Origin of the sequence: Paenibacillus macerans (assembly GCF_900454495.1) — a bacterium.
GTDB classification, from domain to species: Bacteria; Bacillota; Bacilli; order Paenibacillales; family Paenibacillaceae; genus Fontibacillus; species Fontibacillus macerans.
This window is the reverse complement of the sequence record NZ_UGSI01000002.1, coordinates 115,343-171,398: the sequence shown is the minus strand read 5'-3', so window position 1 is coordinate 171,398 and position 56,056 is coordinate 115,343. Positions and strand designations below refer to the sequence as shown.

Genomic DNA, 56,056 nt, shown 5'->3' with positions numbered 1-56,056 from the left:
TGCTGAATTTCTCGATCCCCCCCTCCCCCAGAAGCTCCCAAGAAGCTTCCAAAATCTTATCCTCCGAAATCTGAGGCTGCTGCTTTTTCATCGTTATCCGCCCTTTTATCTAACAGTGTAAGTTTATACTTTACAGGTCTATAGGTTCATGATATCATCTAACACTGTAAGGTTCAAACTAACACTGTTAGACCAGAACGAAATATATCAATGAAAGTGGTGACTCGCATGGATGCAGAAAACCTTCATTATTTTGAAAAAGCACCAATCGCTAAAGCCGTAGCTCACTTCGCTGTACCTATGATGCTGGGTACGTCAATGAGTGTCATCTATTCCATCTTGAATGCCTATTTCCTTGGTACGCTGGGCAATACTGCCGTATTAACCGCACTCGCACTTACCTTGCCTTTATTCGCGATCATCATGGCGCTGGGCAACTTGATTGGCATGGGCAGCGGTACCTTCATCTCCCGTTTGCTGGGTGAGAAAAAATATGATGATGTAAAGCATGTGTCTTCATTCGCCTTTTACAGCAGTTTAGTCCTCGGTCTTATCTTAATTGCCGTTGGCCTCCCGTTGATCGACCCAATTGTCCATGGCCTGGGGGCAACGCCTGACTCCTTTGGCTTCACGAAGGACTATGTCACAATTATGCTTATGGGTTCACCATTCGTCGTATTGTTCTTCACGCTGGAAAATATCGTTCGTTCGGAGGGTGCGGCTGTCACGTCGATGATCGGTATGATGGTGAGTGTTGTTGTGAATATTATTCTTGATGCGCTGGCCATCTTTGTTTTCCATTGGGGCATTATCGGCGTTGCGTCCGCTACGGTCATTTCTAACCTGGTCGCAAGTGCATTCTACGCCTTCCATATGGGATATAAGAGCCAATTCTTAACTGCCTCCATAAAATGGTTCAAGGCTACCAAGGACATTCTAAGCAATGTATTCAAAATCGGAGTTCCCGTCTTTATTATGAGTATCTTTTTGGGCGCAATGTCGCTGATCTTTAACCATTTTCTTGTCGAATACGGAGATCAGGCTGTAGCGGCTTACGGAATTTCATCGCGTTTATTGCAGTTTCCCGAGTTTATTCTAATGGGCTTATGCGAGGGAGTCGTACCGCTCATTGCCTTCTCTTTTACAGCAAATAAATTACGTATGAAGCACACCATTGGATTTACGATCAAAACGATTACAACATTAGCCGTCTTGTTCGGCGTCATCGTCTATCTGATTTCCGGCCACTTAATTGGTTTATTTACAAATGACCCGCAATTAATTGAAATGGGCAGCTACATTCTGCATGTGACGTTCTTATCCTTGTTCATTACAGGAATGACCACGTTGTTTACGGGGATCTTCCAAGCTACAGCGCAAGGAACCGCCGCGTTCATTATGTCCGTTATTCAGGGAATTGTTCTGATTCCTGTGCTGTTTATTGCCAATCAAATGAACGGATTCCACGGGGTGGTCTGGTCGCTCGTCATTGCGGATGCGGCTGCGTTCCTTGTTGGAGCCATCATGCTGTATGCGCTGCGGAATAAATTGCAGCCGAATTTGGAAAGTTTAGTACAGTAGAAAAAGCATATAGCACGCAAGAAGGCAGGATAAGGGTTCTCCCCGTTCCTGCCTTCTTTATATATGGTGAAGCCGAAAACTTCGCTGTCACTGACGGTCTTCCATTTCTTCTGCAGAATAAACCTCCAATTCGCCGTCTGGTGCATGCTTGCCGCAAGAAACCCCAGGTAAATTTTGACAATTAAAGTGAGGGAGTGGCAGATTCTATTTATACTAAAATTCTTTGATTTGGGTGGGCCCATGAGAAAAAAATTACAAATTTACATATCGTCTACTTACTACGATCTTATTGAGGAAAGACATACCGCTGTTGAAGCCATACTTCAAGCCGGTCATATCCCTGCTGGAATCGAGCAGTCTTTCAAGGAAAGTCCAATGAAAATTAGGAAGAGATGGATCGACGAATCCGATGTATATATCCTGTTTCTCGGAGGATTCTATGGTTTAACGCTTCCTGATGATGAATTCAAGAGCTATACGCAGTGGGAATACGAGTATGCCGGAGAAGCGGGCAAACCCAGATTTGCTTTTGTTGTCACGGATGAAGCATTAAGACACAAGCCATACGACTTCACAGCAATTGAATACTATCAGGAGTTTCAAGAGTTTAAGCAATCGGTCATGGAACAAGTCCCTTTTTATTATGTTGAAGATGTACGGCACATTAAAATGGTACTTCGTGACCAATTGCCGGTGTATGCAGCAAGAGACGATTTGTATGGCTGGGTTTCGGGCAAGGATATTCCGGACCTTCAACAGCTATTGGATCGAAAAGCTGCCCGGATCAAAGGGCTGGCGACGCGAACCGAAGTTTTGCGTTTCGCCCAGGCTCGTTCGATATTCGGCATTCGGATGTATTCGGAAGCAGTCCGAACATTATTGAAGTTCCCCCTCTCGGCGTTTAGGGAACACCCGGTCTACCTGGAAGACGGGATAATCCTGGCCTTCGACACATGGGAAATGGCGGAAGGCATTCTAGGCGGCAGCGAAAGACCTGTCGGGCATCGGATGGAGAGCGCCTTCCAGTTAGACAGCCGCGAAGCGCTGGACGAATTGTACCGTCAATTGGCGGCTAAGGGCTATACCGGATATCTTGCACCGCAGGATACGCCTTGGGGAGAGGGCTATGCGATCGTCAAGGATCCCGACGGCAATCTTTGCCAGTCAAGTCGGAAACCGATCGCGGCAAGAAACGCGGAAGGGCGTTGAAAGCTTGAGGACAGGGAAGTGGGGTGGACGGTAGATCAACACACTCGCTGTCCGGAGACTTTGCATGATTATCCCGTTTGATCAGGTAGCAGAGAAACAGACGAGCTCGGGAGAAAAATATTTGTGGGGAAGCAAATAGGTTCGAGATAATTTAGACGAGCTTAGGAGATGAAATCAGGTTTAGGGGAGGTGAAACAGACCGACAAGAGATCAAGACAGTAGATCAAGGACAAGACGCGAAACGAAAGACCCGTGATTTTGCTGTAGCCTGAATCCTTCCATCTGCAGCAACGCCCGTACTGTTCATGCTAATCCCACCCATTAAATTGATCTGCAACAAGTAACCCCTACCGTTCAAGCGTCACGATCAGGCCGCAGCCGCAAGGGGCTGGTTCGGTTGGCGCGCGATCAGCCGGCGGTAAGGGATCGCCGGAATCGCCACACACATTTGCAGCAACTTCTGCCGCATCGTTTCTTCCGCTTTGGGCAGTCCTCCGGGCAGGCGCAACCGGCGGCGTCCGGTGTACTCGTTCAGGTACGCCTGCAGATGTTTCAGTCCCAAGGCTCCATACGTACTCTTCAGCGATTCCCACGCCTCTCTCACCACTTTCCGCAAGGGCGCATACAGCCGAAAGGCCTGAGGGAACAACTGCACCACCGATGTACGGGCATCCACGTGCCCGTTGATGAACGCAGCGAGTTCGTGACGGTTTGCCCTTTTTTCACCTCCCCGCTTATGCGGAACCAGGCGGATTTTGACCTGCTCCGGCTCGCCCGACTCCGTGACCGTGCAGCCGGCTACGACCGCCGAGGCGTACGGATGCGAAAGCTGACACCGGGACGGATTACGTCCATACTGATCGCTGTTCACCTTCACGTCTCCGGAGAGCAGCTCCCGGGCATCGAACTCCCCCACGGCATGGCGTATTTTGTGCAGCATCGACCAGGCGGTCTTATAGGTGACCCGGATCACCTGGCGCAGCCGCAACGCCGAGATGCCGTCCTCCAGCAGGAACAAATCCAGAGCTTCGAACCACTTGAGCAAGGACACCTTGGCTCCTTCAAAAATCGTGCCGACCAAAGGCGACGTTTGATGCTTGCACTTTCCGCACTCGAACAAGGGGATATGCCGAGAAGTCAGGCGGCTGCACCGGGTGTACGCGCAGCGCGGGCAGACGAAGCCGCTTGGCCACTTCATCGCGATTAGTGCTTCCATGCAGTCCTGCTCACTGTTAAAACGGCTGCTGAATGATTGAAGTTCCGTTCCCGTATTGACTTCCATATCCACTCGCCCCCGAATCAAGAATATACGAACATAGGTTCCATTTATTTCATCATACCAAACACACGTTCTCTTATCAAGCCAAAAATCTCACCTGAACCGCCTCATTTTTTCCTCAGCTTTTTTGTTTTTTTCTTCTCTCTTTTTTTGAATCCTTGCTCTAACCCCCATCCCCTGTTCCCTGAGCGAAAGGAATAATCGTGCAAAGGCAAGCAGCAGGCAGGAACACCCAGATCGAACCCTTCAGGCAACCCCTTTAGACAGCCCCCTCACCTGGCGTCGATATATGACACTGCTCGAAACGGCCGCGGTGCAAAAGGTAGATACACCGCCCCCGCCGGATCGTGACGCCTCATGGATTGCTGCTTTACCCAGCTACTTCAAAGCTTGTCTACCGACTTTTTGCTGCGAATGTTGAGTTATAATTTACACGAGTTTGAAATGATGCGGTTAATAAAATTTTTCCCTACTCATCCTTTAAACGCCGTTGATACAAAACGACGGATACAATCGTCAATACAACCGTCCAGGCCAAAATAATGAGGAAGGGTTTTAATAAATCTCCCGTCGTAAAGCCTATATTTCGTATATTTAGCAAATACACAAGTTGAACGCTTGGTGCATACTCCAGTACTTTGAAGATCGGAAAATCATCCGCTAGTAACACTCCCCATGGTGCCCCAGTGAATACGAGGCCCACAGGCATTATAGATAACGTTGCGTCAAGCAATGTCTTGGAGTATAAACCACATATCGTCCCGACTGCGGTGTATAGAATAATCGAAAAAATGATTGCTGCCACAATCACCCTATACTAGCTGGCTCATAGCCCAATATAAGCAGGCTTGTGCTAAACTCGTTAGAATCACAAACGAAATATTTAGGAGAAAACCGATTGCTCCAGGCAAGGACGGGCCGGCACTTCGAAAAAGAAATGCGAAGAGAATGGGAAAAATCAGAATAATGGAGATCGCATAATTACGTGAAAATTCTTTGTAATCCTTCACAAATATTGCCCCGGCACGTTTTAATGAGATACTCATAGTAACTCACTTCCTGTCATTTTAATAAAGATATCACCTAGACTTGGCTCTTTCGTTTCTAATCGCTTAATGAACCCTCGTTTCATCCAACCGGCGATTTGATCGGCCGTCTCCTCATCGATCGGGAGCTCGTAGGTTTCCCCATTGATTAAGTCAACACAAACTACGTTTTCCCGATGCTGTTTTTTTAGTTCCTTTGGGGAGCCGATAGCTTGGATTTGCCCTTGATACAATATCGCTACACGGTTACATAGCAATTCCGCCTCAGCCATATCATGCGTAGTTAAAAAAATCGTTGTCCCTTTATCATTTAAATAGCGTAAGCCCTTGTAAATATGCGCTGAGTTTACTGGATCTAAAGCCGAAGTAGGCTCATCCAAAAATAATAATTCCGGCTCATGGATCACCGCGCATGCCAACATGACACGCTGACGCACCCCTTTCGATAAGCGATTGACTTTCTTTTTGCGTTCTCCGCTTAGGTTTACAAACTGCAGTACCTTATCGATCGAAGCTTTAGGAAGATCATATAACTTACGATACAGCTCCAGATTTTCCTCAATCGTTAATCTCTCATATAGACCGCTGTTGTCCGTCAAAATGCCAAAGCGCATCTTCTGTGCAGACTGCTGCATCATCTCCGCCGGCTGGTTAAATGCACTGGCCTGTCCGCTTGTCGGATTTAACTGCGACGTTAAAATCTTGATTAATGTCGCCTGAATGGTACCCTGGAACGCTTGATGGATTCGATATTGCCCCGGAAATGGCATACGCTTACGAAATGTTTACTTCGCAAACATTTTAAATGTTAAGAAGTGCTTTTAATTCATGCAATTTTGAACGAGATAACGGAACCACGGCATCTTTACCCGTATTTAATCGCAAGCTGCAGCTATTTTTCGTCCATGTAATAATCTCTCTTACTTTTTGCAAGTTAACGATGTAGGATCGATGACACCTAAAAAATCCGAAATTCAACAATCTCTGCTCGAGCTGGGTTAGCGTCAAAGCACAGACATAATGTTCTCCACCCACATGAACTAGGATCGAACCATCCAAACTTTCTATGTAATCGACTTCAGGCGGATCAAATAAAATCACTTTGTCATTTCTTTTCGTATAAATCTTCTGCAAGGTGATATTGGCCCGATCTTGTTCCGGTACTTCCTGCTTATCCTCTTCCGAGTCCCGAATATCCAGTGGATGAAATCCGGATTCGTTCAATCGATAAATGGCATCACAGGAAATCATGGCATCCTCTAAATTCGAAGTTAAAATTAGAAGCTGCTTCTCTTTCGAAAGGTCATCCAAAATCCGTTTAAAATGACGACGATCTTCTTCTTCCAAGTAAAAATAGGGTTCCTCCAATACTAAGGTAGACTGATACGCAAAAAAGGCACGCAGCAAGGTCACATACATCCTTTTTGAGGGGCTTAGATCCTTGATTTTTACCTTTCGTTCTTCTTGTAAAGCAAAATAATCCATTAACAAAGCGGCACGCTCATTCCGCTCCGTTACTTTGATTAGAAAAGTGATCAGCTCTTCCACCGTTAAACGCATATACATAATGTTGGGATACTTTTTTGTCATAGATATCAGAGCGGCCGGTAGTATGAACTGCTAGACGGTTCTTTACCGCTAGCGCAACTAAACTCTACGTAACCGACTTGATTTTATGAATAGATGTGGTAGACTTCAGCTAAAAAAGGATTTTGGGACCTTTTTCATTTCTAGCAGAGGGGAAAACATGAGCGATAACAAACCGGATTTGTATGAGCAATATGTTCGTCTTGTATGGTTGGAACGTAGGCACCAGTTACAAAAGCTTAAAGAAATGGGCCCCATGGCTAATCCCCATCAGGGCCAGGGGCGAGTTCTGGCCCTATTAAAGTTGAAACCGGAAATGACCCAGAAAGAGCTCTCAGCTATTCTGGATATTCGTTCTCAGTCACTTGGTGAATTACTCGCCAAGCTTGAACGAAGTGGATATATCACCCGTACACCTTCCAAAGCAGATCGTAGGGTTATGGAGATACGACTGACGGAAGCTGGCAGAATTGCCGCCAAGCAAAATGAAGAGCAGTCGGATAGTGAAATCATTTTCGGATGTTTGAATGAAACGGAACAGGCTGCGCTAAGTGGTTATTTCACCCGTATTATCGAAGAACTGGAGAAGGAATTTGGAGATGACGATTCCGATCTCGGGTCAAGAGATCTTCGCGGCAGTAAGCAGAGACGATAGTGGTATCCCCAATAAGGATAACAAACCCGATATTTCAAACGACAAATAAAAAATGCTATTGACATATTGAGAAGGTACCTTTATTATCCATTTATGAAGGTACCTTTTTTTAAAATCAAATACTAAGGTACCTTCTTGTTTGATTCGATTATTCTAAAAGGAGCTGTTAGCCAATGAACAAGGAAAAAGTCACTTGCATTACCAACGCGCGAATTTTTGACGGCGAGAATGTCCTCGACAAGCAGTCCGTTACAATCCAAGGAGAGAAAATTATCAATGTTGGAGGTCCGGTTCCCGACGGATCTGAAGTTATTGACGCGAAAGGCTGTACGTTGTTGCCGGGGCTAATCGACGCTCACTCCCATCCCAGTATGGAATCTTTGAAGCTCTCCTTGACCTTCGGTGTTACCACCACGTACCAGATGCAGGGATATTTTTCTGAAGAGCAGAAGAAAGAGATAAACGAGCGAAGAGATTTGACGGATTGTCTAAAATCCTTCCTTGCAATTACAGCGCCGGACGGTCACCCGCTTGAACTTTTGCCTCCTGAAGTTGCTGCCCAGATGAAAGCTAAGGCCGCGTCTGTGGGGACGGCTTTAAACAAATACGCCTCAACGCCTGAAGAGGCAACTAGACTTGTGGCGGAACGCGTAACGCAAGGAGCAGACTATATAAAAATTATGATCGAAGAAGGTACGGTGTTCGGTAAACCTGGTACCCCCGACGTCACGGATGAAGTCATTGCAGCTGCTTGTTCGGAAGCACACCGTTTTGGCAAAATGGCTGTAGCCCACACTATGACGATAAAAGCCACTGAACGTGCAATCAGCGGAGGAATTGACGGGTTGATGCACATCTTCATAGACCAGCCGCATACCCAAGAAATCATTGATACGATTGTAAATTCAGGTGTGTTCGTATGCCCCACGATTGTTGCCGGCGCTTCCACGATAGGCGATAGCGATGCCCCTGAGTTTGCCACGGACGAACGTGTACGCTCTAAATTAAGCGAAAAGTGGCATAATGCACTTTATAAGCACATCGCCACTTATCCAGAGGGTAAGACGGAATATCTTTTGGAGACCGTGAAGGCTCTCCACGATGCTGGGGTCGATATTTTGGCTGGCAGCGATCCCTCGCAGCCGACGGTTGGCGGGATGGTTCATGGAGCTAGTTTGCACCATGAACTGCAACTGCTGGTCAAAGCCGGATTGACACCGATTGAGGCATTGAGAGCAGCCACCTCTGTTCCCGCACGCCGCTTTGGGATTTATGATCGCGGCCGCATCGTAAACGGGGCTCGTGCCGACCTGTTGTTGGTAAAAGGAGATCCAACGTCGAATATCTCTGACACATTATCCATTGAAGCCATCTGGCGTCAGGGCACCCGTCTGGCCGCGAATGAATGAGAAGGAGCAAAAGCCATGAACCATACATTTATTGACATTCACCACCATGTCATAGGAAAAAACAATCCCAATGCCGCTTTGCTGCCTCCATGGAGTATGGAAATTGATGAAGAGGCCATGATACGGATGGGGTTAACCGGAGCTTTACTTTCCCTGCCTGTATCCGCAAGCCCTGAGGTTACCCGGCAGATAAATAACTTGCTGGCTCAGTGTGCTGCATATAATTCAACAAAGTATGGAATGCTGGCATGTCTGCCTACTGAATTTGTCGATGAAGCGTTAAAAGAAATCGACTACGCGTACGAAACACTGAAGGTTGACGGATTCTGTCTTCCCAGCAATACCAAAGGAATTTACATTGGTGATGACCGCATGGACGAGATTCTCGCGGAATTAAACAGACGGTCGGCCGTTGTACTCCTTCATCCCACAAAACCTGCGGGAGCGAATGAGTCTCTGTTTGTAAAAGATATGTCTATCTACGAATTTCCTTTTGATACAACACGCTCCATGATGGATCTAATTTACAGAGGAAAAGTTCTCAAGTATCCCAATATCAAATGGATCGTTTCTCATGCGGGAGGAACCATTCCCTATATCGCGTACCGTTTGAGCACTGTTGCACAGGAAAACAAAGCAAGCAGTCTCTCCAGCGAAGAAGTACTATCATCTTTAAAAAGCTTGTACTATGATGTGGCGCTCTCAACCTCGCCTAGTGTATTTACGACATTGAAAGAATTGGTGGGGGCATCGCATATCCTGTTCGGAACGGATTATCCTTTGCGTTTCGAAAACGGAGTTACGGAAAGTATTGAACAGTTGAGCAGCTATTTGGGATTTGATGAAGGCGAGAAAACCAAGCTTATGTCTGGTACGGCAAAAGAACTTTTCCCTCGTTTTCGTTGAATGAGCAGCAGAACTAAGGGAAAATACGCTAATTCTAGAAAGATTAGAAGTAGCGTATTTTGCTTTTCCAGTCATGTATTCTCTTGCTTTAATGCGTCAATAATATTTTCCTTTCTTACTTTCGCGCCGGAATAAACAATCGCAGAACCGGCAATGACAAATACGGCGACAATGACAGACAGAATGCTCATCCAAGGGAGGGTGAACCCGTAGCTGAATTTGTTCGCAAATGCTCTATAGATCAGATACATCGCGGCGAAACTAACGGGAAGCCCGAACAATAGCGACTTGACCCCGTAAAAAATACTTTCATAGTTCAGCATTTTCGCAAAGCCTTTTGGCGTCATGCCTACGGATTTCAGCATCGCAAATTCTCGTTTGCGAAGCGACCACCCCGTCGAGATCGTATTAAAAATGTTCGCAATGGAAATCGCAGAGATTAATACGATAAAATCGTAAGAAAAGACGGACATCAAGAGAATCTGCCGTTCTTCGCTTTTTCTGGATTGATACACATTGTAGACATTCAGATTGGTCTCCTCCATCTCTTCAATTTCCTGCTGCGTTCTCATCGGTTCCGTGCTTTGCAAATGGAGGTACGTCGAAGTGTTAGCTTGGTCCTCGTCGCCTGTCAGCCGATTCAGGACGCGTTCCGACACGATCATATTTAACCCGCCTACGCCTATCGGGTTCATTCCCATCGGGGCTTGATCCGTCAATGCGGCAACAATCACTTTGTTTGCCTTCGTTTCTTCCCCATTCTCTTTATAAAAGTTCGTTAGCTCGATACTTTGACCGGCCTTCGTATACACGGCCTTCGTCTGCACATATTTCCCCGTGCCCATATCTTTGTAATGAATCGTATCCATCACGATCGCGGCGGGATGATCCGGATCCGTAAGCTGCTCGTAGTCTGCGCCAACCGCTTTGGCATAGGCTTGCAGACTCGAATCGTTTAAGGCAAGAATCTTAATATCGTAGGGGTATTTCCCGTCTTGCAGCAGACTCTTATCCTTCTTAATACGCTCTTGCAATTCGTCGGCGATGATCGCCGCATCGACCCAAGCGTTCCCATACAACTCGTGAATCACGTTGTATTTCGTGACGCCATCCAGGGATACAATCGATCGCAGCAACCGGTCATCTATTCTTTTTCCATCGCTGTACGATACTTCAATATCGTAATTGACGCCTTCTCGCGACAGTTCCAGGGATTGTGTCATGCCGGCCGTAAAAAACGATACCGTCAAAAACAAAACGATGCTGATGACAAGCGAAAAAAGAATAGCATGGTATCTCCGTTTGTTCCTTTTTAGGTTTTTCAGCCCGATTTCCGCTTCAATCCCGAGGAGCTTGCGGATGTACTTCGACGTTTTCACAGCTTTGGCTGTAAGCTTTATGTCGGCAGCTTGGCGAATCGCGTCCATAGCAGAAACCTTGGATGCTTTCAGCGCCGGGAGATACGCCGAAACGAAAATCGTCAGCATCGAAACAAGACAAGCCATCAAGAGCGATAACGGCGTGACGATGAGCCTCAGCTTTTCACTGGTCCCTAATGCCTCTTCAATCATCGCGTTCATGAACCAAAAGGTGATCCCGATCCCCGCAAGACCGCATAGGATGCCAATGGGAATGCTGATCAAGCCAATGACGGCACCTTCAAAAAGCACTGAATTTCGCTTCTGCCTTTTCGTAGCGCCCACGCTCGCGAGCATCCCTAAATGGCGCGAACGTTCCGAGACGGAGATCGCAAAAGCGTTATAGATGAGCGAAACCGAGCCGATCATAATCACCGCCATAAGGATCGCCGATAAGGAGAACATCATGCTGTACGAGGCTTTGCTTTTGGACAAGCCGTAATAATGAAGCAAATCGTTATTATATTGGACGGTTTCAATTTGGTTTTGCTTAGCCAAATCCTCCGCATGAGCGAACAAGGACGGATTAACGCGCTGTAAGACCACCGACGCATCGACTCGATCGTTTTCCCCGATCATATGATCATCGACATAGCTAATGATCGTATAACCCGGGGCCCACGCCGTTTCCCATGCGGGACGCTTGATGAATCCTACCACCGTATAATTCCTTTTCTTGATATGCTGCAACGTTTCGGTCAATGTGCCGTCTTCCCTGCGCAGCGATTCGGTCTGATCCAGGGGATGATCGCCCCCTTGTTCGAATCGTTCGCCGACGCGAAGGGTTAAACGATCGCCGATTTCGTACTTCACTTTGGCGTTCGTGGCAACGGGCTCGGAGATCACAACTTCCTTGTCCGTACGGGGAAGACGCCCCTTGCTTAGTTCAACCTGGAATTGTGCGAACCCTTGCGCATCATATTCCTTGATGAACAAATACGGCTTATTGGGATTTTGTCCTCCTTCTAATGGGGCATAGCCAAGGTCTCTTGAGATCGCCACGGTTTTGGCTCTGTCATCGCCCTGTATCGCCGCCAGCTGTTCTTTGGTTACATCTTGATATTGGACATGCCACTCCCCTGTATCGGCAATGGTCTGCCTAATCATTAAATCCGAAAATGAGCAAACAAGCGTAGCGACAGCGGTCACCATGGCAACCGAAATGATGACGCCGACGATGGTTACAAGCGTTCGTCTCTTGTTCTGCTTCAGATGCCGGATGGTTAACGTATTGACAATATTCATCGCCTGATCACCTCGTCTTTGGCGATCCTCCCGTCTTCAATCGAAATGATCCTGTCGGCTTGCAAGGCGATCCGTTCGTCGTGCGTGATCACGATCAGCGTCTGATGATAGGTCTTATTCAGCATTTTTAATAAGTCGATGATCTCGCTGCTATTCTTGCTGTCCAGATTTCCGGTCGGTTCGTCGGCCAGCATGATCGCAGGATTGCCGATGAGCGCTCGGCCGATCGAGACCCGCTGCTGTTGTCCGCCGGATAGCTGATTCGGCAGGTGGTTTAATCGATGCTGCAAATTCAACGTATTCACAAGGCCAGCTAATTGCTTTTGATCTACTTTTTGTTGATCCAGCAAGAGCGGCAGCGTAATATTCTCTTCCACCGTCAGGACGGGTATCAGGTTGAAAAACTGGTAGATCAGGCCAATTTGCCTGCGCCTGAAGATGGCCAGCTGCGTTTCGTTCAAGGCATACATGTCCGTATCCTGAACATAAACTTTCCCGCCAGTCGGCCGATCCACCCCGCCCAGCATATGAAGGAGCGTCGATTTCCCCGATCCGGACGGGCCGATAATCGCGACAAATTCGCCTTTTTCGACCGAAAAGGAAACATCGTCAAGCGCCCTCACCGCCGATTCGCCTGTCCCGTATACTTTAGACAGATGCTCAATTTTTAAAATTTCCATGGCCATACCTCCTAAAAGTTTTGTGAGCGTTGCTTCTTGAATCGACTTCGTACAAAACTCACTTCGGAAGCATGGGCTCCCCTTGATGCTCATTCCAGATATATACCATCTCTCTAAATCCAACATCCCATAGGGTTTCATTCCCCTCAATGGTTATCGTAAGCTCATTTGCCTGGGGGAGGAAAATTTTGTTCATTTCCGGCTCATGACGTTGATCTTTTGCGGATACGGAGAGGAACTCATGTCCATCAACGGTAAGCTTGATGCTGCCCTGGAAATCTTTGTGATCGGGAATTCCATAATTAAAGAAAAGATACAACTCCTCCTTATGACCTAACGTATACGTGTACGTTTCCTTCTTTTTACCTGCGAAGCTGTATACATTATATTGGGGTTCCACGTCCTGACCGCCAATCTTAAGACTGGACGGTTGGGTTCCCGTTAATGTGTTCCCGGCACTATCCTTCAATTCGTTTATTGCCATAAAGGGGCCCATTTCTTTGGTAAACACTTGCTCAAGCATCCCGAAGCCCCCCCACACTCCGAGCATCAAGACAACACTGGAAATACCCGTAGCGGCAATATTTCTCCAGTTGTTTTTTGTACGAAAGCCAAGTTTGTATGCCCCGAATCCGACGGCTGCACCCGAAGAGTTCTGTATGACGTCGTTAATATCAAAGCTGCCGAGGAACGTTAGCGCCTGAATCGTCTCCACCACAAGAATGGACAGCATGAACAAAGTCATGAAGCGGACAAAGTTGGTCCGATATAACAACGGAATCAATATGCCAAAAGGGATGAAGGCGGCGATGTTCCCGAAATCCACAAAATCCATCAGCGCAGGATGCAGAAGATCGGATAGACCTGGCAGCCTAAAAAAAGTGTCCGGTAAAAAAATAAAGGTGTACTCGGTGGTTTGATCTGTCTTACCTGCTCTACCGAAGGCGAAAAACAAAAAATAAAGAATCAAAAGGGTATAGAATATAGTGATTGCCAGAATAATCTTACGCTGTTGCTTCAAATGCATGGTCTTACCTCCATCGTTCATCTGATGAATATCATTTTAACTGTCTAAAATGACTTTCCCGTGACGATGGAGGTGACAATTCAGTCACTTACGGAGTGCCGTTAAATCACATGCTTATAAAATTTAATCCGAAACTGCGTACCCTTCCCGCTGTCGCTCGTCACATCGATCACGCCGTTCTGGCTGGCAATGATGCTGTGAGCCATCGCAAGCCCTACGCCGATGCTTCCTTCGCTAGCGTTCTTTCCTTTGTAAAAACGTTTGAAAATATAAGGCAAATCTTCTTTTGGAATGCCTTTTCCGTTGTCAGCAATGACGAGTTCCGTAAAGAGCGCGTTTTCGGAAAATGCGATGGCGATCGCTCCGCCTTCAGGCGTATGCTCCACGCCGTTTTTCAAAATATTGATGACCGCTTCGGCCGTCCAATTGAAATCGCCGACAAAAGTGACATTGTCATCGCCCGCGATGGAAACCGTCTGCCCCTTAATATCCATCGGAATCATAACCGGCTCTAATGCCTTTTGGATCAGGTTTTTCATGAGTATTCGATCTTTTTTGAATGGGATGGTCTTCGCGTCAATTTTCGATAGCTTAAGCAAGGAAGAAACAAGCCAATCGATGCGTTCAAGCTGGACGCGAATATGATGGGTGAACTCCGCTCTTTTGGCCGGAGGCAGGTTAGGGGCGCTTAACAAATCAGCCATCACCGTCATGGAGGTGAGCGGCGTTTTGAGCTGATGTGAAATATCGGAGATGGCATCCGTCAATTGAATTTTGTCCCGCTGCAATAGCGACCGGTGCTCCGATAGCATGAGCGTTACTTTGTAAATATCATTCTTTAAAATACTTAGCTCGCCTTCTTGGTTATCGCGAACGTCAAGGGAATCATTGCCGTTGCTTATTTCCCGCAAATAGACGGACAGCTTCGCCAACTCCCGGTATCTCCAGCTCGTGAACAACAAACTCGTGCCAATAAGCAGCAGGGATACAATGAAAACAAATATCGCCGCCACGGATGAAAAGAAAGCAGCAACCACGGTCGCCGTTATGCCGATCGAGCTCATGACGAGCAATAGCATTTGAATTTCCCGATTGCGCAGCATCTAATCACCGACCTTATAGCCTAAACCGCGTACCGTTTTGATTAAAGCCGGATGCCCTGGATCATCCTCCAGCTTTTCCCTCAGCCTTTTGATATACACCGTTAACGTATTGTCGTTCACGAATTCGCCGGCCACGTCCCAGATTTGCTCTAGGAGCTGACTCCTTGTGAGAACCTGTCCAACGTGGTTGGCGAAGATCAGCAATAAGCGATATTCCAAGGCGGTTAGCGGAATTTCGGCGCCGTTTTTATGCACTTTGCCTTCCAGCGTATTGATTCGAACATGGCCGATGTCGATGATCGATCCGGCGTGGGACGGCTTCTGGTATCTCCGCAAGACGGACTTGATCCGGGAGAGAAGCTCGCGAACCCGAAAAGGTTTGGTAATGTAATCATCGGCTCCCATGTCGAGTCCCATCACGACATTGACCTCATCGTCGATCACCGTTAAAAAGATGACCGGAATGTCTCGCCGCTCCTTCACCATCTTGCACAATTCATAGCCGTTTCCGTCCGGAAGCTGTAAATCGAACAAGCATAAAGCGAACTGATCGATGTCTTCGGCGAGCACCTTTTTGGCCGAAGCGGCATCATGGCAGAGAACGGCCCGATAACCATCTTGCTGCAGCGAATATTCCAGTCCCGACGCGATCGTCTTATCATCTTCGACTAATAAAATTTTCATAGGCAGATCATCCTTACGTTAGAGTAAATTCACTGCTTATGGTAGCGTTCAGCTTAACGGAGCTACCCCACAATCCCCGCTTCGATCAGCTTCCAAACCGCTTCGAACTCTGCTTTGAAATCAATCCGCAGCCAATTGTCTGCATAAGCCGGCGCGGAAAAATAAGAAAAAGCCAGCAAAATGGCATGCAGACGCTTTATGTCCTCAATGCCGCTCGCTGCCTTCAAGCTGCCTGCCAAATCGCCGATGTGCCGAGCGAGTGCCGCCGGATTCCTATCGATATAGGCCGTATACAGCTTAAACATTTCCGGCTCACGCAAATAAGCTTCATATTTCGATCGACTTAATATCCATAACCAGTCGTGCACGATGTCCTTCGTAGACGAGTACTTGTCCGTGTCAAATGGAAAAATCCCCGCCAGTTCATGGTCCAGCCACGACAACGCAAGCTCGGTCCACAACTCTTCTTTGCCCGAAAAATACTTGTAGATCGCCGCGTGAGTTGTCCCCAGCTCAGAGCCGACTTTGGACAGATTAACTTTCACCATCCCGTGTTCGACGACCATTCGATGTGCGGTTTCCAAAATGAGTTCTCTGCTTAAAGTTTTCATGGTCTTATTATACAGATTGGCGAGGTCGGTTACAACTATTGGGTTTTGTAACTCAACATCCTATGCTTAGCTCACTAGCAAGTTACAAATAATAAAATGTGTAACTCGAAAAGGAGAGTCATTTTTATGAAGCTTTCAAATCAAGGAATGGAGCATAACAAAAAGAGGATTGCCGTTATTTGTCTGAATCCAAGCAAAAATTACCGGTTTTCAGCGAAATAAGCTCCATGGCAACCGTTAGAGCCTTGGTGTGCTCAGAAAACATACTACCGGAATCCCGCGAATTTACCATTTTGTCGGGGGCAGTATACATCACTGAATACCCAAAGAAATAGTTGTACACTTAACTTTGACATACAAGTAAAAGATAAAAGCCTAATGGCCCTCTTAGCCAGATAAATATCAGAACCACCTTATTTTGCGGAAGCTTGCGTATGCAGATAAATCCCTTCACCATGAGCCAAACCGGTAAGGCAATTTCGAATATCGCTCCAGGGATGTCAGCCAACAAAAATTAACTGCCAGCTCGGTCCTTTCAAGCGCAATGAAATCCCCATCTTATGACAATAGGAGGGAATTAAGGGATAATGCGGTATTATTACTAAGAGGTGATGTTTTTGAAAAAATTTCTATTACACCAAGGGAGGAAGTATCAGCATGGCTGATTTAAACAAACAAAGAATTGTTGAGAGTGTTCCGCAACGGGGATTTTTTGGACATCCCAAAGGGTTATTTACTCTGTTCTTTACAGAGTTTTGGGAGCGCTTTTCCTACTATGGGATGAAAGCTATCCTTGTTTATTACATGTATTATGAACTGAGTCAAGGCGGACTCGGCATGGATGAGAGTACAGCTCTTGCCATTATGTCTATCTATGGTTCACTTGTCTATATGTCTGGGATTATTGGCGGCTGGTTAGCTGATCGAATATTCGGTGCGTCAAAAGCTGTATTCTATGGCGGCATATTAATCATGCTGGGGCATATCGCCTTGGCCATCCCGGGAAGTATTTCATTATTTTTTGTTTCCATGGTTCTTATCGTGCTGGGTACAGGCTTGCTGAAGCCTAATGTATCCAGTGTTGTGGGGGAAATTTACAGCGAAAGTGACCAACGCCGAGATGCAGGATTCAGTATATTCTATATGGGCATCAACCTGGGGGGATTCATTGCTCCGCTTATTGTAGGAACCGTCGGCATGAATTACAACTTCCACCTGGGCTTTAGCATTGCAGCCGTCGGTATGTTTCTGGGATTAATCATCTTTATCTTTACCAAGAAGAAAAACCTCGGCCTTGCAGGCACTTTAGTGGCAAGCCCGTTAACACAGGCGGAACGGAAAAAAGTGTTCCCTATAGTCGGTCTCGGCGCGGTGCTTCTCGCTGGTATCGTCGCTATTACGATTTCGTTAGGTTTGTTAACGTTTAAATCCTTTATCGCGATCGTAGGTATTCTGGGGATTTTGATTCCAACCCTATATTTTATCGTCATGTTCCGTAGTCCGCGAACGACAAGCGTTGAACGCTCAAGACTCGTTGCTTATATTCCGATGTTTATTGCAGCGATTATGTTCTGGGCTATTCAAGAACAAGGATCAACCATCCTGGCCAATTATGCAGATAAACGTACGCAATTGGATTTTGCCGGACTTCATATATCGCCAGCCTGGTTTCAGTCTTTAAATCCTTTATTTATTATTGCTTTAGCTCCCCTGTTTGCCTGGTTATGGATAAAGCTTGGAAAACGGCAGCCCACGATACCGAAGAAATTCGCCTTAGGCTTATTGTTTGCCGGATTATCCTTTCTTGTGATCCTCTTGCCGACTTACTTTGGCGGGGAGCATTCCTTGGTTAATCCTTTATGGCTCGTTCTCAGCTATTTCATCGTTGTGCTGGGGGAATTATGCCTGTCTCCTGTAGGACTATCGGCAACGACAAAATTAGCGCCCTCGGCCTTCTCGGCCCAGACCATGAGCTTATGGTTCTTATCCAATGCGGCTGCCCAAGCGATTAATGCGCAGATTGTTAGATTTTATTCGCCTGCCAACGAGATGGTATACTTTGGAGTCATTGGAGGAGCGGCAATCCTCCTCAGTATTCTGCTCTTTTCGTTCTCCTCGAAAATTCAGGGGTATATGAAAGGGATAGAGTAAAAGAACTCTTGTCCAGAATAGCAGTGTAGGGGGTAGCTCTATATCATTTGTGAAATGTCTGATTTCCCCCCCCTGAGAATAACGCTTTTCGCCCTATTTATGATACGGTTCACCGTGTCGGTATTTAGGGTGAACTCGGATGATTGAGATTCTTCTTTACATTAACTTGCGTGCGTGTCTAATCTGTGTGTTTTAAGGAATGATGACGTGATTTACAGCATTGAACGTAAAAAATACAATGAAAATAGGTTCAACCTAATCATCAGTGCTTGACAGTCAAGCCGACAACAGACCGTGGCCTGGAGCGAGACTCGCTAAGCGGAAGCTTTGCACGATTATCCCGTTTGATCATTGTGACTTGGCTTTCTGAACCAAAGGGATAATCGTGCAAAGTGGCTTAATCTGAAAACATTGCCGATAATCCAAATATGATTATCGGCAATGTTTTCAGATGTAATGATAGCAATCAACAGAGAGGACTATTATTTTGAAATGGTATCCATTTAGATCCTCCCAATCCGATAAATGGTTCTTAACTTTTACCGAATACTAGACTCAGGGACGATCGCGGTCAGGGATTTATTTTCAATAGGGGAAGAAAGTACGATGGACGTTGCGAATTTCCCGTACTTTACGATTTCATTCTCAAACATCTCTAAATCCGGCAGTGACTCGGTTACTACTTTCAACAAGTGATTATACTCTCCCCCGCTTATTCTATGGCATTCAATCACTTCCTGGGCGGATTGGCAGAAAGCATGGAACGATTCGCAATTCGTTGCCCGCAGCCAAATAACCGCCATCGTATGTTTACCGATCTTCTCTCTTGCGACGACCGTCCGATAGTCTTTGATAATTCCCCTTTCCTCCATCCGCCGAACTCTCTCCGTCACAGCAGGCTGGGTTAGCCCAACCATCTTGCCTAGTTCCGTCATCGAGATCCTTGCATTGTCCTGCAAAGCTAACAGGATATTCTTATCAACCTGATCCAAGTGACCACCCCTTATATTCTATAAGCATATGAAGCTATATTTTTAATTTCCTTAGCGAATGATGATAAACACCTTAGTTGTCTCATGTAACATTCTACTACTATCAAATATAATTTGTGGAGTACATTGGAAACCAAATTAAAGGAGCGAGTCCATATGGGCAAAAAATTAATTGTAATTGTTGGGGCAGGTCCCGGCGTGAGTTCTAGCGTATCCAGAATATTCGGTTCGAAAGGGTTCAAGGTTATCCTTGTTGCCAGGAATGAACAAGCGTTGGCGGAGCTTGTGAGAAACCTGGAGGCCCGGGGCGTTGAGGCCTATGGAGCAACAGCGAACGCTGCGGATCCAGCCGCTCTTCAAACCGCGTTCGAGCAGATCAAAAGAAATCATGGAATCCCGGAAGCGCTAGTCTATAATGCAGCAGTTATTAAACTGGGGACTGCATCGAGTCTAACGGAGGCCGAGCTATTGGACGATCTGAATGTCAATGTGGTTGGGGCTTTAAGCAGTGCTCTACAAGTCATTCCCGACTTCATTGAACGGAGGAGTGGAACGATTTTGTTCACAGGCGGCGGATTTGCCTTAACTCCTTCCTATGAATTGGCTTCTTTGTCTATCGGAAAGGCCGCTCTACGCAGCTTAGTCTATACTTTAGGAGAAGAATTGGCGCCTCATGGCATTCATGTGGGCACCATCACAATTGCCGGCACAGTTGCGGTGAACACAAAATTCGACCCTGATCGAATCGCCCAAGCGTATTGGGATATGTATGAAAAGCAGAACGAACGTGAAATCATCTATCAGTAAGTATTCCATCTGAAGCCCCAAAGGGCATCCGGCCCAAGGCGATCGGGTCTTCTGCACGACAGCAGAACGATTAATTACACGTCAATGAAAAGATACGGCCATTTCGGCCGGGAGCGGGGATGTTTATGCCAGGGCGGCGGCCTTGTCCGGGGAAATAAAGGCATTAAAAATGAGCTGGCGGAAACGTACCGCCAGCTCATTTTCGTGCCATATCATATTGCATGCATGTTTAGTACAAAGATGACGGCTCGGTCAGCTGGATCGCGACACCTCTCGCCACTCCAGGCGCGAGGCGCTCGGTCATACGTCGGCCAGATTTATTCTCGTTCTCCTGCCGCGTATTCACCTGGACAGACGTCCATCACTTCTCTCGAAGGCTGGATCAGCGCCATCACCAAAACCGGACTGAAACAGGGGTACATGGTACTCGGTATCAGGAATCCGCCAGTTCACCCAATCGCCTCCATCGCGCTGATACTGCGGATTTTCACGAAAACTCTTGGCAAACAGGGCAGCAAAATAATCATCGTAAAGATTGCCATCAGGATGTTCTTTATGCCACCGACTAGCAAAGTCGCAAAAAGCTTGATGCGCCTGCTTATCGCAAATACATGCCAGACCGGCATCTACATTAAAGCCAAAAAACTCTCCGTCCTCCATCTCCGAAATATCTTCATGTCCAATCAGAGCTTCCTCGAACCGGAAGGCAGGAACATCGGAAAATCGCAGACGAACGGCGGCATAGCGAGCACAGTCACCATCCTCGTCCGGCTTCACCACACAGACTTCGGTTGAGTAGGTTCCAACGGGCGCCGTTTGAAAATAAGGCTGCTCCTCAATATGCCCCAAATAACATAGCGGATCGCGGACAAGAATTTGGCCAGTAAGAATAGAGGTAGGACCGATATCTATAATTTCCAGCTGCTTACCTGCAATTTCAGGCAAAGCAAAATAGTCATTTAAATCTACAGGGCATTTCAATTTGTCACGCTGCTGCTCCCACTGGGACAGCCATTCACTTGTTGGCACCATAGGCATTCACCTCCTGAAAATAGACTCGTACAAGCAGAAAATCAGTCATGCCAATTTTACCATATCGTTCACTCCACTATCGTGTCCTAACATTAATATTTTCCAAACCCTTTTTCCGCATATAATATCCGACGCGAGAATGTCATACAGCTTTTGCTTGGATTCGAGTACACCCCTTAGATAAGAAGCAAACTTTTTTTGACTAATTAGTCCGAATATATTTGACTGTTCAGTCCGGAAAGTGATATAGTGAGCCTAGGCCCTCATCATTTGGATAGGGCATCCACTCTCTTAAGGAAAGCGAGGCAACTGAAATGAGTACCTTGTCTTATGAGCAAGCTGAGCAGCTCCTTTATCTTTTCGCCGACCGCTATATTCGTAAGAATTATGATGCATTCCTCGATTTGTTTGCTGACGATATTGTCTTCGAATTTCCTTATGCCCAGGAACCCAATCCTAAACGTCTGGACGGGAAAGCGGCGCTGCAGCAGTATCTGGAGAAGTTGGGGGAGGTGCTTGAAATAACCTCTTTCACCACACCAGTCATTCATATAGCGGCCGACGCCCCCGTGTTCTTTGCTCAGTTCGAAGCAAGCGGTAAAAACATAGTCACAGGCAGAGCTTATGAACAAAGCTATATATCCGTAATCGAAGTTCAAGATGGCAGGATTGTCCGTTATCAGGACTACTGGAATCCATTGGCGCTATCTTGATTCAGAACATAAATGAGAACCGAAGGAGGTAACTGTATGCCTAATGAATCATCCATTCGTATACTACTCACCGGAGGACAGGGTAAGACTTCCTCCCGCATTGCACAGCTGCTGCACAGTCAGGGTTATCTGATTCGCAGAGCCGGACGCAGCGTACCCAAGCCCGGGGATCAACAAGTCGGCGAACACGCCCCATTCGACTGGTTCGATGACTCTAACCATGCTGACCTCCTGCAGGACGTCCATGCCGTATATCTGGTTGCACCTGCGAGCCTGCATCCTGAAGAAGTCATGATTCCTTTTATCCGCAGGGCTCTTGACGCTTCGGTTAGGCGCTTCGTCCTGTTATCCAGTGCCTCGATTCCGGAGGATGGCCCCGTTTTCGGACCCGTTCACCGTTACCTGCAAGAGCATGCCCCCGAATGGGCCGTACTGCGCCCTTCCTATTTCATGCAGAACTTCACGGATGCCAGACACGGGCACGGGCATTCCTTGCGCCATAGCGGGCACATCTATACTGCAGCCGGAGACGGCAAGATAGGCTTCGTCGACGCAGATGATATTGCAGCTGTCGGCTTTCATGCCCTGACCGACAAGGAGCCCCATAACCGGGAGCATATCATTACTGGGCCGGAATCCCTCACTTATGACGATGTGGCCAGAGTGATCCGCAGCGTTACCGGCCTGAACGCCAAGCACATCCATATCACACCAGAGCAACTCACAGAGAGGCATAGGGCCGCCGGCTTGCCGGAGAGCTATGCCGAATACCTGGCCGGACTGGATGTCCGCATTCGTCTCGAAGGATTGGAGGATCAGGTAACGGACACGGTACTTCGTGTAACCGGGCGAGAGCCGCGTTCCCTGGAGCAATTCATTTCGGAGCATAAGACATCATTCCATTCCATCTAATTTACCAACTGGTACCTAAAGATAAAAGGCTCTCCTGTCATCACCATTTAAGATGACCCTAGGAGAGCCTTTTGAGGTTCACAGTTATATGAGATCTATCGCTTAACTGCCTTGTATTGTTCGAAAGACTGTTAGTACCATCCGTAAAATGGCAAACAGCCTCTGCTCATCCATTCCCAGCTTGGCTGACGTGATCAGGGCGATCCGCTCATGCACCAGGAACCGAGCTAGGTCTCGAATATTCACCTCCGGGCCTATTTCCCCCTCTTCCACCGCGCGTTCCAGCATGGTGTAAAAGATCTGTTCCGACAGCTCGACACTCTCGTGCAAATAAGCAGCCAGCTCCTCGTGATGAGGCGCCTGCTCGATCGCGCTGCTAATAATGAAGCATTGAAGGCGCAATTCGGGGTCCATGAGGACTTTAATGATGGTCGTGAATGCAAGCTCCACCTTTTCAACGACCGTTCCCGGTCCCTCGCAATGTTGCTTCAACTCCTGATTCTTCTGATCCATATAATGCCTAACTGCTGCGAAAAACAGCTCCCACTTCGTTCCATACGTATCATATATGCTTTGGCGGGCAATGCCCAGCCCAGTGATCAAATCCGGCAGCGAGGTGCCCTCATAGCCAAGGTTTCCGAAGACATTCATAGCTTTATGCAAAATTTCATTCGTATCAAAGGCCTTCGTTCTTGCCACCATTACTCCCCCCCTTTCTTCAGTTATTCATATAAGCAATTATACTATCGCTTTTAGAGTCTTATTTTTACGCAATAGGAGTACCATCACTATCTTAACCGCTCGCGAATCTCTCATGCCTTACGAACGGAAGGCGAGTAAAAAACGTCACCATGCATATGCTGAATTTTGTCCCAGTTGCCGGGATTGGTCGTGTCTGGAGAGCGGTGCTCCAGTATGGCCTGATATAGGGCCGTTTTCTCCTCCAAATGGGCAACGTGCCGCTTGGCTTCCTCGAGCTTAGCGAGCGCCGCTTCTTTATGCTCCATGATGAGTTTGTAGCGTTGCGGAATGGTCGTATCCCCTTCGAGACATAAATCGACGTACATTTTAATGACTTCAAGCGGCATCCCGGATTGCTTGAGGCATTTGACGCCATGCAGCCAGTTGATCGATTCTTCGTCGAACATCCGGATATTATTCTCATTGCGCTGTACGCTTGGCACCAGGCCTTTATCCGTGTAAAAGCGCACGGCGTGCTCGGTGAGTCCCGTGATCTGGGCGGCTTCTTTGACCGTATGCATGTGAAACCCTCCTTGGAAAATAAATTTTTGAATACGTCTTGACTTCGTGTAACACGAAGGCTCTAAGCTAATTGTAATGCAAATCGGCTATAAGCGGAACTACCGCTCCGCAGCGCCAATCCCCCGGGATTCGCGGCCGTTTGCCGTTATACATTTGGACAATGGGAGGAATCACCATGCAAACCGTAACCTTGAACAATGGAGTGAAAATGCCGGTCATCGGCTTCGGCGTCTACCAAGTTCCCGATGCTGAAGAATGCGAGAACGCCGTATATGAAGCACTGATGACCGGTTACCGCCTGATCGACACCGCCGCCGGTTATCTGAACGAGGAAGCGGTCGGGCGCGCCATCAAGCGCAGCGGCGTACCGCGTGAGGAGCTGTTCATCACGACCAAGCTTTGGGTTCAGGATGCCGGCTACGAGAGTGCCAAGCTGGCGTTTGCCAAATCCCTGAAGAAGCTGCAGCTCGACTATCTTGATCTGTACCTTATACACCAGCCGTTCGGCGATTACTACGGCGCATGGCGCGCAATGGAAGAGCTGTACCGCGAAGGCAAAATCAAGGCGATCGGGGTTAGCAACTTCCTGCCCGACCGTCTGATGGACCTCATCGTGCATAACGAAATCGTGCCCGCCGTCAACCAGATCGAAACGCACCCGTTCTACCAGCAGACGGAGACCACCGCTTTTTTGAAAGACCAGGGAGTTCAACACCAGTCATGGGCGCCGTTCGCTGAAGGACGGGGCAACCTGTTCGGCAACGAGGCACTTACCTCGATCGCTGAAAAGCATAACAAGTCCGTCGCCCAGATCGTGTTGCGCTGGCTTGTTCAGCGTGAAGTCGTGGTCATTCCAAAATCGGTGCGCAAAGAGCGGATCGTCGAAAACTTCGACATATTCGATTTTGATTTAAGCGCGGACGATATGGAACAAATCTCCACGCTCGATACGCGGGAAAGTCTTTTCTTATCGTACCGCGATCCGGAAGTCGCCAAGATGATGGGCAACTGGAAAGTCGATCTGTAAATACCTTGATTGAACCGAAACTCACGCGCTTATCCTCATCTAAAAAGAAGGGACAGGGCGGGTGCCCTGTCCTCCTATCATTACTTAAGAATAGCAAATTATAAGAATAGCGGTATTCCATCAATGTCTACCTCTAAACCGTTTAATCGCATCCTCGGTCACCGGCTCGAAGAGGTTAAGAAGGTTGCCATCGGGATCGCGGAACAGCATAGAACGGTTCCCCCACGGCATCATGGTCGGTTCCATTACCCAATTATCGACAAATGGCTTCAAGCGCACATATTCGGCTTCGACATCGTCGACCCGGAACTCAATAATAACAGAGCGATTATTGGCCCCTACTACGGAATCGGCGCCGAATAGCTGCGTCGTCTGGGAGTGGCCGATTGCAAGGGTGCATGATGGCACAATGAGTTCGGCAAATACGGGAGCGGGTCGCTCCGCCGAAACCCCCATGACTTTCTCATAGAACTCGACGAGACGATCCACGTCGTCAGTAATGATGCGTACAGAAGCGAAATTCACAAGATATCATCCTTCCTAATAATAGGTTTGGTGTGTCCCACAGCCGTTGTAAAACATACTTTTTACTTATCTATCTCTTTACATTTACATGTGCAATTATAAAAAAACGCTACTGACAACGTTATGTCAGTAGCGTTTTAGAATTCTTTGGGCTTCCTATATTAATTCCCTAAGTCGCAAGATGTACGTTTCCTACTTTCAATTGCCATCTATTTAAATGCTTTACCGATGCGAGGGCTGGCAAATTTCTATTTTAGTAGGTGGAACTGTCAATCTTAAAATCTGAATGGATGTCAAATTCCGATGGCCCCTTCCTTTCTGTCTTTTGCAAAACAAATTCAAATGTGGGTTCATAATATGAATCCTGCAACGTTTCTCCGCCCAATATTTCTATGCTGTACCAGCCGTTTTCAATTTCAATCATCGGCTTTTTGTATTGCCGGTAATGATGAAGCAAAGCGTTGACTCTTTCGTTAGTGAATTGCTCTAGTATTCGCCAAGTAAACAACATCAGTAGGTTGTTTTCAACTTTAAGCGAATAGCCACCACGTCTAAATTGTAAATGGCTATCTGATTTTAACAACTCCGGTGTATCGCCAGAAAGATTAAATATGATTGTATAGGGGTAGTTCGCAATCCCTGCCATTGGAAGTATGATACCATCAAGCACGGCATGATCGCCGCTTTCGTTTGTTGTAAACTCCATTGCTAAATTGTCCGAAAGATGATTGGACTGTTTCCAGCTCTCCAGCAGCAAAATATCTCCGAGAATGAAATAGTCTATCAGATCATTCAGCACTTCCGTAAATTTGTAGATCATTTAATACTCCTTTTTCCTCTTTTATCTCAAAGCTATAAATTCAGCTTAATTTTATCATATGGGAAAGTTCTAGAATCCTTCATTTCTAGATGTTACTATTTTAAAGATTAGGGTTACAAGCTACATATGAAGTTATTTTATAGTTCATTGGGAGGCTGAAATGGAACAAAGGCTTATGGATCAATTGAACGAGTGGTATGAAGCAGACGAACATCAGCGAATTGTCGATACGCTTTCAGCAATTCCTAATGAAGAACGGGACTATGAAGCGATCAGCCATTTGGCCAGAGCTATCTGTACACGGATTGTCGAAGCGAAAGGCGGTTTTTCGTTTCATGCAGATGAATTATCGTATGTCATGTATGATGTGCAGTTTTGGTTATATACGAAGTCATATCCAGACACCCGCCACGATCAGTATGTGGCAGCCTATGAGAACATCATTGCGTTTGGCAAGGAATTCGGCCAAGGCGGATATGCTCCCTCCTTCATTACCGATTGGCTGGATGTCCGCATGAAAGAAGGGCGGATTGTACAGGATCATGGGATGATTCGGTTTACCGATTCATATGCTGCGGAAGTCATTGAGAAGTTAAACGAAGCCTAATCGCTGTTCAAGCTGCAGATCAGACCATGCCCCATAACGAAACGAGCTCGCTTTCATAGCGGGCTCTTCTTTTATTCAGCAGATGCCTACATACCACGAATCAACGAAGTATCCAAATACTCTTTCCCCAAATAACCACTGCAGAGGACAGGGCGGTTAATGATTTCATACAGCTTTTTTAAATCCTCAAACTACTTCAGCTTCTTCATACGGACTTCCCATAACTTTGGCACGGGTAAGTAGCACCCACTGATTAACTTCATCATATCCAGATACTTCGGCGATCACTCGATAGCGTGGGTACATCCATTCAGCAGGGGTTTCGGATTTCAAAGCGGATGTGTCCGTTATCCCTACGGCCTGAGGTACTAGTAAGTTAATCAAGGTACCTTGGGGAAAAAAAGCTTCTATATACCCTTCCACTCGAGTCCCGACAGAAAACAGACTTTTGGTTCGATGCCAGTCTTCTATACCGAGTTGAAGCTGCTCGTGCCAAAGTTCCTCGAATTCCGCCTGACTAATTACTTTGTAATAGGGTTCCTGCGCATCCAGTGGATGCTCTGCCAGCATGAAATGATAGAAATCATGCTTCCGATTCGATGTGATACAAGAGCCGTCATCCTGATAAACCATCTGTCTAATATGCCACACAGTCATTGTCAATTTCAAAATACCAGATCCCCAGCCCCGGCTCCTGTACGTCTTTTACATACTTCAAAACAGTCACTCCAGTCAAATGAGAAGTTGCTTTCGTGAATGAGGTCTGATTGATCGTCAAATCTACTCTCTGGGCTAAAATATTCGTTTGGTTCTCCATAGTCACTTTACAACTCCCCCTCAAGAAACTTCATGAGGTGCAATTCAGGCTGCTCGAGGAACTCTGTAAAGCTGCATAAATCCGCATACGCCTGATGCTCCACGTCATAGCAGCCTATCCGGCCTTTATTCTTGGGGTTCCAAACCAACTGCAGGTCGGAGTAATTGTCGATATCGGCGGAAAGACGCAGCAGCTTTTGCCTGCCGACTTTCATCTCAATCGTATCGGTCAATGTAAAAAAATCGATATACCCGATTTCATATTCATTTTGCGCCAGCTCAAGGCGCAGCTTATCTCCTGTAAGAAAGCTGACCAGTTCGTCGGGTAATTTATATTTTTTAAGCTCATGTTTCTTGTTCTCCACATGATGAAATTCAGCCGGTTCCAGTGATTTCAAATAATCAGCCATGACCGTATCCTTATTGCTGACCGCAATCGTATACGGCCGCTCGCCGTCTTTTTCCGCTAGAGTAACGTCTGCACCGTGTTCAATCAAAAATTTGACCATGGTCATATTCCCCATACGAGCAGCCACCGTTAACGGAGTCGCCCCATAAGGATAGACCATATCCGGCCTATTATAATTGATGTCCACCCCCTGATCGAGCAAATACTTGAGTGTCTTCAGGTCGTGGTCCGATACGGCTTGACGCATTACCTCACCGCCATGCAGCTTGATGTCCAATCCCAGCTCATGAATAAGCGGAATATTTTTTTTGTTGCCATAGTAGGCCTGTGAATAGGCGCCTGACCCCGTTTGATTGAGCTTGTCCATCTCGGCACCCTGCGCTGCAATGTAACGGACGATGTCCTCCCCGCAATAGCGAACAGTTCTCAAAAAAGCTGGATTATGATGGACATTCAGGTTGACACCGTGCTTTACCAGCAGCTTTACAACCTCCATTTGCTGCGATACGAGCGCCAGATCTAACGGACTAATTGCAATATGCTTACTAAGTTCGATGCCCTCCTCAATATCCCAGCCTGCTGCGATTGCGGCATCCAAAGCCGGAATATTTCCTCTGTAAATATGCATCGCGATTTCCGGCAGCTCCTGGAACCTGCCGATATCTTTCAGGACGATCAATCACACCCCTCCTTATTTTAAATCCTAAGACCCGCCTTGTCCGGCTGATTAGTGACCGTACTGTGAGGCAAAAAAGCGTTCAATCATTTGTTTCGTTTCCCTTGGACTTCTCAAATGCCTTTTCCGTTAGTTGATATTAGCCCCGGATCATATAGATCTTATTTCCATTATAAAGATCGTTTGTCCCTAATCTACCTACTTTTTACCTGATTTCTGGAGCCTCGTTTTGCCAATGCCTACATTTCAATCGAGAAAGATTTATTTTTCTTGAGGTACGTTAGCGATAGAAGTCAACCATATCTCCAAACAGCCGTTTGATAAATTCAAGCTCGCGTTCGTTGTATCTTTCCAAAAATTCGTTCATTCTTTGCTTTTCCTTCGCATGGAGCTCATCATGAGCAGCAAATAGCTTTTTGCCGACAGGCGTTAGCCGAAAATACACTTCCTTTTTGTTATCGTTGAGTTGGGCTTTTCGCACCCAACCGGCCTTTAGTAATTTATTTGCGATCTTGGAGGTATTCCCTTTGCTTAAATTTATCCTTTCCGCGATGGAAGTGACATTGATCGGCTCCTGCTCTCCGATGCACGCAATGGTGTGCAGTTCCGTCATATTCAAGCTGAATTCCGATTCAATATGCTTCCGGATATCCTCCAGGTATGTGGCAGTTATTCGGGTTTCATATTGTTCTTTTTGCTCAAGAAACTGAACGAAAAATTCATGAATTGCAGCTTTGTTTTTATTGGCAGTATCCATGGTTATGCTGGCTCCTTGACTCATTTGTTTTATTATATCATAGATTGTTTCGTAAGAAACAAACTCGTATGCTCATATTGAGATTAGGGTTGACAGGATATAGAGTGACCCAATACAATTATATTGTTTCATATGAAACAAAAATTATATATAATTTTTATCACAGCTATTTTTAACAAGCAATAAAAGGGTTCTAACGAAACAATAATTAATGAAGGAGGTGCTTACCTGCCTATGGAAATCGTGAATCCGAAGACATTGACGGATAAGGTTACATCTGTAATTTCTCATGTCGTAGTAACTACTGCCTCTAAACTGGCCTTCATCTCAGGTCAGGTTGCTGTAGATGAAGCAGGCGCATTGGTCGGTTCAGGGGACTATTACGCACAAGCGATTCAAGTGTTCACCAATCTAAAGCATGCATTAGAAGCCGCACAAGCGGAACCATTGTACATTGCAAAAATGAATATTTTTGTGGTAAACCACAACCCGGAATTGATTTCGATTATTTTTGACGCCGGATTTCATGTGTTTGGCTCTAACTGGCCGAAGACAGCAAGTACCTATATAGGCGTTCAGGCACTAGCCGATCCTGAATGGCTTATCGAAATAGACGCTATCGTGATCTTCCCATAATGTTTAAGAAAAGAGGTTATTTATATGAAATATGAAGTCATCCTTATCGGTGGCGGACCTGTCGGCATGATGTTGGCTGGAGAATTGGCATTAGCCGGTGTAAAGGTTTGCGTCATTGAGCGGTTAAAAGAGACAACCCAATATTCGCGTGCGCTTACCGTACATCCACGAACTCTTGAAATATTAGATATGCGTGGAGTGAAATCACAATTAGTCAGTAAAGGCCGCTTACTTTCGAGAGGACATTTTGCCGGATTAGAAACTCCGTTGGATTTCTCGGTGTTGGATTCCTCTTCCAATTACACTCTCTTTTTACCGCAGAGTGAGACGGAGAAGGTGCTGGAGGAATGGACTCTTAGCCTTGGCGCCGAGGTCTGGAGAGGGGTTGAGGCTCTATCTGTGCATCAGGATGAGGATGGGGTCGACGTTAAGATCGCCGGACCTAAAGGTGAAACAACGTTAAGATCTGCTTATGTGGTAGGTACGGACGGAGCCAGAAGTTTGGTTCGAAAACATGCAAATATATCCTTTGAAGGTACAGACGCGACCTTCACGGCTATTCTGGGGGATGCCGTTCTATCTGATTTGGCTCCTATGAGTGTCATATCCCGGATTACAGATAAAGGTTTGGTCAGCATCATGCCGATCAACGATCATCTGTATCGGATCTTAATTATCGATATGGAGAGACGTAACATCTCTAAGGATGAGACCGTTACATTGGAAGAGTTTCGTTCATCGATCATCCGTACGACCGGAAGCGACCTGGGATTGAACGATGTGAAATGGATGTCCCGTTTCGGAAATGCTACGCGGCAAGCGGGGCGCTATCGGAATGGTCGATTGTTTTTGGCGGGAGATTCGGCGCACATTCATTTTCCCGCTGGTGGACAGGGAATGAACGTCGGCTTACAAGAAGCGATGAACTTAGGCTGGAAGCTTGCAGGAACAATCAAAGGCTGGGCTCCGGACTGGCTATTGGACAGTTATCATACCGAACGTTTCCCGTGGAATACGGCCTTGCTCCGGAATACCGAGGTCCAAACCCTGCTTCTGGACGTGACTCCTCCCATCACGGAACTGCGAAGCATGCTGGCTAATCTGATTCAAATACCAGAGGCTAATTATCAGATCGCTGCACAAATTTCCGCAATGGATGTACATTATGCTCCCGACGCCGAAGCGCCTTCCCATCCTTTAAATGGGAAACGGTTCAAGGATCTCAGATTAAAGCTGAAAGACGGGCAATTGATTAACTCCTATCCGTTCCTGCACAAAGGTACTTTTCTTCTGTTGCATTTCCATTCTAATGAACAGAATAGCGGCCAATGGGAAACGTATAGCAACCTCCAAGTTTTACATGCATCTTTGGCTGAGGCAGACGCGGATTGGAACGACGTCCACACGGCACTTATTCGGCCGGATGGACATATTGCCTGGGCGATTTCTCTATCAGATCCGAATCCGATGCAAAAAATAAATGAAGGAATCACTCGCTGGTGCGGAGACATTACGGATTAGTGATTCGTTTGAGGTGTGTAACCGCCTCCCCCTATACCCGGCTAAGGCAAGGTCTGTAGATAATTGAACAAGCACTGTCCTTTACGTCAATGGAATCAAGTTCTTGTCCTTAGATTGGATAAAACTTGATTCCTTAAATTCCTCTAGGTTATGGCTATCTTAGCTTTGAAGACACGCTCTAGTGGAAAAACGTACCGCCAGTTCATTTTCGCCGGGAAGCATTCCGCCTCACTTCTCAACCTTAGAATTTTACGTTGTATAGTAATTTCGCTTCAACCATAATTTTAGCCCTCCGCTTTACCACTATTTGTGATACGGTTCAGCTTAACGGGTCTATCGGCGAAAACAAATGGCGGCCATGTGGCCGCCATTGCTCATCTTTTGCAACTTGTCGTAGACTAATTTCTCATGGTCCTATTAAAGCTGACTTCATCAGATAGAGCAGCATACAGATGCCTGCGTTTCCAGAACCGTACCAATCAATTTGGCGACATCCTGATGGGCCGGATGGATAAGGTATTCATCCATGTCCTCTAAGGATGCAAACTTGGTAATCAGAATCAAATCATATGCGGAAGGGCCAGGACGAATGTTAGCTTCAGCCTGAACATCGAGAAGAACGTCTATTTTCCCTCTCATGCTCAGCAGAACGGTTTGAACTTGCTCGATATGCTTCGGACTCCGGTCCTTCAGCTTTAATAGCAAATGATTTACTATCATTTTTAGGTTCACCTCGTCCCTTATCTGATTAGCGTTCTTCTAATTGTTCCGATCCTTTGAACAGCAGTATCGTCAGCTGCTTAATCTTAAGGTTTCGGATCTGAAAATAAAAATCCAAATAAAGAGGATCCGGGAGGCCGGTTTTATCGAAATCCCCGTCAACTTTAAAAACCACCACGATTTCTTCCTCATGCTGTTTATGCTGTTTGAGTTCAAGCGTTATGTTAGCACCAAAGTGATGTTCGGCACTCCACTTTTTGATAGCAGCTTTGCCTGCCCATTCTTTGCCTTCATCAAGGACAAGAGCATCTTCCGAAAAGCAGTCCACATAAGCCTCCCAATCGGGTTTATTGGCAGCGGCTATAAAATTTTGTATAACTTGCGGAAGCAGAAATTCTTTGCTCATATCCAATAAGTACGGGCTGTTTTCCATCGTTCTGCTGAATCCTCCTTGGTATGTTTTGAATACAAGGCTAGTTTAATCAACAGAACCTGACAGCAGAGTGTCCAGTTATCTAAAATATTTTTCGGCCATTTTGGTCGTGCGATTTCTCATCTCCAGCCTGACAGACACCGGCTCAATAACTTCCAGTAGATCTCCATATGAAAGAAGATACTGATAAAGCCATTCTCCGGAAGGCATATCTGATGTGACCCGGAAAGACCCGTCTTCCTGTTTCGAAATGTCCTCTTCCTTAAACTCATCCACGATGCGATAGGCTCCAGTCGGTTCTATTTTTAATACCAGAGGGGTTCTAGGCGTTTCGTTAACCCTAACTTCTGCACGAGAAGTCCCTGTAGCCTCCATCCACTCCTGCTGAATCTCTAAGACTTGTTATCAGTATATCCGTTAAAACTGGACAATAAGATGTCAGGTTAGGGTTCGGAGAACATGCGCGGAAGATGAAAAGTCGCTGCGAAAGTTATTCCAATTTTTCTCCTGCAGCCTCGTATGCTCACATTAGAGACCAAATAGAACCGCTGGAGAACAAAAAGCGCCGCGGCGCTTTACATTTCGCCTTTTGTAATATTTGCACGGCGTATCATACCCAAGGTGAGATCACTTGTGGTAGGTTCACTGTATCATAAAAAAAACGAAAGACGCCCTATCAGGCGTCTTTCTGCATTTCAACTTCTGTAATGAAATTTTGGTGGGCTCCGAGAAAAGCCCCTCACCGCGACTGTCGCGACTGGAGATCGCGTATGAAGTCCTCGGCCAGTTGCCGCGGGACAAGCTGAACGGGATCGCGTCCGCTCAGAATCCAGAAGAAGCTCGGGCCGATCAGCAAGGCGGTGGCCTGATCGAGCGTGACTGGCAGCGTGTCCTTCCCGAGCGCGCGATCGATCACGACCCGTGCGCTGTCACCGAGCGGATCCTTCGCGGAGAGCAGCTCCGCCACGTCGGAATCGTGCTGCGCTTCGCCGAGGAGCGCCCGATAAGCAGCGCCTGCCGGTGAGTGCGCTAGGAAGCGCACAAGAGCTTCCAGGTAGGCCGCGAGGTCGTCCAAGGGATCCCCTGTCGGGCTAATCGCTAGTTCCTCCTCTGCATCGGCCGCGCTGGCCTCGAACAAGATCTCCGCTTTATGGGACCACCAACGATACACGGTCTGCCGGGATACTCCAGCCTTCTCGGAGATGCCCTTCATCGTCATTGCCGCATAACCGACCTCGACCAAGAGATCGTCAGCCGCATTCAGAATAGCCGCCCTCGCTTGCTCGCTTCGGGGACGACCGCCATGATAGTGTTCTTTGTCCATATTCATGCCTCTACTATACATGGAGAACGTGCTCCCTGTCTATTTTAGCCATATATGTGTCTAGCGCGTCCAATTGCCCTTCAACCCTGAGCGGCAAGATCATCGAACTCGCGAAAGCGTTCGCGGATACGCTCTCTAAGGACCAACTCCGTGATTTGAACCAGGACTATTCGCGGCTCCACCTCCATGAGCTGACCGAGGGACTGCATCCGCATCGACGGCCCGTCCGTGTGGATCGAGTTCTCGATGCGCAGCGGCATCATCTTCTCCGATCCTCATCCGCACGCCGTGTGGCGCGACAAGATTACGGACTACGGCGGAATCGCCCCTTAATCCAAACCTGGCACCGTTTTTCCTGCTTCAAAAATAATTACTGGACACAATGTACCGTTTCTAGTATATTAAGTTACACGGTGTCTCGTTATTGTGAAGGGACAGATGTCGTCTTTCATCCTGACGATACGAGGAACCGCAAAAATAATAGGTGCAGCCTGCAGAAGGGCTGCAAGGAGGATATTCAGATGAAAGTATTTGTCACCGGAGCAACAGGGTGGATCGGATCGGCCACCGTCGATGAACTGCTGAGAGCGGGTCACAAGGTCGTCGGACTGGCTCGGTCGGACGGTTCTGCAGCGTCGCTCGAGGCGAAGGGCGCGACGGCTCTGCGCGGGGATCTCGACGACCTCGACTCGCTTCGCTGCGGAGCGGCCGAGGCCGAGGCTGTCGTCCACCTGGCGAACAAGCACGACTGGGCGAATCCGTCGGAGTCGGATCGCGCCGAACGGGCCGCAGTCGAGACTCTCGCCGAAGCCCTCGTCGGTACCGACCGGCCGTTCGTGGTCGCCAATGGCCTGTCCGGTCTGGTTCAGGGGCGATCGGTACTGGAGACGGACCCGTCGCCAGCTGTGGGTCCGAACTCTGCCCGGGGCGGCGCAGAGAATCTCGCTCTCGACTATGTCGGGCGCGGAGTGCGGACCATCATCGCCCGGTTCGCGCCGACGGTTCACGGGGCCGGAGACTGGGGCTTCATCAACTTCCTGGTGAACGCCGCGCGTAAGCAGGGTGTGTCCGGGTACATCGGGGACGGCTCCAACGCTTGGTCCGCGGTACACCGTTCCGATGCCGCCAAGCTCATCCGACTCGGACTCGAGAAGGCGCCCGCCGGATCGCGCCTGCATGCGGTCGCGGAGGAGGCTGTCTCCACCCGGACGATTGCCGAAGCCATCGGTCGCATCCTCGGCATCCCAGTAATATCGGTCGCACACGAGAACGCCACCGCTCACTTTGGATTTGTCGGCAGCTTCTTCAAGCTTTCCATGACCGGCTCCAGTGAGAGCACCCGCCAACTACTCGCTTGGGAACCTTCCGGGCCGACACTGGTGAGTGACATCATGGCTGGCGCGTACACAGAGGCAGGACACCAATGAGTACCCCACAGACAAGGTCCCCTGGTGCCGCGATCTCTTCTCGGCATCAGGGACGGGTTCTGGCATGCGTGTGCGCGTGCACCATCCTGGTCGTGGGCCTCGTCGCCGCCATCAATCTGGCTGTTCCGATGCTCGCGGCCAGCGGGCTGCACCCGAGCTCCTCAGAGCTGCTGTGGATCGTTGACGCTTATGTCGTCGTGTTCGCCTGCCTGGTCATCCCGGGCGGCGCGGCCGGCGACCGATTCGGACGCAAGGGTGTGCTGATCGCCGGGCTCGTCACGTTCGCGGTCGGCGCTGCGATCTCGGCCGTCTCGGCGAACGTGACCATCCTACTCCTCGGCCGCGCGATCACCGGCGTCGGAGCGGCGCTGGCGCTTCCGAACTGCGTGGGAGTGCTGGTTCACGCGACCTCACCCGAACGGCGCGGCCGAGCCCTCGCCATCTGGGGCGCGACCACCGGCATAGGCGGGCTCGTCGGCAACATCGCCGGCGCGGCTTTGCTGACTACAGGATCATGGCGAACCCTGTTCATGGCCATCGTGCCTGTTGCGCTTCTCTGCGCGATCTGGACGGCTCTTGCCGTACAACGCAGCAGCCGCAGCCCACGCAGCCTTGACCCTGCCGGCACCGCCTTGCTTGTCGCAGCAACCATTGCTCTCTTAATCGGCATCATCGAGGGGCCGGAGAGCGGTTGGAGCAGCGCCGTCGTCATCGCCGCGTTCGGGGCCAGTGTCGTGCTCGGCTCCGCATGGGTCGTGGTCGAACTGCGCGTTCGTCACCCCTTGCTCGACCCTCGCCTGTTCCGCATCCCCCTGCTCAGCACCGTCAGCCTGGGTATGCTCGTGATGTTCTTCGGGAGCTTTGGCTTGTTCTACCTCAACGCTTCGCTCCTGCAGTACGGCCGCGGGTACTCCGTCCTGCAAGCCGGGCTCGCGATTGTTCCTATGTCGGCGCCCATGCTGCTCGTCGCTCGATACGTTCCCGACCTGGTGAGGCGCGTCGGTATTCCCGCAACGCTGTCCGCTGCCTTCCTCGCCATCGGCGTCGGACTGCTCGGCCTAACCTCCGCCTTGCACCAGCCTTATCTCGCCTACGCAGCCTGGCTCGTCCTCATCGGAATTGGCTTCGCTCTCGCTCTCCCATGCCTGACAGCCGAACTCACGGCGGCGCTGCCCGCCGAACAAGCCGGGGTCGCAGGGGGACTTCAATCCGCAACCCGGGAACTTGGCAGCGCCCTCGGCGTCGCGATTGTCGGCACCGTGCTGACCGTGAGCTTCACCCGGCATCTTCCGGCAAGCCTTCAACGCGACGACCCGATTCCGCGTACGGTAGCCGAAGCCGTCGCTGCGGCTCCCGCTCAGCAAATCGCTATCATCGACTCCTTCACCGCCGGAGCCGAGTCCGCGCTGCAGGTGGCAAGCGTCGTCACTCTTATCGCAGGAGTCCTCGTCGTCGCGGCCGCATTCCAGGCCAGCCGACGACGCGAAAAGAGCGCAACCGCTGTGGGTTCGACGCCCCCCGATGGATAAGAAGTGTCAGCGAGTACAGTGGATAAACTACAATTAAATCCAAAAACTTGCCGTCACTTATGATACGGTTCAGCTTAACGGGGCTATCGGCGAAAAATACTAAAGGGGTTCCCTTCCGCTGTTCTTTATAATGATCATCAGCGGTTCGTACGGATGTACCTCCAATTCCGTTCCGTCAAAAAGTAGGCGGAGTAGCAACCGCTATTAGCAGCGTTTCGCCTTCCCAGATATTCTTATAACTATGGGGGATTCTGGCATCATAATAGATACTGTCCCCTTCTTCGAGCGTGTAACGTTCATTGCCCAGCATAAACTCCAAACGCCCGGAGTGGACAAATAGAAATTCCTCTCCATCGCTATGGCCGACGCCAATGTCGCCGTAAGCCGCTCCTTCTTCCAACACTCCCCATATCGGTCCCATTCGGTTGCTGCTTCCTTGACTGAGCGCGTACCAGGTAATACGGGAACCTTCGGAATGCACCAAAGGTTTGCGCTCGTTTTTCCTAACGATAATGCTTCGTTTCTCCTCGCCAAACAAATCGGTAAAATTCACGTTTAATGCATTCGCTATGCGCTTCAGAACACTGATGGACGGATTCGCCTTATCGCGTTCAATTTCACTAAGAAAAGATAAGGATACAGATGCTGCTTGAGCTACCTTCTTGAGCGTTAATTTATGTTTTTTTCGCGTGCTTCGAATGGCTTCGCCGATCGAATTCATATGCAAGCCTCCTAAATTTTCGATGCGATTTCGCTGTCGGCGAAATTTATAACATTATAATAGGCGTAAACACGAGCAATATCAAGCCCTTTCACTAGTGCGAAATTACGGTGTAAAAACGTTGATTTGGCGCCATTATTGGACTAACATTTAATCAAGGTTGGTGAACGAATCTTACCCGGGTATCTGAGCATCGTTCATTCCAACAGAATCATTTTCATTTACAGCGAAATTCTCATGGATAATAAGAAACGAATCACATTGATGCAACGGCTTCCTTGTTATTCGGTTCAAAGAGATATGCCCGAAGGACGAAAGGAGTTAAAAGAATGACCGCTAAAATTCCCAAGGTCTATCGAGTCGGTGATGTTACCGTGACGCGTGTCACGGAGATGATGCTTGACGGTATTCCGCCAGAAATATATTTTCCGGGATCGTGGAACCCCCTGTTCCTGGAGGAGAATCGGAACTCTCTTCCAGTTGGCCTGATCGATGGCAATTCTCAGCTTATCGTCAGCATTGGAACGTGGGTGGTGAAAACCCCGAAGCATACGATCCTTATCGATACGGCTACAGGAAACGATAAAAACTTGCCTTTAAATCCCGATCTAGCCAATCTCCAGCTCCCCTATCTCGAGCGGCTGAAGGAGGCTGGGGTTACACCGGAGGAAGTGGACTACGTTCTGCTGACGCATCTGCATGTGGACCATGTTGGCTGGAATACAAAGCTTGTGGATGGAAAATGGGTACCGACCTTCCCCAATGCCAAATACGTATTTCCCCTCGCAGAGCAGCAATATTACTCCAGCGAGGCCAGCCACAACGAGGCAAACGAAGCAAACTTTAACGTTTACGAAGAAAGCGTATTGCCTGTTGTTGAAGCCGGCTTAACGCAGACCATTGGCCCTGAGGGCGGGGAATTCCTTGATCTATTCACATTCATTCCGACACCCGGCCACAGCATCGGCCAAATGTCTATCCGTCTTAAATCCGGCGAAGAAGAAGCTTTATTCGGCGCCGATGTGATGCATCATCCGTTTCAGGTCTATAATCCGGAATGGAATTCAATGTACTGCGAATTTTTCGATCAAGCGCGTATTTCACGGCTCCGGGTGCTGGAGCTCATCGCGGATCGCCCGGTCATTTATTTCAGTACGCATTTCCCCGGAAGTGCGGCGGGGTACGTGACTCGCAGCGGGGGCAAGTATAAGTGGAACTTTATTTAATACAGTCTGTTAACAAAATCCAATACGGAAGGCGCTGAGCTTATGACAACCCATGATTTTCTTAAAAATAACCCTATCGTGACCGAATACCTGCATATCCCGAGCGATACGCCGGGAATCGAGCTTTATGTACGAAATAAACGTCCCGCTTCCATGAATACCTTCTCTAACGAAAAAACAATCGTAATGGTTCATGGCGCTACCTATTCAATTGGCAGTCTGTACGATGTGGAGCTGGACGGCTTCACTTTTCTGGACTACCTTGCCAGCCATGGCTATGACGTATACGCCGTGGACGTTCGCGGCTACGGCGGCTCGACAAGACCGCCTGAGATGGAGCAGCCTGCCAACCTTAATCCGCCGCTTGTCCGCACGGAGACAGGTGTCCGGGATTTTGGTACAGCCGTGGACTACGTTCTGAAACGCCGGAATTTGACGAAGGTCAACATACTGGGAATGTCTTGGGGGGGAACCGTTGCGGGAGCTTATACCAGCCAAAACAACGAGAAAGTAAACAAGCTTATGCTTGTTGCACCGCAATGGCTAAGCTCCAAACCGGTTCCGATCGATACCGGAGGCCCGCTCGGTTCGTATCGCCTTGTTGCTGCCGGCAACACGAAGGAACGCTGGCTTAGCGCGGCGCCAGAGCATAAACGCGGTGATCTGATTGCGGACGGCTGGTTTGAACAATGGGTCGAAGCCACTCTTGCTTCGGATCCGGGGAGCTTAACCGATCATCCCGAGCATATCCGGGCGACCAACGGCCCTATCCTGGATATCCGCGAATACTGGACGGTTGGCAAAGCTTTCTATGATCCTAAGGATATCACGGTTCCCGTCCTTCTTGTCCATGCCGAGTGGGATATCGATGTCCCTCTTGAATTGGCGCAGAGTTTCTTCACTTCCCTGACAGGAGCCGCCTACCGCCGCTGGGTGGAAATCGGTGAAGGGACGCACATGGTATTGCTGGAGAAAAACAGACTTCAGGCTTTTCAAGCCATTCGCGGTTTCTTGGATGAAGCATACGCGCCGGCGAAGTAAAGCTGCCGCTGCACAGTCGGACTCTATGATTATATTGCTTGCCTAATGAGAGGCCCGGGCTGTCGCCTCGGGCCTTTTTCTTCACCCATTTATCAAAGAGACGAAAGAGGAATTAAATACGATGAGCCATATCGCTATTACAACAACACAAGCACCCGCAGCTATCGGCCCTTATTCGCAGGCCATCGCTTTAGGAAATGCCGTCTATACGTCGGGCATGCTTCCGATTGATGCCGAAGGAAATCTGAAAGAAGGCATCGTTGACCAAACCCATCAAATAGTAAAGAACCTGCAAGCCGTCTTAGCTGAAGCTGGATTATCTTTAGCAGACGTTGTCAAAACATCCGTTTTCATGACGGATTTAGAGCATTTTCAGCAGATGAATGAAGTGTACAGCCAATATTTCAGCGATCATCACCCTGCCAGAACAACCGTAGAAGTGTCTAAACTTCCAAGAGACGCCAAGATTGAAATAGAGCTTATCGCAGTCAAACGCAATTAAATCCGCTCCATTATCCTTTATTTCTGTGAAAGAAGGCGCTATCTGCTTGCGAACTTATTTGCTTCTCTTGTTTTGCGCAGCCCTTTACGGGAGCAACTTCGTCTTAGGCTCGCTGCTGCTGGAAGCATTCCCCGCCTTGCATCTGTCAGCATACCGGCTTCTGGTTTCATCGGCGTTCCTGCTTATTTATTTGGTTGCAACTCGTGGCTTGGCGAAGATTACGTTCCGCGACTTCGTTTATTTGGTCCCCTTCGTTCTAATCGGGATGCTGCTTCACCAAGTTTCTTTCTTTACAGGTCTCCAGACAACGGACGCAACCACAGCTTCGCTCATCTTATCGTTAGCTCCAATTTTTACGGCGCTATTTGCCCGCTTATTTTTGAAAGAGCCGTTAACGAAACGCATGGTTGCAGGCTCGAATGTCGCCCTCACCGGTGTCTTCTTCGTGGTTGGAACTGGCGGAAGGATGAGCACAGCCATTACCGAAGGCGTCTGGATCATGTTTATCTGTATGTTGGCATTGTCGGGATCTATGATCCTCATGAAAAAGCTGACAGAACGTATGGATGCGTTTGTCGCAACGGTGTATACCACCGTACTCGGCTGCATCTCGGTATACCCGGTGGCGGTCTGGAGCGAGCCTAACGTACAATTACAGCCTCACTTTTGGTGGTGGGTTCTCTTGGTCGGTTCGGCGCTGCTTATTCAGGGCTTATGCGCCGTAATCTGGAATGCGCAGATTCGCAAGGTAGGGGCGGCTAAAGCCTCCCTGTTTCTGAATTTACAACCGTTTGTCGCCATGATTTTAGGTTATATCACGCTCGGCACCCCGATTTCCTTAACGCAAGTGGCAGGATCTGTTCTCATTATTTCCGGCGTAGTTCTAGCCACTATGCAGGGACAGAGAACAAGGAAATCAGAAGGCGATACACTGAAAATATCCTCTGCCAAGAGGTAAAAAGCCTGCGCTGTAATCGAGGCTCACAAAAAAAAGATGGAGGTCTTACGACAAGCCAAAGGGAGCGCTTTATATCATGGCTCCCTTTGGCTTTAGGTTTAGGGCCATCCTTTTGCAGGATGGCCCTTTCTTTGATTCGCTTGATCATGCCTTTTAGGTTCTTACTTAGATTCGATGCGACCTAATGGATTGGCACCCTCCTCCAGATCTTTCCGGGCTGCCAACCAGCTTAATCGTCGAGATTGAGCGCATCGCGAAGGTAAGACCACGTGAGCTGCTGGAGCAAAGCATCTCGTTCGGGGTTCTCGTCCGTCGTCTCCGCGACGTTGTACCCTGAGATTCCGCCAAGTATATGTTCTGCACCGAAGAGGGTGAGCAGGCTTTTACTGCCCGGGCTTAGGAAGTAGGGGTCTGTGAACCAGTCCGGCCCCTTCCACCAAATAACGGAGGGGGATTTTGCTTCAGCAAGCAACAGTACCCTCTAGGTACCCCATCGTTCTGTACTCCAAAAGCAAGCAGCTGCCCGTTTATACCGACTTTTCCTCCGAGTAAGGTTCAACCCACACTCATGCCTGGAAAAGTGCCCTTCCAAGAACTCGGGTATCTCCGATAAACTTGCCCTTATTTATGATACGGTTCAGCGTAACATCTATTTCGCAAAATCAGAAGGCACCCGAAAAGGTGCATTTGGATACTTCCAAATGGACTGAAGGTTCTTGTTTTCGTGATATAGATCTATCCCTCCTGTAGTACGGCATCCGCGTCCGTGAGCGACCTTCAGTAAAGCTTTATTAGCCAAACCATCGTCCCTATACGATTGGCCTTTACTCCGTTAATCTGCCCGTTACTTCAACAGAACAGGGAACAGCGCCTCGGTGAACAGCCCCCGTCAAGTGGACAGTGGAAATAATATAAAGTTAATTATGCGAGGGTGTCCCAAAAGTAAACTTTGGAACACCCTCACCAGTAAAATAGGATGGTATTCGAAAGAAATTAAGGGGCTAAGCGGTCGGTTCTCGCTTAGCTCCTTGGTTTTTGGCGTCCACGGCAGCTTTTTTAAGTAGATTGTGGGCAAGGGAAAGCCACCCGACCTCCAGACTTACTTTTGGTAAGCCTCGAAGCTGGAACCTTTTAAAGCCCCGGTTGTTCTTTATATCGCCAAACACAGGCTCCGGCTCGATCATGCGCCTTACGGAGCTGCACACAGGCAACACGTTTAAATACCGATGCATAGTATTCTCTCCAAGGCGTCCATACCTCGATAAGCTCCAATGGTAAATGTACAAAGAAATTGTGGTTTCCCCGACGGATGACTGGGCTTTAACCGCTCTCACTCTTCCTAGTCTAAACTCAATATAGTTTCCCTCTTGTTTAGTTTTGTCAGTTCAACACTTGTCTTCCACAAGTCTTTTCTATTGTCCCGATTATAGGAAAGATCCGAAGATTTTATTTCCCGTGTACCATCAAAATATTTACCTGTCGTTTCATGAAGGTCAGGATTCAATACCAGCGATGCCAATGCTTCGCCTGATTTGTTAGCTGCATTTCCATTTGGACGAAACAAAGCAAAGGCGGGAAGAAGATGTTTCATAACAAATCTCATCAAAGGAGGAAAGGTTCGAGAGAACCCTGTACCCGCCATTTGCCCCGGATTAAAAGCATTTACTGTAATCTTCTTCTTCGTTTGCTGTTCTATTCTTTCTGCTAACTCGTAAGCACAGTATATATTACATAATTTTGAAGTCGAGTATCGACGTTGGCCAACGGTAAGCATACTTTCGTTAGAACTCATTTCCGTAGGGTAGGCCAGCAATCTGGCATTCTCATATACGGGGGCGGCTACGATTGTCTTCTGCGCCGGGTCATGAGTCCCGCTGCTGACAAAAACGATTCTGCCTGAATCGATCATTTTTTCGAGCAGCATGTTGACCAGCAGAAAATGTCCGAGATGATTAATCCCAAAAGTGCTTTCAAATCCATCTTGGGTATAGTGCGTTTTATCAACCATAATTAATCCTGCGTTGCAAACAAGAGCATATAAAGGCGGATAATTCAAACTTGAAAACATGCTTACAAAATTCCTAACGGATTCCAAGGATGCAAGGTCAAGCTCCAAGGAGGTTATGTTCTTATTGTTCGTTTCTTTCGTGAGCGATTGGACGGCTTCATTTGCTTTAGCTGCATTGCGGCAAGCCAGTATAACAAGATGATTGGAGTCGGCTTTGGCAATGTGTTTAGCGCATGCATAACCTAACCCTGAGTTTCCACCGGTTATAATAAACGTTCGTGGGCTCGAATTCATTTTTGTTAACATATCAGCACTCCTTTTTATAAAAATTGGTTCCATGCACCTCATACTTGACACCGTCAACCTAATCTCATCATATTCTTTCAGGTTGACGGTGTCAACCTGATATTGTAAAGTTAATCCTATACCTATATGCCGAAGAGGGAACTATGAAAAACAATAATGACACAAAACAAAGGCTGTTAAATGTCACTAGAAAAATGATTGATACCCGTGGTGTTGATTCCGTTAGTATGCGCGACCTTGGAAAGGAAATGAATCTATCCAGGAGTGCAGTTTATGTATATTTCAAAAATAAGGATGATTTACTTGCAGCCATTATCACAGAAAATTATGAAACGCTGACAAGTTGCATTCGGAGATTAATGGAGGAAATTAACGATCCACGAAAGCTTGTTTATGAAGCTTTGTACACCTTTTATGATTTTGGGATAAAGAATCAAGAACATTATCAATTGATGTTCCGTAAGCAATGGGGGAAGGACTATCCTACACTTCACATTGCAGCCGTTGAAACATTCGGAGCGATCTACAAATGTTTGGAGACAGCTCATGAACGAAATTACACCATCAGCAAATCACCGAAACAATTGACGGCAATGGCATCAGCATTTATTGCCGGACTTATTGATCTGAATTCCGCTGGACATCTGGAGCCTGAAAAAGGATTGGATGATCCAACCGGTTTGATTCATTCCTTTGTAGATTTGATTTTTGTTTAAGCCGGCGAATAGAAAAACCGCATGGGTCATTCAACTTTATTTTCCGCTTTACCACTATTTGTGGTACGGTTCCCCCCGATTAATCTTCACCGCGCGGTAAATCTGCTCGGTCAGGACGAGGCGCATAAGCTGGTGGGGCAGCGTCATGCGCCCGAACGACAGCCGCTGCTGCGCGCGGCTGAGCACGCTATCGGCGAGCCCGTGGCTGCCGCCGATCACAAACGCGACATGGCTCGTCCCGTACGTGCCGAGCCGGTCGAGTTCGGCGGCCAGTTCCTCCGAACTCCAGAGCTGGCCGCCGATGGCGAGCGCGATGACATGCGCGTCGCTCTTGATCTGCGCGAGGATCCGTTCCCCCTCGCGCTCCTTCACCTGAAGCACCTCCGCCTCGCTCATCGTCTCCGGCGCTTTCTCGTCGGCAACCTCGACGATTTGAAACTTCACATAGGGCGTAAGACGCTTCGCATACTCAGCGATCCCCTGCACCAAATACTTTTCCTTCAATTTGCCGACGGCAATGATTTGTATGTACATGTTCAATCCCCTTAGCTTCACAAGTGTATCAGCGGATCAAAGCCGCCCAATCCGAGAGCAAATTCTGTAGGCAGCCTGCCCGACTAACCGCGCTGATCCGCCGCCATTTTTCCCTCTGCCGATCAGAGTTCCCGCTTATGTTCGAAGCGCCCGCTTCTATTTTTTCTCGCCATCATCCATCCCGCAACCAGCGTCCAGACGAACACCGGACCAGCGGTCAGCGGAAGAAGAACCAGACTCCAATCCGGGAGCAGCAGCGCGGCCGGGATGCCAATCGCCCCCCAAATGCCCGCGGCGATGCCGATCCAAGACATCAACTGGCCCATAGGCGCACGATCCTTCAACCCTAGCCAAACCCCGCCGAGCAGGCAAATGCCCAGCCAGGCCAGCAGCATGGCCAAATCCCCCGCCATAATGCCGAAAGCAAACAACCCTACACCGATCGCATCCGCGCCGGAACCGGCAACACGGGCCCATTGCCCGGACAAGACCGGTGTCACGGTCATTTCCATAGCCAAGATGAGCATCCAGATCGTCAAACCCGATACAAACAAACCGGAAGCAAGCCCCGCGGCTGCCTTCTCCTGATACATCCCCGCGGCGGCCGACCATCCGCCCAGCCACAGCAGCACTGCCGTCAGCATCAGCGCATGATCCCACTGCCAGTACGTCCTCATCTTATCGACCATGGCCAGCGCCTCGTTACCGGCCCATGGATTCGTCGCGGGCGGGTGCATCAGCGTAGCCGCAAGCATAAGCAGCCCGCCGAAAAGGATACTCACCCCCGCCAACCTTTGCAGCGTGTTTTTCGGGTTCATTGACCTCACTCCTCCGGGAATCTTTTTACTTACTCGTTAGATTGCTCCGGAGTCTGCCTATTTAGGCGGCAAACCTGCCCAAAAGAAAAAGGCCGCTTTCCCCCATGGAGAAAACCGCCCCCGTTTCCTCATACCACCAAAAACCGCGCCTCTTGCTCACATTCCTGGCACTTCACCGGCGGCTCCCAGTCGATGAACTTCGTGTGCTCCAAATCAACCACGTCGGGCGCCTCCTCGAATTCGTCCACGAACATATCAATCGCCAGTTCCACATGATCCTTGCAAACGACATACATAAATTCCAGGCATCCTTTCTCTTCCAACCGCCTGCCCGGCGGATCTTCACGTAATTACAGGTTGTCCTTTATCCTTTCTACCATACTCCGCGAAAAAAAGGAACCGCTCAAGCCGCATGCAAAGGGCAATTCCTTGTTCCTGTTAACTTATTTTTCTCACCCGTACCTCGAGTATGGGATCAATATAGCATATCCGTTTTACTGTGAACTATTTTTTATCGTATTTGCAATTTCAACTAAATCAGAAATATCATACAAAGGAACAAAGGCCCCCTGCTCCACCTTGGTTGACGCTAAGGCGTAGGTTAAACCTTCATATCGCCAATATAGCCCGCTAAAATCCCGATTACTTTGAATCCAGGTTTGACTCCCGTTGCTTAATTTGGGACCTTTTTCTCCTTCGGGCTTTGAGTTGTCCTTTGAATTGGAAATGGATAATATTAGCTGCTCTCCAATATCAACATTTGCAAAAGTTAATCGAATGATATCAAAAGGCGCAGGAACAATCTCAGCCGCTCGATGGGTAACCCCAAAAGGTGGCGAGGGAAGTTGAACCTTAAAAGGTACTTCAAGCAGGATTTCTTCAAAAGATTTGGAATTTTCTGAGCCCGGATCCCACTGTACACCATCTTTTGCTATTGTTAATCCTGCATAATTTTTCGGTTTTTGATCGATATTCACATCCCCTGGAACAGGCGGGGCATCAGTTTGTTTTCCCATCATGCATCCGTTAATCAACAGGAAAACAGCAACTAGCCACAAATAAAATATTTTTTTCAAGCCTGCATCTCCCCTCTGTTCTTTTCCTAAAAGGAACGGTCACCTAAATAAAGAAGATTCCGGCTACACCCCTCGTCGCCTTGCTCTACGGCTTTCCTGATGTAACGGAATCTCTATCGTTCCTGCGGCCATAAGCCTTGGACAAGTCAATTATTTATCTTCAAGCCCCGCGTCGATCTCTTCGTCCGACGGCTTGTCGGTCAGCTTCATCATGACGCTCTGCAGCTTACCGTCCCGGTAATAGCTAACCTGCAAATCCTCGCCGATTTTCTTGTTTTCATAGAGATAACGGCGCAGCTCCATCGTCGAATTGATCGGCTGCTTGTCGAGCTGAATGATCACGTCGTTCAGTTTCAGCCCCGCCGCCAGCGCCGGACCGTGGGCCTCCAGCACAATGACGCCCTCCGTAACGTGGCTCGGCAGCTTCAAATCTTGGCGCTGTTCGTCGGTGATCGGCGAATACGGATTATCCAGATCGAGCGTATACACGCCTATATAGGGGCGAACGACTTTGCCGTGCAGCAGCAGATCGTCAACCGTCTTCATCACATCGTTCACCGGAATGGCAAAGCCCAGCCCTTCCACGCCGGTGTCGGCGATCTTCATCGTATTGATCCCGATCAGCCGCCCGTCCAGGTCCACCAGCGCTCCGCCGCTGTTGCCCTCATTGATCGCCGCGTCGGTCTGAATCACTTCCTGCTCCCAATCGTAAACCCCGTCCTGGTTCAGCGAGACCGGTATCATCCGGCTCGTATTGCTTACGATGCCGGACGTCAGCGTTCCCCTCAGCCCGAGCGGATTGCCGACCGCGATGACCGTCTCCCCGGCGCGAAGCTTGTTGGAATCGCCGACGTCGATCACCGAATGGATTCCTCTATCGCCGATTTCCAGCACCGCGATATCGTTAATCGAGTCCTGGCCGGTCACTTTGGCCTTATGCGAAACGCCGTCGCTCGTCACCACTTCCAGGTCCTCGGAACCGCTAATGACATGCGTATTGGTGATAATGTAGGCCTTGCCTTTCGCTTTCTTGAAAATCACGCCCGAACCGAGCGCCGCCCGCTCGGGATCCCCGTGCGACAGCTCGCTGTGATTCAGGATGCTGACTACCGCCGGAGCCGCCTTGGCCGCAGCCCAGCTGATCCGGTCGAACGGATTCGCGGAATTCGGGGCCGCCCCCGCCGAAGCGGTTTCCCTGGAGGTAGTAGAAGGAAGCCCCACAATAAAACTGAATAACAAAACGGCGACAACCGCGCTTAACACGGAAGAGATCAATGAGATTTGCAGCGTGGACAGCCCTTGCCCGCGCCGCACCTCCAGCCAACGACGTTTGCCGTCCTCGGGCATACGCAAGCGTCGCCGCCCCGGCACTTTCGTCGAATAAAAATCATCGTCAAACAATCCCATCGTCTTCTCCCCCTCCATACTCTGTCCCTGATCTCGGCCGCCATTTTCTTTAGAACGCTTCACGCAAAACAAAGGTCCCCTTCAACTTTATGCCTATAAGGCAAAGCCATATGTCAGGCGCTCATCAATTCTCCTGACGCCGCGCTGCGCTTACAGGTTGCCGCCACCATGGGGGTTTTGCGTTTTTTTCTTAAAAATAGGAATGTTTGACTGCGTTTCGGACTACACTATAGTAAAGCGATAGATTGATAGATTTATTTTACCATATTTTGATGGTACTGAAGCCTTTTTCTATCAGGTAATTTTCGGATTTTCGCCTTAATTTATAACTTTAAGGAGGTACCTATGAAATCCTATCATTCTTCGCCCATGAACGAAGTGAACGTTCTGGCCAAGCTGGCCGATATGAAGGAGGAGCATTACCATCAGCTGTTGACCCTCAGCGCGATGATCGAGCTGTTGATGGAGAAGGGGATCGTAACGCGCGAAGAAATCGAGAAAAAGGCGCTGGAAATCGACGGCTTTATGACTCCGCCGCCCTATCCTTCCGTTTAGCCGGGTCCCCGGCTCGGCCCCTGTTCTTCCGCTTTCGGCGGATGCTTTGGAAGCTGGCCTTTGCGCTTTAGAAGCGGCTTCTGCACTTTAGAAGCGGCTTCTGCGCTTTAGAAACAGGCCTCTGCAATGCAGACGGTCTGTTTGGACTGTCCGCCGCAACTCTGCCAATGCCTGCCTATAACTAACGTGTAATATAACCTGACACAAACAATATCTCCAGCGTGGATTTTTCATATTTTCAACCGGTGCAGGCCGGATTCCCCTCAAAAGCGCAAGACTCCCGTCAGCTATCCTTACAGAAAGCGATTCCAAAATAAAATTTAGGGTTGATTATTTTCCGCCGATCGCCTATGATATGGATAATCATCGAAGAAAAATTAAAGCCCTTTAATTTTATTAGCAAACAACCCTCGGTTATTCCTCTTTTTATAATATATTTTTTAACAAAAGTTAAAGCGATTTAACTTTATTCGAGAAAGGCTGGTGGTTCCGTGATTCATCGTGAAAGCCAGAGGCAAACGTTCTACATGTATTTGTTCATCTCTCCCTGGCTTGTCGGCTTCGTGGTTTTTGCCCTGTATCCTATCCTGGCATCGCTGTACTACAGCTTCACCGACTACGACATTATCCACCCGCCCGAATTCGTCGGTCTCGCCAACTACATCGAGATGTTCCACAACGATCTGTTCTGGCAGTCCGTGGCGGTCACGCTCCGCTACACCTTCATCAGCGTGCCGGTCCAACTGCTGCTGGCGCTCGGATTTGCGCTGCTGCTGCATCAGAAGCTGCCGCTGCGGGGGTTCTTCCGGACGGCGATGTATTTTCCGAGCATGGTCTCCGGGGTGGCGATGTCGCTGCTTTGGTACTGGATTTTCAATCCGCAGATCGGCCTGTTCAATTACATGCTGTCCTGGTTCGGCATTCCCGGCCCGGCCTGGCTGATGGACCCGGGCACCGCGCTGTACGCGCTCATCATCATGACGCTGTGGACGTCCGGCTCGGGAATGATCCTGTTCCTGGCGGGCCTGCAGGGCGTGCCGTCCAGCCTGGTCGAAGCCGCCAAGCTCGACGGAGCGGGACGTTTGCGCATCTTCGCGAACGTTACGCTGCCGATGATCTCCCCCGTGCTGCTGTTCCAGCTCATCATGGGGATCATCGATTCGTTCCAGGTGTTCACGCAGGCGTTCGTGATGACGCAGGGCGGCCCCAATTATTCCACCTGGTTTTACGTCTACAACCTGTACACCAGCGCCTTCAAGGAATACCGGGCCGGATATTCGTCGGCGCTCGCCTGGGTGCTGCTGATCGCCGTCATGGCCTGCACCGCCCTCATCATGAAGCTTTCCAACCGTTACGTTCATTACGAAGGAGGGAGACGATAGATGAGCTCTTTTCCGGCTCCCACCCCCCGCTCCGCAACTTCCACGGTCAGACCCCGCCAAAAACCGGACGCGGTGAAAATCGCCAGTCTTATTCTTTTGCTCGCGGCGACGTTCCTGATGCTGCTGCCCTTGTTCTTTATGGTTTCGACCTCGCTGAAATCGCAGCGCGAGATGTTGAAATTTCCGCCGACTTTTCTGCCGGAAAGCTGGAGCTTTGGCAATTACGCCGAAATCTTCGACACCCTGCAGTTCGCCACCTTGTACAAAAACAGCCTGACCATCGGCATCCTCACCGTCTTCGGCACGCTGCTGTCCTCGGCGCTCGTCGCCTACGGGTTCGCCAGATACCGGGGCCGCGGCAACGGGTTTTGGTTCATGCTGCTGCTCAGCACGATGATGCTGCCCTATCCGGCGATCATGGTTCCGCAGTTCGTGCTGTTTTCCAAGCTGCAATGGATCGATACGTTCCTGCCGCTGATCGTTCCGGCGTTTTTCGGGTCGGCGTACAACATCTTTTTGCTGCGGCAGTTTTTCGCCACCCTGCCCGAAGAGCTGTTCGACGCCGGACGCATGGACGGCTGCAGCGAGCTCGCCATGTGGTACAAAATCGCCCTCCCGCTGTCCGGGCCAGCCCTGGCGACCGTGGCGATCTTTGCTTTCATTTACAGTTGGAACGACCTGCTGACCCCTGTGCTCTACTTAAGCTCGTCCGATCTGTTTACGCTTCCGGTCGGGATGGCCTCCCTCACCTCGTCGCGGTTCCGCATCCCGCCGTGGCATCTGCTGATGGTGGCGTCCGTGCTTGCGATGGTTCCGATCGTCACGCTGTTCGCCGTCGCCCAGAAGCAATTCGTCGAAGGCATCGTACTCACCGGCATCAAGTCGTAACGGCCGCGGGAGCGTGCGGCAGCGAATTACCTGAAACCAAGGAGGAATTGAGTTTTATGAAAAAGAAGCGCGCAGCAACCAAACCAAGCTTTATCGCCTTATTGGGAGCGATCCTGCTTCTGGCGGCCATCCTGTCGGCCTGCAGCGGGGGCAAATCGGCGGGCGACCTCGGCGCAGGCCCGGGGCCGGGCGGTTCCGGCGGGGACGCTGGGAGCGGCCCCGGCAACTCCGGCGGCACCGGGCAGGTGACCATCACGCACTACACGATCGATTCGCCCGACCGGACGTTTATCGAGCAGCTGATCCCGGAATTCGAGAAAACCCACCCGAATATTAAAGTCAAAGTGGAAAAAGCGCCCTACGAGCAGTTCGACAGCAAGCTGCAGACGCTGATCGCCGGCGGCAACTCGCCCGATGTCACGAGCCATTACGGCTACGGCGGTTTCGCCGAATACTACAACAAAAACATGCTGCTCGACCTGACCGATCTGATGCAGGAAGACGGCTTTAACGCCGCCGACTACAGCATTCCCGAGCATTTGATGGAGATTTACAAGGTCGAGGGCCGCACCTACGGCATTCCGGTAAACATCTACGTTACGCTGATGCTCTACAACAAGGATATGTTCGACGCCGCGGGCATCCCTTATCCGCCCAGCGATTTCGAGGACAAGAGCTGGACGTTCGACAAAATGGTCGAGGACGCCAAGAAGCTGACGGTCATCTCCGACGACATCGCCAAAACGCAGTACGGCGTCGATTTCACCTGGGCCGAACGCGACATGCGCCCGCTTTACTTCGGCACGGAGCCTTACTCCGCGGACACCTGGACCAACGGCGGCGTCCCGTCGGAAACGTATTTCGATTCGCCGGAGGTGATCGCGGCCTACAATAAACTGTTTGGGCTGATTTTCAAGGACAAAGTGTCCCCCACGTCCGAATGGAGCAAAAGCGTGGCCGGCCAAAACGGCGATCCGTTCGTCGCCGGGAAGATCGGGATGTCCGTCGGCGGCTCCTGGAACCTGGCCGGGGCCAACGATTTTCCGTTCAAGACGGGCGTAGCCGCAGTGCCTTGGGGCGGCAACGAGAAGGTGCGCAGCACGCTGTTTGTCGATCCGCTGCTGATTCTGAAAGACTCCAAGCACCCGAAGGAAGCGTTCGAGTGGATCAAATACCTGCTGACGGACGAAGTGCAGGAACGGTCGATCGAACTGAGCGGCGGCAACCCGCCGGTCAATGCGAAAGCGGCCGAAACGTACTACAAGTTTTTTGAAGGCGTCAATCCGGAAGATGTGAAGAAAGTTTACGAAGGCGCCACGAAATACGGGTTCGAATCCTACAATCACCTGGTCACCCATTACTCGCAAATCAACGACATGTTCATCAATGAGATGCAGCCGATCGAAACCGGCCATAAAACGGTAGAGGAAGTGATGCCCGCGATTCAGAAAAAAATCACCGAAATTCTTAAGCGATAGTCTGATGTTTTAGCGGACGATACGCCGGGCCTGTTATACTAAAGCTAACAAAAAGGTTTCAAGGAACGGAAAATCTGCCGCAAGGAGAAATCGAAATGAAGGTTAGTATTTTTGACGTTGCCAAAAAATCGGGGCTTTCGGTCGTTACCGTATCCCGTGTGCTGAACGGGGCGGAAACCGTACGGGAGAAAAACCGGCAAAAGGTGCTCGAAGCCATGAAGGAGCTGGATTACCGCCCCAATGCGGCCGCCCGCAGCCTCGCCAGCGGCAAAACCGGCATCATCGGCGTAATCCTTACAACGCTGCACGACTCTTTTTTCGATGCGGTGGTCAAAGAGCTTAATGAGGTGCTGGCGCTGCACGGCTACTATTTGGCCGTTTCGGTTTCGGCCGGGATCAGCGAAGGCGGCGATCATTACCTGATTCAGGAGGACCGGGTCGACGGCCTGCTCCTCCTCTCGCCGATGGATGAAGACAATTATATTCTGGAGCTCAAGCGGCGCGGCATTCCGTATGTGCTGATCGATCACCAGAAGCCGGAGAACGACGCCTTCTCCGTGACGGTCGACAATTGGAAAGGCGGGTATGCGGCGGCCCGGCATCTGCTGGAGCTGGGACATACCTCCATCGCCCATCTGTGCGGCCAGGAGGTGTTCCGCAGCACGCGGGAGCGGCGCGGCGGTTTTATGCAGGCGCTGGAGGAGCAAGGGCTTAAGCCGTTTGAGATCGTGTACGGCGATTTCGATATCGCCTTCGGCTACGAGACATGCAAGCGCTGGCTGCGCGAAGGCAAGCTGCCCGGCGCCGTGTTTGCCGGCGACGACAACATCGCCCTCGGCGTCGTGAACGCCCTGATGGAAGCCGGCGTGGAGGTGCCCGGGAGGGTAGCGGTCGTCGGTTACGACGATCACTTCATCGCTTCCCGGCTCCGGCCTCACATGACCACCGTCCGCCAGCCCGCCGACAAAATCGCGCTGGCCGCCGCGGACATGCTGCTGAAGCGCATCGACGGCAAAATGAAGCGCGGCGCCAGCCTGCGGATCGATCCGGAGCTGATCGTCCGGGAGACGACCGCGAACAAGGAGTGACTTACGATTGGGATATTATTTGGGGATCGACGGGGGAGGCACCAAAACCTACGCTCTGTTGACCGATGAGCACGGGAATGTGCTTGGCAAAGGCCGGAGCGGAAACGGCAATCACCAGCTTGGCGCCGAGCGGGCGGAGCGCAGCATCCGGGAAGCAGCGCGGATGGCCTTGGACGAAGCCGGGCTGCGCATCGAGGAGCTGCGTCACGCCTATCTGGGCCTGGCCGGGGCTGACCGCGAAGCCGATTACCGTGTCCTCCACCCGCTTGTGCGCGGGATGGGGTTCACGAAATACACGATCGACTGCGACACGATGATCGGGCTGCGGGCGGGAACGAATCGCCCTTACGGCGTCGCCTTGATCTGCGGCACCGGCACCAACGCGGCTGGCCGCAATCCGCAAGGCGCGTTTTACCAATGCGGCGGCTTCGATTATATGTACGGCGATTTCGGCGGCGGCGGCGCGCTGAACATCGAGGTGTTCCGCTCCGTCATCCGCGCCTGGGACGGCCGGGAGCAGCCGACGCGGCTGACCGGGCTGCTGCTGGGGATGCTCGGGTACGCGAACGTGGAAGACATGTTCCACGACTTCCTCGATCACGGCAAAGCCGTGCCGGTCGACGCGGCCCGGCTGCTGTTTCCCGCCGCCGCGGAGGACGATGCGGTGGCGCTGGAGATTTTGCGCCGCCAGGGCGACGAGCTGGGCAAGTCGGCGGCGGCGGTAATCCGCAGGCTGGGGTTGGAGCGCGACGTCTTCGACGTCGTGCTGGCCGGCAGCCTGCTCACGCGCGGGGACCGCGGCTGGATCCGCGGTCCGATCGAGCGGGCCGTGCGGGCGGCAGCGCCGCACGCCGCGGTTGTGACGCTCGCCACGGAGCCCGTCGTCGGGGCGGTATGGCTCGCGATGGAGGCCGACGGCCTCGCCGTCGCCGGCGACGTGTACGCCCAAATGTCGCGGTACGGCGAATTTGATGAAATCAAACTTTATTCCAACAATCATTAGCGGACGGCTCCAGCCCCTGGAAATTACGCAGGTTTGGCTTGCTTGGTTTGGACTTGGTTTGGCTCTACTTGGTTTGGCGCGACTTAGCTCGACTTGGTTTGGCGCGACTTAGCTCGACTTGGTTTGGCCCGACTTGGCTCGGCTTGGTTTGGCCCGACTTGGCTCGGCTTGGTTTGGCATAACGGCAAAAAATGCCCCTATTTCGGCGGCAAGCCCCCTTTGGAGTGGAATAGCAACATTTTATGCCTCTATTTTCTCGAGTCGCAGGGAAATGGCTGCTTTTCACACCGTTGGTTGGAAAATAGGCACAAAAAAATCCGCTAATGACCGCCCAACTGCTCAAGTTTGGAAAATAAGGGCCTAAAGTGCCGCTATTATTATGGCTCAACTTAAATAACAGTGCTTTACGGTCGGCTGGCCATGGAGACAGGGACTTCATCTTGTGCTGGCTGATTATGCTGGCTGAGGGGACAGGAGCGCCCTTAACGGACCGGAAGCGCCTTATTTGCCACTGGCGTTGCATAAACTCAAGCTCATGCACAAGACAACTTGTTGCCTTGATACATTTCAGTTTTCCCGCACAAAGGCTTAGGTGTTCAAATTAAAATTGAGCTTGCAGTAGATCTAACGATTGTAGCAGTGGCTATTTTCCGAAAAAAAACCCTTTCAAGCTTCTAACGGTTGTGAACGCCGTTAATTACCTTAATCTAGACAAAAATAGCCGGGGTTCAGTGAAATAAGCGCTATGGCAACCGTTACAATTTGAAATCAACGTTTTTTGACCGCATAGCGGTTATGGCAACCGTTAGAAT

57 protein-coding genes and 3 pseudogenes (1 of these 60 only partly in view) are annotated in these 56,056 nt (G+C 49.5%); 28 read left to right on the top strand and 32 right to left on the bottom strand.

Annotated features, from left to right (window positions below; all coding sequences use genetic code 11):
* A protein-coding gene (locus DYE26_RS23895; protein ID WP_036618394.1) for a TetR/AcrR family transcriptional regulator crosses the window boundary here: on the bottom strand, positions 1–91 show its 5' end (the start). 596 nt of this gene lie to the left of the window's left edge; only the first 91 of its 687 coding nucleotides appear in the window; the start codon lies at positions 89–91; its stop codon lies off the left edge, out of view.
* A 137-nt stretch (positions 92–228) separates the two neighbouring features.
* Between DYE26_RS23895 and DYE26_RS23890 the strand changes: the two genes are divergently transcribed.
* From DYE26_RS23890 to DYE26_RS34720, 3 genes and pseudogenes are all read left to right on the top strand, one after another.
* Positions 229–1,581, top strand: a complete 1,353-nt coding sequence (locus tag DYE26_RS23890) for an MATE family efflux transporter (RefSeq protein ID WP_036618392.1) — start codon at positions 229–231, stop codon at positions 1,579–1,581.
* Positions 1,582–1,821: 240 nt separating this feature from the next.
* Positions 1,822–2,358 (top strand): annotated as a pseudogene (locus DYE26_RS34345) (DUF4062 domain-containing protein); the annotation flags it as partial.
* 75 nt (positions 2,359–2,433) lie between these two features.
* Positions 2,434–2,790, top strand: coding sequence for a VOC family protein (locus tag DYE26_RS34720; protein ID WP_306308142.1), 357 nt, complete (start codon positions 2,434–2,436; stop codon positions 2,788–2,790).
* Positions 2,791–3,157: 367 nt separating this feature from the next.
* Here the strand turns inward: DYE26_RS34720 and DYE26_RS23880 are convergent, their stop codons facing one another.
* The 3 genes from DYE26_RS23880 to DYE26_RS23860 all read right to left on the bottom strand — a co-directional run bounded on the left by DYE26_RS23880 (position 3,158) and on the right by DYE26_RS23860 (position 6,681).
* Positions 3,158–4,072 carry a transposase gene (locus tag DYE26_RS23880; RefSeq protein WP_051985163.1) on the bottom strand — a complete coding sequence of 305 codons (915 nt, stop codon included), beginning with the start codon at positions 4,070–4,072 and terminating at the stop codon, positions 3,158–3,160.
* Positions 4,073–5,111: 1,039 nt separating this feature from the next.
* Entirely contained in the window at positions 5,112–5,885 is a 774-nt protein-coding gene (locus DYE26_RS23865; RefSeq protein ID WP_082207610.1) for an ABC transporter ATP-binding protein, read from the bottom strand.
* 31 nt (positions 5,886–5,916) lie between these two features.
* On the bottom strand, positions 5,917–6,681 hold the full coding sequence (locus DYE26_RS23860; RefSeq protein ID WP_244927444.1) for a LytTR family transcriptional regulator DNA-binding domain-containing protein: 765 nt from the start codon (positions 6,679–6,681) through the stop codon (positions 5,917–5,919).
* A gap of 181 nt (positions 6,682–6,862) precedes the next feature.
* Here DYE26_RS23860 and DYE26_RS23855 point away from each other — a divergent pair, with 181 nt between their 5' ends.
* The 3 genes from DYE26_RS23855 (at position 6,863) to DYE26_RS23845 (ending at position 9,672) form a co-directional block, all read left to right on the top strand.
* On the top strand, positions 6,863–7,357 hold the full coding sequence (locus tag DYE26_RS23855; RefSeq protein WP_051985162.1) for a MarR family winged helix-turn-helix transcriptional regulator: 495 nt from the start codon (positions 6,863–6,865) through the stop codon (positions 7,355–7,357).
* 173 nt (positions 7,358–7,530) lie between these two features.
* Positions 7,531–8,766, top strand: a complete 1,236-nt coding sequence (locus tag DYE26_RS23850; RefSeq protein ID WP_036618386.1) for an amidohydrolase family protein — start codon at positions 7,531–7,533, stop codon at positions 8,764–8,766.
* 15 nt (positions 8,767–8,781) lie between these two features.
* Complete coding sequence (locus DYE26_RS23845) at positions 8,782–9,672, top strand: amidohydrolase family protein (RefSeq protein WP_036618384.1); 891 nt, start codon at positions 8,782–8,784, stop codon at positions 9,670–9,672.
* Positions 9,673–9,743: 71 nt separating this feature from the next.
* On the opposite strand, the gene DYE26_RS23840 is transcribed toward DYE26_RS23845, so the two are convergent.
* From DYE26_RS23840 to DYE26_RS23815, 6 genes are all read right to left on the bottom strand, one after another.
* Complete coding sequence (locus DYE26_RS23840) at positions 9,744–12,335, bottom strand: ABC transporter permease (RefSeq protein WP_036618382.1); 2,592 nt, start codon at positions 12,333–12,335, stop codon at positions 9,744–9,746.
* Positions 12,332–13,015: an ABC transporter ATP-binding protein gene (locus DYE26_RS23835; RefSeq protein ID WP_036618380.1), complete on the bottom strand. Its 684-nt coding sequence runs from the start codon at positions 13,013–13,015 to the stop codon at positions 12,332–12,334. Before DYE26_RS23835 ends, DYE26_RS23840 begins: the two co-directional genes overlap by 4 nt.
* A gap of 58 nt (positions 13,016–13,073) precedes the next feature.
* The gene (locus DYE26_RS23830; RefSeq protein WP_036618378.1) at positions 13,074–14,042 is read right to left on the bottom strand and encodes a VanZ family protein; all 969 of its coding nucleotides are present in this window, start codon (positions 14,040–14,042) and stop codon (positions 13,074–13,076) included.
* 101 nt (positions 14,043–14,143) lie between these two features.
* A complete protein-coding gene (locus tag DYE26_RS23825) occupies positions 14,144–15,145 on the bottom strand; it encodes a sensor histidine kinase (RefSeq protein WP_036618376.1) in 1,002 nt (333 codons plus the stop codon).
* The gene (locus DYE26_RS23820) at positions 15,146–15,829 is read right to left on the bottom strand and encodes a response regulator transcription factor (protein ID WP_036618375.1); all 684 of its coding nucleotides are present in this window, start codon (positions 15,827–15,829) and stop codon (positions 15,146–15,148) included.
* 62 nt (positions 15,830–15,891) lie between these two features.
* Entirely contained in the window at positions 15,892–16,413 is a 522-nt protein-coding gene (locus tag DYE26_RS23815) for a TetR/AcrR family transcriptional regulator (protein WP_082207608.1), read from the bottom strand.
* Positions 16,414–17,097: 684 nt separating this feature from the next.
* Between DYE26_RS23815 and DYE26_RS23810 the strand changes: the two genes are divergently transcribed.
* Entirely contained in the window at positions 17,098–18,591 is a 1,494-nt protein-coding gene (locus DYE26_RS23810; RefSeq protein WP_036618371.1) for a peptide MFS transporter, read from the top strand.
* A gap of 539 nt (positions 18,592–19,130) precedes the next feature.
* Here DYE26_RS23810 and DYE26_RS23805 read toward each other — a convergent pair.
* Positions 19,131–19,583 (bottom strand): Lrp/AsnC family transcriptional regulator, encoded by a 453-nt coding sequence (locus DYE26_RS23805; RefSeq protein WP_036618369.1) that lies wholly within the window; start codon positions 19,581–19,583, stop codon positions 19,131–19,133.
* A gap of 156 nt (positions 19,584–19,739) precedes the next feature.
* On the opposite strand from DYE26_RS23805, the gene DYE26_RS23800 reads away from it, so the two are divergent.
* Positions 19,740–20,390 carry an SDR family NAD(P)-dependent oxidoreductase gene (locus tag DYE26_RS23800; RefSeq protein WP_036618367.1) on the top strand — a complete coding sequence of 217 codons (651 nt, stop codon included), beginning with the start codon at positions 19,740–19,742 and terminating at the stop codon, positions 20,388–20,390.
* A gap of 342 nt (positions 20,391–20,732) precedes the next feature.
* Here the strand turns inward: DYE26_RS23800 and DYE26_RS23795 are convergent, their stop codons facing one another.
* On the bottom strand, positions 20,733–21,422 hold the full coding sequence (locus DYE26_RS23795; RefSeq protein WP_051985161.1) for a DUF4241 domain-containing protein: 690 nt from the start codon (positions 21,420–21,422) through the stop codon (positions 20,733–20,735).
* Between the two features lie 314 nt (positions 21,423–21,736).
* Between DYE26_RS23795 and DYE26_RS23790 the strand changes: the two genes are divergently transcribed.
* On the top strand, positions 21,737–22,135 hold the full coding sequence (locus tag DYE26_RS23790; RefSeq protein ID WP_036618366.1) for a nuclear transport factor 2 family protein: 399 nt from the start codon (positions 21,737–21,739) through the stop codon (positions 22,133–22,135).
* Between the two features lie 36 nt (positions 22,136–22,171).
* The gene (locus DYE26_RS23785; protein WP_036618365.1) at positions 22,172–23,047 is read left to right on the top strand and encodes an NmrA family NAD(P)-binding protein; all 876 of its coding nucleotides are present in this window, start codon (positions 22,172–22,174) and stop codon (positions 23,045–23,047) included.
* A 102-nt stretch (positions 23,048–23,149) separates the two neighbouring features.
* On the opposite strand, the gene DYE26_RS23780 is transcribed toward DYE26_RS23785, so the two are convergent.
* Positions 23,150–23,749 carry a TetR/AcrR family transcriptional regulator gene (locus DYE26_RS23780; protein ID WP_051985160.1) on the bottom strand — a complete coding sequence of 200 codons (600 nt, stop codon included), beginning with the start codon at positions 23,747–23,749 and terminating at the stop codon, positions 23,150–23,152.
* Positions 23,750–23,859: 110 nt separating this feature from the next.
* A complete protein-coding gene (locus DYE26_RS23775) occupies positions 23,860–24,309 on the bottom strand; it encodes a MerR family transcriptional regulator (protein WP_036618364.1) in 450 nt (149 codons plus the stop codon).
* A gap of 176 nt (positions 24,310–24,485) precedes the next feature.
* On the opposite strand from DYE26_RS23775, the gene DYE26_RS23770 reads away from it, so the two are divergent.
* Positions 24,486–25,337, top strand: coding sequence for an aldo/keto reductase (locus DYE26_RS23770; protein ID WP_036618363.1), 852 nt, complete (start codon positions 24,486–24,488; stop codon positions 25,335–25,337).
* 120 nt (positions 25,338–25,457) lie between these two features.
* Here the strand turns inward: DYE26_RS23770 and DYE26_RS23765 are convergent, their stop codons facing one another.
* Together DYE26_RS23765 and DYE26_RS23760 are read right to left on the bottom strand one after the other, a co-directional pair.
* Positions 25,458–25,862: a VOC family protein gene (locus tag DYE26_RS23765; RefSeq protein ID WP_036618362.1), complete on the bottom strand. Its 405-nt coding sequence runs from the start codon at positions 25,860–25,862 to the stop codon at positions 25,458–25,460.
* Positions 25,863–26,115: 253 nt separating this feature from the next.
* The gene (locus tag DYE26_RS23760) at positions 26,116–26,682 is read right to left on the bottom strand and encodes a hypothetical protein (RefSeq protein WP_036618360.1); all 567 of its coding nucleotides are present in this window, start codon (positions 26,680–26,682) and stop codon (positions 26,116–26,118) included.
* Positions 26,683–26,842: 160 nt separating this feature from the next.
* Between DYE26_RS23760 and DYE26_RS23755 the strand changes: the two genes are divergently transcribed.
* Positions 26,843–27,289, top strand: a complete 447-nt coding sequence (locus DYE26_RS23755; protein ID WP_051985159.1) for a hypothetical protein — start codon at positions 26,843–26,845, stop codon at positions 27,287–27,289.
* Positions 27,290–27,475: 186 nt separating this feature from the next.
* On the opposite strand, the gene DYE26_RS23750 is transcribed toward DYE26_RS23755, so the two are convergent.
* The 3 genes from DYE26_RS23750 to DYE26_RS23740 all read right to left on the bottom strand — a co-directional run bounded on the left by DYE26_RS23750 (position 27,476) and on the right by DYE26_RS23740 (position 29,947).
* Entirely contained in the window at positions 27,476–27,958 is a 483-nt protein-coding gene (locus DYE26_RS23750; RefSeq protein WP_230876940.1) for a hypothetical protein, read from the bottom strand.
* Positions 27,959–28,113: 155 nt separating this feature from the next.
* Complete coding sequence (locus DYE26_RS23745) at positions 28,114–29,193, bottom strand: ankyrin repeat domain-containing protein (RefSeq protein ID WP_036618359.1); 1,080 nt, start codon at positions 29,191–29,193, stop codon at positions 28,114–28,116.
* A 277-nt stretch (positions 29,194–29,470) separates the two neighbouring features.
* Complete coding sequence (locus tag DYE26_RS23740; RefSeq protein WP_036618357.1) at positions 29,471–29,947, bottom strand: MarR family transcriptional regulator; 477 nt, start codon at positions 29,945–29,947, stop codon at positions 29,471–29,473.
* Positions 29,948–30,181: 234 nt separating this feature from the next.
* On the opposite strand from DYE26_RS23740, the gene DYE26_RS23735 reads away from it, so the two are divergent.
* On the top strand, positions 30,182–30,583 hold the full coding sequence (locus DYE26_RS23735; protein ID WP_036618356.1) for a RidA family protein: 402 nt from the start codon (positions 30,182–30,184) through the stop codon (positions 30,581–30,583).
* 24 nt (positions 30,584–30,607) lie between these two features.
* Complete coding sequence (locus DYE26_RS23730; RefSeq protein ID WP_036618355.1) at positions 30,608–32,104, top strand: monooxygenase; 1,497 nt, start codon at positions 30,608–30,610, stop codon at positions 32,102–32,104.
* A 432-nt stretch (positions 32,105–32,536) separates the two neighbouring features.
* On the opposite strand, the gene DYE26_RS23725 is transcribed toward DYE26_RS23730, so the two are convergent.
* The 4 genes from DYE26_RS23725 to DYE26_RS23710 form a co-directional block, all read right to left on the bottom strand.
* Positions 32,537–32,824: a Dabb family protein gene (locus DYE26_RS23725; protein ID WP_036618354.1), complete on the bottom strand. Its 288-nt coding sequence runs from the start codon at positions 32,822–32,824 to the stop codon at positions 32,537–32,539.
* Between the two features lie 28 nt (positions 32,825–32,852).
* A complete protein-coding gene (locus tag DYE26_RS23720) occupies positions 32,853–33,257 on the bottom strand; it encodes a nuclear transport factor 2 family protein (RefSeq protein WP_230876939.1) in 405 nt (134 codons plus the stop codon).
* Positions 33,258–33,335: 78 nt separating this feature from the next.
* Positions 33,336–33,632 carry a helix-turn-helix transcriptional regulator gene (locus tag DYE26_RS23715; RefSeq protein WP_036618353.1) on the bottom strand — a complete coding sequence of 99 codons (297 nt, stop codon included), beginning with the start codon at positions 33,630–33,632 and terminating at the stop codon, positions 33,336–33,338.
* Between the two features lie 364 nt (positions 33,633–33,996).
* Positions 33,997–34,581, bottom strand: a complete 585-nt coding sequence (locus tag DYE26_RS23710; RefSeq protein WP_036627233.1) for a TetR/AcrR family transcriptional regulator — start codon at positions 34,579–34,581, stop codon at positions 33,997–33,999.
* 207 nt (positions 34,582–34,788) lie between these two features.
* On the opposite strand from DYE26_RS23710, the gene DYE26_RS23705 reads away from it, so the two are divergent.
* From DYE26_RS23705 to DYE26_RS23695, 3 genes are all read left to right on the top strand, one after another.
* On the top strand, positions 34,789–34,914 hold the full coding sequence (locus tag DYE26_RS23705; RefSeq protein ID WP_328270440.1) for a DUF3500 domain-containing protein: 126 nt from the start codon (positions 34,789–34,791) through the stop codon (positions 34,912–34,914).
* A 188-nt stretch (positions 34,915–35,102) separates the two neighbouring features.
* Positions 35,103–36,008 carry an SDR family oxidoreductase gene (locus DYE26_RS23700; RefSeq protein ID WP_036618351.1) on the top strand — a complete coding sequence of 302 codons (906 nt, stop codon included), beginning with the start codon at positions 35,103–35,105 and terminating at the stop codon, positions 36,006–36,008.
* A complete protein-coding gene (locus tag DYE26_RS23695) occupies positions 36,005–37,537 on the top strand; it encodes an MFS transporter (protein ID WP_036618350.1) in 1,533 nt (510 codons plus the stop codon). Before DYE26_RS23700 ends, DYE26_RS23695 begins: the two co-directional genes overlap by 4 nt.
* Before the next feature lie 175 nt (positions 37,538–37,712).
* Here the strand turns inward: DYE26_RS23695 and DYE26_RS23690 are convergent, their stop codons facing one another.
* Positions 37,713–38,258: a helix-turn-helix domain-containing protein gene (locus DYE26_RS23690; protein WP_036618347.1), complete on the bottom strand. Its 546-nt coding sequence runs from the start codon at positions 38,256–38,258 to the stop codon at positions 37,713–37,715.
* A gap of 329 nt (positions 38,259–38,587) precedes the next feature.
* Here DYE26_RS23690 and DYE26_RS23685 point away from each other — a divergent pair, with 329 nt between their 5' ends.
* From DYE26_RS23685 to DYE26_RS23670, 4 genes are all read left to right on the top strand, one after another.
* Positions 38,588–39,484 (top strand): MBL fold metallo-hydrolase, encoded by an 897-nt coding sequence (locus tag DYE26_RS23685; RefSeq protein ID WP_036618345.1) that lies wholly within the window; start codon positions 38,588–38,590, stop codon positions 39,482–39,484.
* A 42-nt stretch (positions 39,485–39,526) separates the two neighbouring features.
* A complete protein-coding gene (locus DYE26_RS23680) occupies positions 39,527–40,525 on the top strand; it encodes an alpha/beta hydrolase (RefSeq protein WP_036618343.1) in 999 nt (332 codons plus the stop codon).
* A gap of 121 nt (positions 40,526–40,646) precedes the next feature.
* A complete protein-coding gene (locus tag DYE26_RS23675; protein WP_036618341.1) occupies positions 40,647–41,027 on the top strand; it encodes a RidA family protein in 381 nt (126 codons plus the stop codon).
* A 46-nt stretch (positions 41,028–41,073) separates the two neighbouring features.
* On the top strand, positions 41,074–41,985 hold the full coding sequence (locus tag DYE26_RS23670; protein ID WP_036618339.1) for a DMT family transporter: 912 nt from the start codon (positions 41,074–41,076) through the stop codon (positions 41,983–41,985).
* A gap of 161 nt (positions 41,986–42,146) precedes the next feature.
* Here the strand turns inward: DYE26_RS23670 and DYE26_RS23665 are convergent.
* From DYE26_RS23665 to DYE26_RS23655, 3 genes and pseudogenes are all read right to left on the bottom strand, one after another.
* Positions 42,147–42,418: pseudogene (locus DYE26_RS23665) on the bottom strand (chlorophyllase); the annotation flags it as partial.
* Positions 42,419–42,986: 568 nt separating this feature from the next.
* Positions 42,987–43,181: pseudogene (locus tag DYE26_RS23660) on the bottom strand (transposase); the annotation flags it as partial.
* Between the two features lie 143 nt (positions 43,182–43,324).
* Positions 43,325–44,299: an SDR family NAD(P)-dependent oxidoreductase gene (locus DYE26_RS23655; protein WP_051985158.1), complete on the bottom strand. Its 975-nt coding sequence runs from the start codon at positions 44,297–44,299 to the stop codon at positions 43,325–43,327.
* Between the two features lie 143 nt (positions 44,300–44,442).
* Between DYE26_RS23655 and DYE26_RS23650 the strand changes: the two genes are divergently transcribed.
* Positions 44,443–45,015 carry a TetR/AcrR family transcriptional regulator gene (locus DYE26_RS23650; protein WP_036618334.1) on the top strand — a complete coding sequence of 191 codons (573 nt, stop codon included), beginning with the start codon at positions 44,443–44,445 and terminating at the stop codon, positions 45,013–45,015.
* A gap of 54 nt (positions 45,016–45,069) precedes the next feature.
* Here DYE26_RS23650 and rlmH read toward each other — a convergent pair whose 3' ends face one another.
* The 5 genes from rlmH to DYE26_RS23625 all read right to left on the bottom strand — a co-directional run bounded on the left by rlmH (position 45,070) and on the right by DYE26_RS23625 (position 48,850).
* On the bottom strand, positions 45,070–45,549 hold the full coding sequence (gene rlmH / locus DYE26_RS23645; protein WP_036618333.1) for a 23S rRNA (pseudouridine(1915)-N(3))-methyltransferase RlmH: 480 nt from the start codon (positions 45,547–45,549) through the stop codon (positions 45,070–45,072).
* Between the two features lie 122 nt (positions 45,550–45,671).
* A complete protein-coding gene (locus DYE26_RS23640) occupies positions 45,672–46,367 on the bottom strand; it encodes a hypothetical protein (RefSeq protein WP_036618332.1) in 696 nt (231 codons plus the stop codon).
* Between the two features lie 128 nt (positions 46,368–46,495).
* The gene (locus tag DYE26_RS23635; RefSeq protein ID WP_063836288.1) at positions 46,496–46,663 is read right to left on the bottom strand and encodes a CxxH/CxxC protein; all 168 of its coding nucleotides are present in this window, start codon (positions 46,661–46,663) and stop codon (positions 46,496–46,498) included.
* A 198-nt stretch (positions 46,664–46,861) separates the two neighbouring features.
* On the bottom strand, positions 46,862–47,443 hold the full coding sequence (locus DYE26_RS23630) for a hypothetical protein (protein WP_036618331.1): 582 nt from the start codon (positions 47,441–47,443) through the stop codon (positions 46,862–46,864).
* A 150-nt stretch (positions 47,444–47,593) separates the two neighbouring features.
* Positions 47,594–48,850, bottom strand: coding sequence for a S1C family serine protease (locus tag DYE26_RS23625; RefSeq protein ID WP_036618330.1), 1,257 nt, complete (start codon positions 48,848–48,850; stop codon positions 47,594–47,596).
* Positions 48,851–49,195: 345 nt separating this feature from the next.
* Between DYE26_RS23625 and DYE26_RS23620 the strand changes: the two genes are divergently transcribed.
* The 6 genes from DYE26_RS23620 (at position 49,196) to DYE26_RS23595 (ending at position 55,244) form a co-directional block, all read left to right on the top strand.
* Positions 49,196–49,405, top strand: coding sequence for a hypothetical protein (locus tag DYE26_RS23620; RefSeq protein ID WP_036618328.1), 210 nt, complete (start codon positions 49,196–49,198; stop codon positions 49,403–49,405).
* A gap of 527 nt (positions 49,406–49,932) precedes the next feature.
* Complete coding sequence (locus tag DYE26_RS23615) at positions 49,933–50,787, top strand: carbohydrate ABC transporter permease (protein ID WP_051985157.1); 855 nt, start codon at positions 49,933–49,935, stop codon at positions 50,785–50,787.
* Positions 50,788–51,675, top strand: a complete 888-nt coding sequence (locus DYE26_RS23610; RefSeq protein ID WP_036618326.1) for a carbohydrate ABC transporter permease — start codon at positions 50,788–50,790, stop codon at positions 51,673–51,675.
* Between the two features lie 56 nt (positions 51,676–51,731).
* Positions 51,732–53,153 carry an ABC transporter substrate-binding protein gene (locus tag DYE26_RS23605; protein ID WP_051985156.1) on the top strand — a complete coding sequence of 474 codons (1,422 nt, stop codon included), beginning with the start codon at positions 51,732–51,734 and terminating at the stop codon, positions 53,151–53,153.
* 95 nt (positions 53,154–53,248) lie between these two features.
* Positions 53,249–54,241: a LacI family DNA-binding transcriptional regulator gene (locus DYE26_RS23600; RefSeq protein WP_036618323.1), complete on the top strand. Its 993-nt coding sequence runs from the start codon at positions 53,249–53,251 to the stop codon at positions 54,239–54,241.
* 7 nt (positions 54,242–54,248) lie between these two features.
* Entirely contained in the window at positions 54,249–55,244 is a 996-nt protein-coding gene (locus DYE26_RS23595; protein WP_036618321.1) for an N-acetylglucosamine kinase, read from the top strand.
* Positions 55,245–56,056: the final 812 nt, after the last annotated feature.

What these genes read in the sequence shown, in the direction of transcription:
- DYE26_RS23890 (WP_036618392.1), top strand. Translation starts at nt 229, where the DNA reads ATGGATGCAGAAAACCTTCATTATTTTGAAAAAGCACCAATCGCTAAA.
- DYE26_RS34720 (WP_306308142.1), top strand. Translation starts at nt 2,434, where the DNA reads ATGTATTCGGAAGCAGTCCGAACATTATTGAAGTTCCCCCTCTCGGCG.
- DYE26_RS23880 (WP_051985163.1), bottom strand. Translation starts at nt 4,072, where the DNA reads ATGGAAGTCAATACGGGAACGGAACTTCAATCATTCAGCAGCCGTTTT.
- DYE26_RS23865 (WP_082207610.1), bottom strand. Translation starts at nt 5,885, where the DNA reads ATGCCATTTCCGGGGCAATATCGAATCCATCAAGCGTTCCAGGGTACC.
- DYE26_RS23860 (WP_244927444.1), bottom strand. Translation starts at nt 6,681, where the DNA reads ATGTATATGCGTTTAACGGTGGAAGAGCTGATCACTTTTCTAATCAAA.
- DYE26_RS23855 (WP_051985162.1), top strand. Translation starts at nt 6,863, where the DNA reads ATGAGCGATAACAAACCGGATTTGTATGAGCAATATGTTCGTCTTGTA.
- DYE26_RS23850 (WP_036618386.1), top strand. Translation starts at nt 7,531, where the DNA reads ATGAACAAGGAAAAAGTCACTTGCATTACCAACGCGCGAATTTTTGAC.
- DYE26_RS23845 (WP_036618384.1), top strand. Translation starts at nt 8,782, where the DNA reads ATGAACCATACATTTATTGACATTCACCACCATGTCATAGGAAAAAAC.
- DYE26_RS23840 (WP_036618382.1), bottom strand. Translation starts at nt 12,335, where the DNA reads ATGAATATTGTCAATACGTTAACCATCCGGCATCTGAAGCAGAACAAG.
- DYE26_RS23835 (WP_036618380.1), bottom strand. Translation starts at nt 13,015, where the DNA reads ATGGAAATTTTAAAAATTGAGCATCTGTCTAAAGTATACGGGACAGGC.
- DYE26_RS23830 (WP_036618378.1), bottom strand. Translation starts at nt 14,042, where the DNA reads ATGCATTTGAAGCAACAGCGTAAGATTATTCTGGCAATCACTATATTC.
- DYE26_RS23825 (WP_036618376.1), bottom strand. Translation starts at nt 15,145, where the DNA reads ATGCTGCGCAATCGGGAAATTCAAATGCTATTGCTCGTCATGAGCTCG.
- DYE26_RS23820 (WP_036618375.1), bottom strand. Translation starts at nt 15,829, where the DNA reads ATGAAAATTTTATTAGTCGAAGATGATAAGACGATCGCGTCGGGACTG.
- DYE26_RS23810 (WP_036618371.1), top strand. Translation starts at nt 17,098, where the DNA reads ATGGCTGATTTAAACAAACAAAGAATTGTTGAGAGTGTTCCGCAACGG.
- DYE26_RS23800 (WP_036618367.1), top strand. Translation starts at nt 19,740, where the DNA reads ATGGGCAAAAAATTAATTGTAATTGTTGGGGCAGGTCCCGGCGTGAGT.
- DYE26_RS23795 (WP_051985161.1), bottom strand. Translation starts at nt 21,422, where the DNA reads ATGGTGCCAACAAGTGAATGGCTGTCCCAGTGGGAGCAGCAGCGTGAC.
- DYE26_RS23790 (WP_036618366.1), top strand. Translation starts at nt 21,737, where the DNA reads ATGAGTACCTTGTCTTATGAGCAAGCTGAGCAGCTCCTTTATCTTTTC.
- DYE26_RS23785 (WP_036618365.1), top strand. Translation starts at nt 22,172, where the DNA reads ATGCCTAATGAATCATCCATTCGTATACTACTCACCGGAGGACAGGGT.
- DYE26_RS23780 (WP_051985160.1), bottom strand. Translation starts at nt 23,749, where the DNA reads ATGGTGGCAAGAACGAAGGCCTTTGATACGAATGAAATTTTGCATAAA.
- DYE26_RS23775 (WP_036618364.1), bottom strand. Translation starts at nt 24,309, where the DNA reads ATGCATACGGTCAAAGAAGCCGCCCAGATCACGGGACTCACCGAGCAC.
- DYE26_RS23770 (WP_036618363.1), top strand. Translation starts at nt 24,486, where the DNA reads ATGCAAACCGTAACCTTGAACAATGGAGTGAAAATGCCGGTCATCGGC.
- DYE26_RS23760 (WP_036618360.1), bottom strand. Translation starts at nt 26,682, where the DNA reads ATGATCTACAAATTTACGGAAGTGCTGAATGATCTGATAGACTATTTC.
- DYE26_RS23755 (WP_051985159.1), top strand. Translation starts at nt 26,843, where the DNA reads ATGGAACAAAGGCTTATGGATCAATTGAACGAGTGGTATGAAGCAGAC.
- DYE26_RS23740 (WP_036618357.1), bottom strand. Translation starts at nt 29,947, where the DNA reads ATGGATACTGCCAATAAAAACAAAGCTGCAATTCATGAATTTTTCGTT.
- DYE26_RS23735 (WP_036618356.1), top strand. Translation starts at nt 30,182, where the DNA reads ATGGAAATCGTGAATCCGAAGACATTGACGGATAAGGTTACATCTGTA.
- DYE26_RS23730 (WP_036618355.1), top strand. Translation starts at nt 30,608, where the DNA reads ATGAAATATGAAGTCATCCTTATCGGTGGCGGACCTGTCGGCATGATG.
- DYE26_RS23725 (WP_036618354.1), bottom strand. Translation starts at nt 32,824, where the DNA reads ATGATAGTAAATCATTTGCTATTAAAGCTGAAGGACCGGAGTCCGAAG.
- DYE26_RS23720 (WP_230876939.1), bottom strand. Translation starts at nt 33,257, where the DNA reads ATGGAAAACAGCCCGTACTTATTGGATATGAGCAAAGAATTTCTGCTT.
- DYE26_RS23715 (WP_036618353.1), bottom strand. Translation starts at nt 33,632, where the DNA reads ATGGAGGCTACAGGGACTTCTCGTGCAGAAGTTAGGGTTAACGAAACG.
- DYE26_RS23710 (WP_036627233.1), bottom strand. Translation starts at nt 34,581, where the DNA reads ATGGACAAAGAACACTATCATGGCGGTCGTCCCCGAAGCGAGCAAGCG.
- DYE26_RS23700 (WP_036618351.1), top strand. Translation starts at nt 35,103, where the DNA reads ATGAAAGTATTTGTCACCGGAGCAACAGGGTGGATCGGATCGGCCACC.
- DYE26_RS23695 (WP_036618350.1), top strand. Translation starts at nt 36,005, where the DNA reads ATGAGTACCCCACAGACAAGGTCCCCTGGTGCCGCGATCTCTTCTCGG.
- DYE26_RS23690 (WP_036618347.1), bottom strand. Translation starts at nt 38,258, where the DNA reads ATGAATTCGATCGGCGAAGCCATTCGAAGCACGCGAAAAAAACATAAA.
- DYE26_RS23685 (WP_036618345.1), top strand. Translation starts at nt 38,588, where the DNA reads ATGACCGCTAAAATTCCCAAGGTCTATCGAGTCGGTGATGTTACCGTG.
- DYE26_RS23680 (WP_036618343.1), top strand. Translation starts at nt 39,527, where the DNA reads ATGACAACCCATGATTTTCTTAAAAATAACCCTATCGTGACCGAATAC.
- DYE26_RS23675 (WP_036618341.1), top strand. Translation starts at nt 40,647, where the DNA reads ATGAGCCATATCGCTATTACAACAACACAAGCACCCGCAGCTATCGGC.
- DYE26_RS23655 (WP_051985158.1), bottom strand. Translation starts at nt 44,299, where the DNA reads ATGTTAACAAAAATGAATTCGAGCCCACGAACGTTTATTATAACCGGT.
- DYE26_RS23650 (WP_036618334.1), top strand. Translation starts at nt 44,443, where the DNA reads ATGAAAAACAATAATGACACAAAACAAAGGCTGTTAAATGTCACTAGA.
- rlmH (WP_036618333.1), bottom strand. Translation starts at nt 45,549, where the DNA reads ATGTACATACAAATCATTGCCGTCGGCAAATTGAAGGAAAAGTATTTG.
- DYE26_RS23640 (WP_036618332.1), bottom strand. Translation starts at nt 46,367, where the DNA reads ATGAACCCGAAAAACACGCTGCAAAGGTTGGCGGGGGTGAGTATCCTT.
- DYE26_RS23635 (WP_063836288.1), bottom strand. Translation starts at nt 46,663, where the DNA reads ATGTATGTCGTTTGCAAGGATCATGTGGAACTGGCGATTGATATGTTC.
- DYE26_RS23625 (WP_036618330.1), bottom strand. Translation starts at nt 48,850, where the DNA reads ATGGGATTGTTTGACGATGATTTTTATTCGACGAAAGTGCCGGGGCGG.
- DYE26_RS23620 (WP_036618328.1), top strand. Translation starts at nt 49,196, where the DNA reads ATGAAATCCTATCATTCTTCGCCCATGAACGAAGTGAACGTTCTGGCC.
- DYE26_RS23615 (WP_051985157.1), top strand. Translation starts at nt 49,933, where the DNA reads ATGTATTTGTTCATCTCTCCCTGGCTTGTCGGCTTCGTGGTTTTTGCC.
- DYE26_RS23610 (WP_036618326.1), top strand. Translation starts at nt 50,788, where the DNA reads ATGAGCTCTTTTCCGGCTCCCACCCCCCGCTCCGCAACTTCCACGGTC.
- DYE26_RS23605 (WP_051985156.1), top strand. Translation starts at nt 51,732, where the DNA reads ATGAAAAAGAAGCGCGCAGCAACCAAACCAAGCTTTATCGCCTTATTG.
- DYE26_RS23600 (WP_036618323.1), top strand. Translation starts at nt 53,249, where the DNA reads ATGAAGGTTAGTATTTTTGACGTTGCCAAAAAATCGGGGCTTTCGGTC.